This window comes from Hymenobacter lutimineralis (assembly GCF_008271285.1).
Taxonomy (GTDB): domain Bacteria; phylum Bacteroidota; class Bacteroidia; order Cytophagales; family Hymenobacteraceae; genus Hymenobacter; species Hymenobacter lutimineralis.
The window spans coordinates 1-50,796 of sequence record NZ_VTHL01000029.1 but is presented as its reverse complement, the minus strand read 5'-3'; the positions used below and the strand labels follow the sequence as shown (position 1 = coordinate 50,796).

Here is a 50,796-nt window from a genome sequence, read left to right as displayed (position 1 = left end):
TGTTGCAGAATGGCCACAATCTGGGCCTCGCTGAATCGTCCCTTTTTCATTTATCAGTCGTCAGGTAGTGAAAGTTACGGCTTTCTCTACTCACTACTGGCTCACTTTCTAGGGAAGCGTACAGCCCCGCTGCAGTCCTCGCGCCACGCACCCGGCGCAAAGGTGAATGTGCTGGATATGCTCAGCACTGATAGGACAGACCCCGCGGTAGCACCGGCCACGGCCGAAGCGGCTACAGCTGCCGACAGCGAGCCGGCCGAACCAGAAGCGGCCGGGGAAGCCACCGTGCCCCAGGCCATCTACAGCAACCCGCTCACGGAAGCCACGCGCACCAGGAATGATGAGGCCAACCGCAAAGCCGCCGCAGAGCTGAGAAAAAGCAACCGGGCGGCCCTCCGCATCGGCACGGATAGCCAGAAAGCCGCCCTGACTGCCCTCATCAAGGAAGGCTCCGCCTAGCCATACCTCCCTCCGGCGCTACACCTTATTTCCGCGCTCTGTCTGCCCTGCTTTTCGGGCGATAAGCGCCCTACTTCCTTCCCCTTTTTTTCTTACTCCTATGCTCAACAAACCCCTCAATCTGGCGGCAAACCTGGTGGTAGCCGGCAAAGCCTACCAACCTTCCAAGCTGGAGCAGCGCGGCTACGCGCTACTGACGGTGCTGGCCCTCTCCACCGGCGCGGCGCGGGCGCAAAGCGCCGAAGCGGCCCTCACCCAGGTCAAGGAAAAGGTGATTGGCATCGTGCAGGTCATCTTCGCAATCATCCTGATTATCGGCCTGATTCGGGTGGTAATGAAGTTTATCCAGGGCTCACCCGACGCGCTGGGTTCCTTAGGCTGGCTGGTGGGCGGGGTGCTGCTTTGGTTCGGCTTCCAGCTCTTCAAGGACGATTTGGTCAGCGCCGTGGGTGGCAGCGACGGGGGTGGTATCACCGACTAGGCCGCTGCTATGCGTTCCTACAAATCCATTGAGCGCCCCGCGCAGGTGCTGGGCATGAACCTGCAGGACCTGGGGCTGCTGGTGGGCCTGTTCATCGGCTCCGTGCTGCTACTGGGCTTCCTGGGCATGGCCGTCAAGATTCCGCGCATGGTCTATCTGGTGGTCATCCTCACGGAAGTGGGCCTGATTCTGAGCCTGCGCTACCTCACCCGCACGCAAGCTCCCGGCTTCCTGATGGGCTGGCTCTCCTACACGTTCATCCAGCCTCGCCGCCTGGCGGTGGGCTCCCTTCCCATTCCCACTCTTCATGGCAAAAAAACCAAAAACGGCCGCGTTTGACGCCGTGATGCCCGTGCACAGCTTCGAGGGCGACAAGGTGGTCTTCAAGGATGGTCGCGTCGCGGTGGGTTTCGTCATTGAGCCAGCCGAGATGGAAAGCTGGACGGTGGACGACTACGAGGCTTTCCAGACGGCGCTGGTGGGCGTGCTGCGCCCTCTGCCGGTGGGCACCATCGTGCAGAAAACCGACATCTACTACGACCGGCCCTACCGCGAGGACAAGACGCAGCAGACCTACTTCGAGGGCAAGATGAACAAGCACTTCTTCGAGCGGCTGGTGCTGTTTCAGAAGTCCTACCTGTTTCTCTCCTTCGCACCGGTGGCGGTAAAAGCGCCCCGCACTAACGCCGTGAATGCGCTGGTGGCCCGCGCCGGCGAAGCGCTGATGAAAAATCCCTTCGCGCAGCTCGTCCAGACCCTGGAATTGGCCGAGACCAGCGCCGTAGAATTCGTGCAGGGCATCAAGAACCTGGGCGGCGTTGCGTTTGAGCGCCTGGGCGGCCGGGAGATGCACCAGCTTTACCTGCAGTATTTCAACCTCAGCTTCGATAGCCAGCCCACCCGGCAGGAGCGCGAGATTGGCAACGACATGGGCGCGCTCAGCGTGGGCGAGCACCGGGTAAATATTCTCTCCATGGTAGGCCAGGGCAGCGAGGCCCACCCGGCGGTGAAGAACAGCTACGGCGTCACCGCGCCGATGCTCTACCCACTCACCCACGTCCTGCAGTGCCCGCACATCCTGACGCAGGCCCTGCTGGTTCAGGATACCCGCGCCGAGCTTAGCTCGCTGGATACCGACCGTAAGCTCAACGCCTCGCTCTCGTTTCTCTCCACGCAGGATAATGCGCTGCGGGCAGCGGAGGTTGAGGAGTTTACCGCTGAGGTGCGGGCCGAGAACAAGCAGATTGTGGGCCTGCATCTGTCCCTGCTGCTGTGGGATACCAACGACAACAGCCGCCGCGAAAACGTGGAGCGGGCCACGGCGGCGTTCCGCTACATGTTCGGCACGGAAAGCGTGGTGGAAAGCTACCTGGCTTTGCCCGTGTTCTTCGGCCTGCTGCCCGGCAACGCCTACCAGGTGCCGGACCGCTGGCTGACCTGCTCGTCGGACCGGGGCGCCTGCTACACCCACTGGACGGCTACCTACAAGACGGACCCGGTGGGGGAGTACCTCACCGACCGGTTCCGCAACCTGGTGCAGGTAAACCTGTTCAACACGGCCCTGGACAACCAGAACGCCATTGTCATCGGGCCCTCGGGTTCAGGCAAGAGCTACACCTTCGGCAACCTGATTGTGCAGCGCTTCGAGAAAGGGGCGCGGCAAATCATCATGGACGTGGGCGGTACCTACCGCAACGTGCTGCAGTCGCTCAACGGCGAGGACTTCGACAACACCTACTTCGAGTACGACCCGCAGCGGCCCATCGAGTTCAACCCCTTCGTCGTGCCCCGCGACGCGGCGGGCAAGTGGCTCTACAACGACGAGAAAACCAACTTCCACCTGGCCCTGCTCGCCGCCCTGTGGAAGGGCGGCAAGGATACCGGGCTGGACAAGTCGGAGCGCACTATTCTCTCGCGCTTTCTGATTGAGTACTACGCCTGCCTGAACGAAAGTGACCGTCTGAACCAGAAGGACGAGGAGTTTCCTGGCATGGAAAGCTTCTACCGCTTCGTGGAGCAGTTCGACCACGAGATGCAGAAGCCCGTTGCGCAACCCGGCGACGGGTTGGAGCCCGACCCGCTGGACGGGGCCCGCCGGCAGTACCAGAAGAATCTGAAGTACATCGACATGCACCAGTTCTTCCTGGTGCTGGGCCAGTACATCAGCGGCGGGCGCTACGAGCGGGTGCTCAACGCCAAGCGCGACGTGGACTTGTCGGAGCACCGGCTCATCTGCTTCGACCTGGCTAAGGTGCAGGCCGACCCGGACCTCTACCCCGTGGTGGCCATGCTCATCACCGAGCTGAGCCTGGACCTGTTCCGCAAGTTTCCCGACGACATCAAGTACATCGCCCTGGACGAGGCCTGGACCATGCTCTCGGGCGTGCTCTCGGAGTTCATCGAGTCGATGTACCGCACCATCCGCAAAACCAACGGCTCGGTCACCATCATCACCCAGGGCATCACCGAGATTACCAGCAGCAAAATCGGGCCGGCCATCATCAACAACTCGGCCACCAAGATTATCCTGCGCCACGTCAACCCCGACTCGCTGGCCCAGCTGCAGGCCCCGCTGGGCCTGACCGGCCACGAGATGGATTTGATTAAGTCGGTGCGCTCCACCGAGGCGCTGCGCGAGATATTCATCAAGCAGGGCGCGAAGGGCAAGATATTCGGGGTGGAGGCCTCGCCGCAGCTCGACGCCATCCTGACCTCCAAGCCCGTGGAGCGCAACTACCTCAACAAGCTGGTCAAGTTCTATCAGCAGACCAACCTGAAGCCGGTGCTCGACCGAAACGGCCGGCCGAAGCTGGACGCCGAGGGCAACACGCAATACGAGCCCGTGAAGGTGCAGCGGCTGGACTACGCCGTTGACCAGTTTGTGGAGGATAAACAGGCCCGCAAGGGCGTCCTGGCCCAATGAGCAGCCTGTACCTAATGGTCGCCTACGGGGCTGACCCGGGCTTTCTGAGCGCCTGCGACCAGACCCTGCAAATCGTGCTGCGCGCCTGCCGCTACATCACGCCCACATTCATGCTCATTGCCTTGCTCTACACCATTGGGCGCGGCTTTATCTCGGGCAACGGGCTGGCCATGGACTGGGGCCCCATCATCAAGGCCGTCTGGATATTCTTCCTGCTCTTCTTCTATAAGGACCTGATTGACACGCTCAGCTCGGGCATTGCCGGGTTCACCCGCATGTTTGCCACCCCCGACGGCTCCACGGCTGCTTCGGCGCTGGGCGCGACCATCAGCACCTCGGAAACGCTCTCCCAGAAAACGGTGGTGGAGCAAGGGGCGCAGGAAATAGCCAACCTGCTCAAAACCATCACCTCGTTCAGCCTGACCAACATTCTGCTGCAGCTGGTGACCGGGGAAGTGGTGCTGCTGATTCGGCAAATCATGCAGTTCATCCAGCAGTTCATTCTGGGATTCCTGTTCGTGTGCGGCCCCATTTCCCTGTGCCTGTCGGTGGTGCCGGCCTTTGGCCAGCTGGCCATCAAGTGGCTGCAGAACTTCCTGGCCGTGCAGTTCTGGGGGCTCTCGTTCGCCCTACTGGATTTGCTCTACACCTTCTACACGGCTTCCAACACCACGTTTGGCGGGGTTTTCTCCGCCCCGGTGGCGGCGGAGTCGGATACCCGCCAGCTGATTGTCTCCGTGGCTTTCATCATGCTCTACCTCATGGTGCCCTACCTGACGAGCCTGTTTATCGGCTCCTCGGCCGCGCAAGGGTTCGTGGGCTCCGTGGTGGGCATGGCTACTTCGGCGGCAGCGGCGGCGGCCGGTGTTTCAGCCGGCATGGCCGGCGGCGGCCACGGCGTGTCCGGGGCCATCGGCCGGGCCATGAGCAGCGGCGGCACCTCGGGCGGGGGTGGCTCCGGCGGGGGCAATAGTGGGGGTGGCGGCTCAGCCGACCCTAGCCCGGCCCCAAGCGGCGGCAGCTCGGCTTCGGCAGGCCTGCCATCCATTACCATGTCCGATGCCCTCAATCCTTCCTACCGACAACGGCCCTCCGGGCTGTGGACGGCCTAACCAATCCCCTCCTTTCCGATGAACTATCCCACCCGCTACCTGGCCCTGCTGACCCTGGGCCTGGCCACTGCCTGTCAATCCAAAGAAGAAAAAGCCAACGCGGCCCTCGCCGACGCGCTGGAAGCGCAAGCGGAAAGCCCTGCGGAGCAGGCCCGTATGGCGGCTCAAAAAGCGGCTTACGCGCTGCCCCCGGCCCGGCCGGCCTCGGCGGTTGACGTGCGGGCCGGCGTGGAGCAGCTGCTGCCGGCCGAAGGCTACCTGGAGTTGGTGTCGGTGAAGGGGCAGGCCCTGCAGCCCATCACGCTCAGCCTGCCGCCTATGTGGCGCATCGGGGTGAAGCCGGGCTACCCCAAGGTAGGCCCCGGCTACAAGATTCCGTTCGAGGCGGTGCTGCGCTGGAAGCCCACGGGCTACGTGGAGACCAAGCCCAAATCAGCCCTGCTGGTGCTGCAGACGCCAAAAGACTCACTGATGCGCTTCTACATCTCGGAGATGAGCGTGGGCAGCAAGGTCATGCAGGTGCGGCCCGGGGAGCCCGTCACGGTACAAGGGGTGCTCTACACCTACCTCGACCGGGATAACGCGCAGCGGCTGCTGGTGTACCCCTACCAGAATAAGCAAGTGTACCTGCCCCTGGCCAACTAGGGGCAGTGGGGAAGAAAGCCCCGGCCTCGCCAATCATCTCCCGTTGACTTAATCAGCCTTTTTAATGGACTCCGCTAAAAACCTAAGTACCTCATTCTCCACCATGCGCAACCTGGCGATGGGGAGCGTCCTGGCCCTGCTGCTCGTGTCGCTGGCGGCGGGCTTTCTGGTGTACCGCGCCTACGAGAACAGCGGCCGGCGCGTGTACGTGGTAGGCCAGACCGGCTCGGTGGCCGCCCTCTCCGCGCCCACCACCGAAACCCACACGCCCTACGAGGCCCGCAACCTGGTGCGCAACTTCATGCAGACCATGTTCGGCCACGACCAATACACCTACAAAACCAACCTGGATGCGGCCCTGCCCCTGATTGAGGGACGCGGCGGCCGGCGCATCTACGATGGCTTCACGCGGGGGCAGGTGCTGCAGAACTACGAGCGGTACGCCGCCCGCAACGTGGTGACAGTGGACAGCGTGAGCATCGACATGAACCACCGGCCCTGGTCGGGTCGGGTGTACATCAAGCAGCGCATCTTCATCGGGGGCGAGCAGAAAGAGCCCCTGCCGCTGGCCGCCAAGTTCAACCTGACCGAAACCAACCGCTCCGATGCCAACCCCTACGGCATGCTCATCACCAACTTCGACTACATCCCCTACAACCCGCAAGTGTCGCGGGAGGAGCTACAGGCCCTGAAGGAGCAGGAAGCCGACCGGCAGCGGGCTCTGCTGGAAGCCCAGCGCAGCGCCGGGGCCCTGGCTCCCGCAGCCGGCGACGCGCCGTCCCCGGCCGCAGCTCCGGCTACACCCGCCGCCCCCGCAACGGGCAACTAATCCTATCCTTTCTCCAAGCGCATCGCACTATGTTTTCCAAACTTTTGCTGGCCTTGAGCCTGCCCCTGCTGCTGGCGTCGGCCACGTCAGCCCAATCCTCCACGGCCGTGCTGCGGCCCGCCGCGGCACCACCGGCGGTCCCGGCGCTGCTGGACGTGGCCGTGTCCGACAGCTCCACTACTTACCTCGTTTTCGGCGGCCCCGTGTCGCTGGTCGACGTGGGCATGGCCAATAACTACCTGGTGAAGATTGAAGCTAACGCCGTGTTCGTGCGCGCCCGCCGCAAGTCCGCGCCGCCCACGCCCATCCTCATTCGCTACGGCTCCAAATACTGGATGGGCCGCCTCGTGTACGTGAACCGGCCGGTGCTGCAGCTCTACGACTTTCAGAAAGACGGTGCGTTAAGCGTGAGCGGCAGCACCAGCGAGGGCACGGCGGCCGGCGCGGCCCCGGAGAATGAGCTGGCCCTGGACAAGGAGCGGGAGAAGAAGGCGGCCGTGGAGGGCAAGCTCAGCCAGCTGCGCAAAACGCGGGAAGAGCATCAGGCCGTGGCCGTCTTCGACAACGACCTGGTCTTGTCGCTGGCCAACGTGCGCAACGACAAGGATTTTACTTACCTGCGCTTCAAGGTCATCAACCACTCGGCCATTGACTACAACGTCGATTTCACCGACTTCCAGCTGGTGGAAAACGCCCATAAGAAGTTCCTGGCCCGCAAGAAGAACGAAGCGCGCCGGCCGCTGGCTCCCTCGGGCGGCTTAGCCAACCAAGTAGTTACGGGCCGCACCACTGGCTACCTGACCTATGCTATTCCGCTCTACGCGGCCACTGACCGGGGCTACCTGGAAGTGACCCTGCGGGAGTTGAACGGGGCGCGGGTTCTGGTGCTGCCAGTGCCTTCGCGGGTCATCAATCGAGCCTCTACCATCTAACGCCGCTGCTATGGCCGCAGCCAGACCAACCAGATGATGCCCGTCTACGCCAAAGCCCAGCGCCTGCGGCAGGCCCTGCAACTGACCAACCCCATGCAGGACGTAAATACGATGTACGACGTGTTCTCGCGCTTCGGCACCAGTTCGGCCGACCCCAACGGCAACATGACCAGCGACCAGTACCAGGCCAAGCGCGAAGAATCCACGGTTTCCCTGTTTGCGGCCGAAGAGATGATGGCCAAGCGCAAGCTGGCTATGGCCGTGAACTACTACAAGATTGCCGACGAGATGACCGCGCAAAGCGTGGAAATGCAGGCCACGCTGAAGAATCCGGGCCGTTACGCCATGACCGAGGGCGAGCGGATAGCTGCCCTGAACTCCTCGAACGACAACCTGATTAAGGCTATGCAGCTGCGCGAGCAGGGCGACCGGCTATTCATGGAAGCTTCCCAGGCCGGCCCCGCCCACCAGGCCGCCGAAGCAGTGTACGCCTCGACCCTCAGCCGGAACGCGCTGATTAAAATGGACCGTGCACGACCGCGCTAGCATCCTATGAAAAAGCTTCTGTTAGTGGTGCTTCTGCTCGCGGGGGTCGGCATTCTGCCGGCCTCCGCCCAGCGGCACGTCAAGCACCTGGCCTCCTGGGGGGCCCACCTCGGCCGCTCCAAAACCGGCGACTACTACGAATTGAGCTATACGCCCATGCTCACCAACCACCTGGCCCTACGCCTGAGCGGGGGCTATGAGCACGGCACCCTGACTACTCGCGGCGAATACTCGGTGTATCAGGGCCGGGTTCTGCTCTCGCCCCAGCTGTTCCGCCTCGGGGAGGTGGCCTACGTGCACCTGCTGGTGGGTGCAGGCGCGGGCTACGAGTGGACCAACCAGAACGGCACGGGGGAGATGATGACCGGTGCGAAAGAGCCACAGCGCTTCACCTACGGTCCCCAGGTGGGAGCCGAAGCGGATTTCTTCCTCGGCAACCGGCTTTCGCTCGTGGCCACGGGCACCAAAGGCTACCTGTTCAATAATCCGCTGGTCGACCAATGGCCAGGCCTGGCCAGCATTGGCCTACGGTATCACTTTCGCTAATCACTCCTTCTGACCTATGAAACGACTTGCCTATCTACTGTTGAGCTGCGCGGCTCTGGTCACGAGCTGCTCGAAAGACAACGATGCCACGCCCTCCGGCCCGAAAGAGTATCAGGTAGAATACAAGGTTACCTCCAATGCTCCAACCTCGGACTACCTGAGCTACACCAACGAAAGCGGCGGCAATACGACGCTCAGCAACACGCCGCTGCCGGTGAGCTACAAGTTTAAGCGGACCATGAAGCAAGGCGACAACCTGACCATTCTGGCCAGCATCGACGGCGGTACGGCGGCCTCGGAAATCACCTGCGCTATCCTGCTGGATGGCAGAGAGGTCAAGAAGGAAACCGGCTGGGGCGTTGACGCGCAGGCCGTACCGGTGTACGTCATCGGAGAATAGATTTTTGGGTTCGTTCCTAATAACGACAAAGCCTAACCAGTGAATGGTTAGGCTTTGTCGTTATTCAGAGTAAAGCATCAGCTAGTTGCCGCAACTGCTAGGACACTAATGCGAGTTTGAAAAAACCCGCTATCAAACAATTCTTCCTTGATACGCTGGATAAGTTCAGATGCCAGTTTAGCACTAGTAACATCATCATATGCGTATGATTTCCGTATCAACCAGTATTCGTTGTGTTCTGCTTCAGAAACAGGTTCATTCTCTGTTAGGGCCAACCCATCTGAATGGCGGACACCAATACGTAAGGTCTCGTATTCGTCGAAGTAGGCCATAATCGTCCAATCGTCCTCAATCCGAAACAACGACACGGTATCACCCCAGAAACAATTGCTGGTACCGCATCGCTGCTCTGTGGTAAAACCCAGATGCTCAATCAAGCCGTTGGCTATTTCGTTACGGTACGTATCGAGTCTAACCCGCGTGTAATCACGCCCATAGTATTTGTGTGCAAAAATATGGTCATACCTCCATCTTAAGTCTGTGGCATCCACGTCCTGCCGTTGTATCCAGTTTTGCAATCTGGGTTCGAGATAAAGATGTTCATGTACATGCTGATGCTCACTGCCTGATTGTAGAGTGGAAGGCTGAGTGACTAAGCGATTTAATTCCTCACTCACAGCCTGCTCATCATTCATGCACAAAAGACGCCGCATGAAATTCATAACTGTCGGCCTACGCCTTAAAAGCAGCCGCCAGTTATTGGCATCATCCCGCATATCCAAGCCCGTGAGCCAATCCCAATCAGGAGCTTGACTGATAACAGCACGAATCAGTAAGTGACCTTTCTTATAGGATTCGCTTGTGCCCTTTATTGAAAACAAGTGTGCCGCAAGGGACGCTCTATGCTGGAAATCCTCAATGGTAAGTTCATCAAGCAACAAGAACGTGATGTTCCCCTGAAAAAGAGGATGCTTTTCACTTGCTACCAGTATTGGCTCCCAATCAGCGTCGTCCTGTATCAACCGTGCTTTGAGTTGCTCCTCTCCCAGCTGAGATTTGATAAAGGACGAACGCTCCGCTTTGGCTATCTCATCGCACTCAGCAGATAGCAGGAATTCATAGATGTTACCAGCGCCCTTTGCCAACTTACCGACTATTCGCATGACGGCAACCATCGCATCAACACTACGCATATCGGGGTCCACACTGATGTTCCAAATCACCCGCAACCACTGGCGTAGCGCTTGCTGGTCAAATGATTCGGTTTCCAGGTAGCGCAGTACCGCGTAAAACAGGATGCGTTGCTGCTGGGTGATGGAAGCGGCCAGTAGGTGCCAGTTATTGGGTTGTTCTCCCCAAGACTCTTTAATGGCTATGCCAATTGCATCGTAATGGTCAGATAATTTATCCAACAGCCGGGCTGCCGCTTTCACACGCCCAGGTTTCGCAAAAAGAGCTCTGTAGAGTGCAAAGCCCTTGTAAACCTCATTGTGCGGGCCGTTATCTAATGCGGACGGCAACGAAGTCTCTTCCGCAACCGGATTAGGTTCCACGAAATGCATAGCCAGCAAAAAGCGTTGCCAGAAACGCATGTAAGCTGCATCTACTGTGTTGTCGACCCTGGCATTTCGCCAGAATAGGTCGGTCCAAGTCGTATCCAGCTTGATGGTGAAGGCCTCAACGAAAGGAATACTGCGACCATTTAAGTCAACAAGTTCAGCAAATTCCCCGCGCTCCGGATTGGTTTCGGCTCGCAACCAGTCGATAAAATCCGCTTTAAAGTTCTCGAAGCCTGTGAGTTGCTTGCCTCGGGCATTCATTTTGATGTATAGCTCATCCGAAAGCCCGAAACCGTCAAGTGGCAGTACATAGAACGACAACTGCTTTAGCGCAGGAAACAGGTCTGTTGCAGCTGCCTCGGTGTACTTTTTGTGTATGGCATCCAGCATTTCCAACATGGCTTGGACGGTTGGGTCCTGCTGGTAGCTGCTGTAAAACCAGGCAAGATTGCGAATTGTCTGGCTGGGTTTGGTAGCAGGGTCTATGTCAACGCTTGTGAGCTTGTCGCAAAAGTCACGGGCAGTGCTGCGGGTTGCGTAGCTAAACTTACCCAGCCAGGCATTAAGCTTCGTCTTATCCTCGCCGGTCAGCTCACGGTTTCCGATGTACCAGTAGAGCAAAAACAGCGTTGTCAGGCGCTGCTGCCCATCAAGTGGTACGAAATATGGCTTTTTGTCTAAAAGTTGGACAGAGCCATATACAAAGTCTAGTGTTAGTTGATTGTTTCCGCTCAATGCTTCGAACAGAGCCGACAGAAACCGGCTTCGCACAGCTTCCTCCGACTTTCGCCCTTGCGCGTAGTCGCGCTGAATCATGGGCACCTGCACGCCGGCAAAGCGGATAGGCTCCTGCGCCGCCATGCCAATTTCACCGGCCAGCAGCTCTTCCAAGTTATACTTTCTCATCTTGCTTATTGGTCGGCTTAGTGGGCAAAAAATCGTGTAATTCGGTGGCTATCTGATTGCGGTGAGCACGAATGTCGTCAATGCCCCAACTGGTTCGGTGGATACCTTTCTTGTCGTGATACTTCAGGAAGGCATTTTTAGTAGCAGGCGGGATAAAATTCCCTGCCCCGTCATTTTCAATGATTATTCTCCGCTTGGTTACAAAAAGGGCGTTTCCATAGGAGCGGTTGGTACTCGCATCCAGCAGGGTCAAATTACCAATGTTGTTTTTCGTTAGCTCGTCATTGGCTTCTTCCCCCGCCAGTTTGATGATGTCCTGCTGGATATCCTGGAACTCCTCCCGGTCCTCACTCTTTTGTGCTGCCCGAAAGTCTTCAATGCGTTGAACCAAGTCAGCATGATTACTGAGTTGGGGCAAATCGTGCAATGCCGCGTCCAGCCAACTAAGTTGGTCTTGCAACACGATAAGCGGATTTTCTGAGGATGAATCAATGTGTTCGATGTCCCACTTTTCAAGCTTGAAGGCCTTAAAAGGGAATCGTGTGAAGCCTAGGGAAGAGTGGCGCTGCCGGATTACTTCCTGCAGGTTGAAGAGCAGCAGCACCCGGCGAACTAGCTCACGGTTGTCATAGCTAACATTCAGGTACGCCTCCCCGTCCTTGGCATCGTGGGCCCATTCCACTACACCGACTGATTTATCGACCAGCTTAGCCGCAATCTTAGCTTTTAAGCGCTTAGTAATGTCACCCTTGGTAGGTGCATCGTAAAGAGCTAATAAGTCTTCTACACGCTCCCCACAATGAATCAGAAAGCCTACATAATGGTACCACTCAGGATGGAGGTACCACTCCAGCATCTGATTGAAGCGCGTGACCACCTTTCCCCATTCCTGCTTGATAAACTCATGCGAGGGGTCAGCATTGGCTCGCAAGTAGTAAAAGCGGAAGGTGGCGTGGCCATCCGTACCCGTCTTCTTATCTAGTTCAGGGTCCTTCTGCCGCTCCTGTTGACGAATAACCTCAAAAACGAACTCAATACGGGCGCTGGCATTGTTTGCTCCTTTGTTCAGGAACCACCACAGGTCATCGTTTTGCAATGCATTTTCTATGCGGTCCCATTCACCGGCAATTTCGAGTTGTTGCAATTTACCTAACTCATTGGCATCCTGACCAAAGTTTCGGGTCTGCAGAAATAAGGCTTTGATTAGCTCAGCGTTCGTTAAAGGTATCTTACCCAGATTGATGCGGGTGAAACTTTCAATGGGGTTCTCTTCTTTGGCCAGCTCATACCAGATGACCTTTACCATGCCCTGAACATTGGGATGCTCGGGGGTTCCTACCAGCGTCCCGATTATCGTATCACGGGCTGGTCGCTGTGGCCCTCGGCTTTCAAACCACTCCCGGATATAGGTATAAGCCTGGGATATGTAATGAGAATCAATACTATCCTCATTGCCTTCGCTAATGTGCTCTAGGAAACGGTTGGTATCGTTCCGCGTTTCATACCGTAGCGTAAACACATCATTGCCATAGGCACTGGCAAAAGACTCATCCTGCGGCAGATGCACCCGCGTCAGGTAGAGAAACAGGATTTTCAGAGTTGTGAGCCGTTGCTGCCCATCGACAATTTCCCAGCTTTGCTTTGGGTAACCTGGCTCAGTTGCAGTAGCAACTTCAGCGCAGGGACGAACTACAATAGGCTGCAAGCAATAGAACTCCCCAGGGTTCTTGTTCTTTTTGTTAGCAAATTCAGATATGTCATTTAATAGGTCAACTACTTGTTGTTTATCCCAGCGATAGCCGCGTTGATAAGACGGGATAAAGAAATCTTTCCCAAGTAGTTCGCCTATGGAATAGAGTCGTACAGCGTTTTCCATGAAGCACAAGGCAGTTGCGTGAAGTTGATTAGGAAGTGTTTGGGTTTGGAAAGTTGTTGGCTTAAGGCTCTCTTGGACCACTATGTAGTACAGCATGAAACTGCAGCAGCATGAATCTGCTTTAGCTGGGCTCGGAGTGAAGCAGGAGCTAGCACTTGCACCTGGTCGCCGAGAGACAGCAACTCCATCAGCAGGTCATGGGTGTTGTAGACAGTCAACTGAATCAGTAGCTCCTCATCCGTATCCACCAATACACGCTGTGAACTGTGCAGTGGGAATGACTTGAGGTATTGGCCCTGCGTTGGTTTCAGTGCCAGTACAATATCCGCCGGTAGCTCATGGTCCGGGCGAATAATGCCGAAGCTGTGAGCGTAGTACGCCTCGGGCTGAAAATCCGCAGGAGGCTCAAATGAATGCGCTGTCGATTCCAGCGCCTGGATGCGGTCCAGCCCAAAGCACCGCAGCCCCTGGCGGGCCGGGTCGTGCGCCAGTAGGTACCAGCGGCCTTTAAATTCTTTGAGCAACAGTGGGGAAACAGTGCGGGCCGAGGGCTCATCGTCCCAGAACTTGTGGTACTGAAACGCCACTTGGCGGCGCTGCTGCACGGCGCGCAGCAGCGGCTGCAGCCATTCCGTGCCTAGTGGCCGCCGGGATTCCCACTGCACAAACGGGCTCAGTGCCGTTGGCAGCCGCAGGAATTCCTGTAGCTCAAATGCATCGAGCAGCCGCTGGTAGCCTTCCGGCAGCGGGTCCGTCGAGGTAACCACGTATCCGCCTGCTCGCCGGTCATGCGCAATCGTAACGCCGAAGCGCTCCGCGATTTTGGGTAAATCCCGCTGGAAGGTGCGCTGCGAGTAGTTAGGGGCCAGGTCCCGCAGCGAAGTCTGCTCCAACAGGTAGTCGCGCAACTCCTCAAAAGGGACAGCCCGGCGAAGGCTCTGCAGGCGCAGTACCAGCAGTAGCTGACGAAGAAAGTGGGCGTGGGTGGTCACGAAAAGGATAGGAGCTACCGTGCGATAGATGAAGTAAGCAGGCTATTCGTTTGGCGTAATTGACAGAGTAAAGAATAGCATAGCGTTATCAGAAAGCCATAAATCCACACAAGGCAGGGTGCAAGATAAGGATTGGCAATGAAGGGCAAACAGGCATTTATGCAGTGCCTTCCTCATTGGGCAGCATAGTTTCCAGCACTTGTAGAATCCTTTCTTTGACCCACCAGGCACCCCACCGGTCCAGTTGCTCAGAGGCAGCCCCGTAATGCTGCTGTGCCTGCTGCCATCCTTCTTCACCGGCCGCTACCAACTCAGCTAGGCTGAGCCCTTGATTTTGATATCGACTGGCCACGGAAGCCACGTAGAGCGCTACCGCAGCGGGAACGGCAGGGATGGCTGCAGGTAGCTTGTGCTCCTCGGTATTAGACTTTGTGACTCGAATGGCGCGTAGCATGGAGCGGTGGCTAAGTCAGGATAATTCGCCGGCTTACGAGTAGCAGCAGCCGGATGCCTTCGCCGAGCGCAGGCTCAAGCCCATGTCCAAACACGACTTCAGCTTGGCGGCCGGTCTGGTCCATTAGATACTCCAGAATCTGCGTTAACTCATCCATCTCCAACTCAGCAGACATCCCGCTTTGGATGGCCAGCAACATCCGGTGGGCAGGCAGCGAGCCATCACCCAGCATCGTGGAACTGGTCAACAGCTGTTGGCCCGTCACCTCAGCGCGGCTGTGGCCTTCCCCGGTTGCCATCCCAAACTGCAGAGAAGTTGCATCGCTCAACACTTCCCACACGTCTTGGTGGTCCACGTTGATTTCGCCGGTATCCGTCAGAATATGCTGCAGTACCGTCAGCAGCCTGTTTTCTGTGGCAGGCGTCAGCGCCTGCACGGCGGACAGGTCAACTCCCTCCTGCTTCCAGTGCGCCAATAGCGCCGCTGCTTGGGTTGGAAGCTCAGGATGAGACAGAATGGGATAATCTTGCATGAGGGGCCGGGCTGATTCCTCACGAAGTTGCAAGCCCACAGCGACAAAACATGTCGTTCTCATTCAGCTCGAAATTTCAGGCCGTTTACGAGCTAAATGTTCGGGATATCTTCGATTTGCATTGACGCATTCTTTGGCCCTTATTAGGTTGGAATACTAACTATAAGGCGCTACTCCGATGACCGACCAATCCTATGTAGAGCACGAAAGCGAACTGACTACATTGCTCAATGATTACCACCAGCGATATCCGGAAGCCGAAAGTCCCGCCTCGTATATGATGGGCTTTGGCCCGGAGCAGCTGTGCGCCATTCTGCGGAATGCCGATGGCCGGGAGATTGTCTTCAGCTACCCTGGCCTGGAAAAAGGGGTACTGGATGGCTGCGCCTATCGGTATAAGGAAACCATGCAAGAAGGTACATCCGGCAACCCCATCACCCTGCAGGAATTACTATATGCCCGCGGCCTGCCCCGCCAAGACAAGACGGTCAAGCTCGTCCGGCACCGGGATGCCAGCGGCGAACTGGACCTTCACGACTTATACCGCAACCATCGCCCCGCCTTTCTTGATTACCAGCGCCAGCAGGGGAATCCTGTTTTTGACAAATGCGAATTCATTGTGGCATGCCTGGGTGAGGCAGGCAGCCGTTCCCGCTTCGTGGGCGTTTTCCAGGTGCTGGGTATTGAGCGGAGAACGGAAGAGCATCTGTACTACAACCTGGTTGAAGTACCTGGCTTTGACGACCTGAAAGAGCGGGTCATCTTCGATTGGGGCCGCGCCGCGCTCAGCTGGCATCAATGGCTGCGGCCGGAAGTGGGTAAGACGGTGCTGGAAATTCAGCCCAAGCCATTCAGCCAGCCCTTCACCGACTATCTGGATTTCACCCTCTCGTTCGCGGAACTGGCGCAACTCATCACGAGCCAGTCGCCCCGCGACGAGTGGTACCGGATGCTCTCGGCCACGGCCGGCGTGTATTTGATTCTGGACCAGTCCAGCGGGAAGCAATACATTGGCTCTGCCTCCGGCACGGAAGGCATTTGGGGCCGGTGGAAGGATTACGTGGCCACGCGTGGCCACGGGGGCAACGCGGAACTAGTAAAACTCTTGGCGGCCGACGCGCAGCACGGCCGGCATTTCCAATTCACGATTCTGATGACCCTGCCCAAAACCATGACTCGGCCCGAAGTCATCAAGCGCGAATACCTCTTTATGAAAAAGCTCGGCTCCCGCGCCCATGGCCTTAACCAGAAAGCGTCCCATGAACAATAAATCAACTATCACCTCGCACGCGGGCCTGACGCTCGACCTGGCCCAAATCAAGTGCTTCAAACTGTCGCCGTTTCTCACAGATGGCAACGACACTCGGCAACTGCTGGTGGAGTACAAAACCCGGCCGGTATATGTGCTGCACCCGGGCACGAAGCAGTGGGAGAAGGAATACTTAGCAGACATTATTGCTTACGACTTCCCAGGCTATGAATCCGCGCTAGCACATCTCAGTGAGTGGGAAGAAATCTAGCAGGATTATTTGAATGGGCGATAATTATGAGTCGTTTAAGCAGCCTTTATCTCAGTACCCAGTACTAAATACTTAAAGCAAACTGATATTACAATAAACACGCCCCAATAAAATGGATTTACCTAATGAGCTAATGCCTGTCCAATTATATTTTCACTGAGCTGTGATAAAAATAGAAAACCGTGTTCTGAGATAAATTTGATTGTTTGTCGGCATTCTATTAAATCATCTATATTTGTTACATTTAAAGAAACTAATTGGTCTTCGTAAGAAGATTTATCTACGCTATCTTTTCCGTAGTACTCTCCCAAGATAACATTAAGTGTCAGTGCCAAGGAATGATAAATATTTAAAGCTTGACTATCAAATCCCATCGCAAAGCACGCCCTAGAGCAGTTATACTGTGCCCACAGCTTAGGCAGTATCATTTCCTCATTAACAACCTCTTTGCATAAAGCAATAGCTGTTTGATAGTATGCTACGCCTTTAGTAAAATCATTCTGATACCACAACACTGCATTACCTGCTGCAATCCATTTAATGGGCTCGTTTCTACTCAGAGATGCCGCTTTTTCTAGGCACTTAATAGCTTCTTGCACATCACTTTGCTTCAATAAGTCTTTAGATTCAACCCGGTGGTATTCTATTGCGTCAGAGTCCCATATCACTCTGTAATTCTGAAGCTTGGCAGCAGCTACCTCACACCAAAACAATGAACTTTCGTTAAATCTGGGCTCAAAGGCGCGAGCATACTCGAATGCCTCTACTGCTTCAGCATACTTCTCCAGGCGCAGAAGTGACAAGCCCAAATGGAAATTGGTATAAGCGCTGTTGTAACCTGCTTCCTCGATGCGCTTGTGGAAAAGGGATAGCCGCATTCTAGCTCCGCCGATTAAGGATGCAGTAACATCGAATAGATTTTGTAACTCCTCCCTTGGGAACAGCTTCGTTAGTGACCTATCCTCAAATTCAGTGGTTTCAAAATATTTGCCTTGAGCATCCTGCTTCCAGACACTTCTTCCTTCTTTGGGACAAGGAGAATAGAACTCTGTAGCAATACCGCTGCAGTCGAGGACGCGGTCAATCAACTCTCCCAATGCAATGGGTTGAGCTTTTTCATAAAACCCTCCTGAGAAATCATTATCATTCTCATCATACTGGCTATAATACCCCCCTTTGCCAAGCCAGACATTATATATAACGATGGCCGCCGCAAGTATTTTATTCAAGAAGCTGGTTGACTTTTCAAAAGAGTCCAAGCTTGTCCAGTCAAACGGCCATTCGCCATAGTCATAGTTGTAATCCAGCACTTGGCAGGTTAGGTATCTACGCTTTACCTTTTTCTGAATCAGCTCCCATTCTGATTTCTCCAAGGCGGAAACAAACCACCGGTCCGGCTCAAATACCCCCTTCAAATAGGCTTGTACAATACAAGCATAAAACTCCTCTGCATTATCCAACATGCAATTGGCCACAGCATTAAACAGCCACGCCCGGTAATGCCATTTGTCAATGCTTAAAGCTTTGTAAAAGCAGTAGCGCGCGGCGTCCCATTCCAGTGCCGCTTTGTGCTTGTTACCCCGCTCGAACCAATAGTGTGCACTTGCCTCCAGTTGAATGTTGTGCACGGCATTGAGGCCAACTTCGGCGCGACGGGTGAGATTCCCGATGCTACGGGGCTCAGGCAGGTTCGGATTGGGCTGCATAGGATTGCCAACGGGTAAGTTCTTCGGATAATTGAGTGTGGAGAGCCTTGAAATGTTCTTCCATATCGGTGATAACACTTATCTGCTGGAATGCATCACCCTGGCGCAGATTCGCTAAGTGCTTGACAAGAACTGCTAGCTGCTGCTGCAGCCGATTGCGGCGGGCCTGTAGTACATCAATGCGAGATGTATCCGCAGCAGCACGGAACTGCCCTTGAGCCAGTTGCTGCGCTAAGGTGGTTAGTTGAGTCAGGTCTTGACGCTCGTAACATTCCTGCACTTGGCGGAAAATATCCGTTGCGGCATCTTTTAACTCATCAGCGACTTTATCAGGATGGCAAAGCATCACGCATTGCCGATGTAGCTTCTTGAGTTGCTCCCGGCCGCTGGCATCAAGTTCAAAAAAGGGCTGCATGGCCTCGGCTTCCCGTTCCTGCCTGAACTCTTCATACCGTCGCTGTGCCTCGTCATATTCTTGCTGCGAATATTGGCTTTCCTGCCGGTGAGTATAGGCATACTCTTTTTTAAGTCGCAGAATCTCTTCAGCCAGTGTGCCTAACCTCACGGTAAAAGCGTGATTATACTCACTTAGCAATTTTTCTGCCTCGCTGGTTTCCGATTCTACTGCTACTATTCGGTACTCCAGGTCGCGAATCTCAAGCCGCAAAGCTGCTAAAATCGGGTCTTCATACACTTGAACCCGAGATTGCGCCTGAACAAACTCGTCGACCATCTCCACTGCGAGAGTATAGCTTCCAGCCTCCAGATGAGTCAGGAGCTGCTCCGCCAAGGGGTCGTTCCACTCCGTGCATAGGCGGCGAGTTTGACGTAACGCATCTTCGCGCTCATCTAGCTGCACCAAACTCCGCACCACCTGTAGCCGACGGACAACTTTGCCTAAGTCAACGTTGGTGTCCGTTGCCACACCTACGCTACCAGTGATGCGCTTGAATTCAGATATATACCTGTATGCTAAATCATAGTCACCAGCGGTGATGACAATGTTCTCATAGTTCTCGGAAGCTGCTCGATACGTCCAATTGTAGGAACCCGTAACGACATCCCGCCCATCAAGGACACAGAACTTATTATGCATAAGGGCTCCGTCAACACGGTAAAACTCGCCTCCGGCAATTGCTAATGACTCATAAGCGATTTTCGAATTAATTTCATCATTTGTTACAGCCAGCGCAATTTTTACTCCGCTTTGTTGACGAGCTAACAGCGCAGCAAACAGGTCACGGTCGGTGAACCACGCAACAGCGATATAGATAGACTGCTTTGCTAAGCCTATTTCACTCAGAAGCTTTTCTTTGATTCCAGTAAAATATGCCTCTGTAGTAACTATGAACATTACGATAAAGCAGAAAGGTGATTGGCGAAGATTTTAACAGAAAGAAGGCGGAATGCAGAACGCTGGCACTTAAGTATTGGCCGACAACTTCTGCCAATGTGCTCTTTCCTCGGCTGCACGCATTGATAATGATTCAGGGACACAATGTGCGCCGATTTTAGCGACACAATCATTTTGCATCTCGTCACATTCTTTGCTCCTCCACATTCTTGAGTCTCTTTGCCATTTTTCTTCCTCAGCAGGAGGGCTAAGCAAAGCAGCTTTAGCGAACATCTCCAAGGCAGCATGATAGCTTTCAACCTGATAAAAGGCAGCACCTGCTTGTTGAACGAATTCTAGGTTATCAGGAAAAGCATCTGCTGCTTCTGCAAAGGCAATGATAGAGCTTGCTTCACTTGAATCGACCTCCCAAGCACCTGACCAAGTGGAATTAACCCTTGCTAGTATATACTCAGCATTTCCAGGGTCTAATGTCACTGCCTTATGGAACGCATCAAACCCGGCTCCTCTACTAGGATAGGACTGCTCAATCTCTCCAAGGCAAAATTGATATTCAGCGTTTTGGGGCTCAAGCGCGATTGCTAGTTTTATAGTTCTGACCGCGTCACCGAAAAGATAATGAAAATCAGGATACGAGTCATGCCCTCCCTTATACACTTGCGTTGACTTCCACACATTAAATGATTCTAATCTTTCACGGCCTTCATGCATGTAAGCCTGGGCCACCCAAAATTGTACCCTAGCATTTCCTCTTAATTCATTATATGCTAGGGAGCGCAATCGGTTTATACTGCTTTTATAATTACCTTCCTCAAAGTCTATCCGAGTTAAATAGTATTGAACCCAAGCTGTTTTTTCTGAACGCTCACCAACTAATGGCTCCAATAAAAGTCGAGCAAATTCATATTCCCGCTTGTGAAAATGTATTAAAGCCAAAGACACAGTCGCTTGATACAAATCACCCTCATTCATGTTTTGATTAAGAAACAATAGAAGATACTCTAAATCGCCTGGAAGTAAGAAACTGAAAAAATCTGCTTCCTTTTTGGGCTTGCCATACTTTTCGGAGCCTATAAATGCTTCTCGGCACTTTTCGACTCTGCACAAACGACCATTGGCGTGTCCAGAAAGCAACCATCCTCGCCAATGAGTATTATCTATATCTAATACTCGGTCGAAGCATAGCGAAGCTTGCCCCCATGCCTGTACCTGTTGAAATCTTAGTCCTTTTTCAAACCAATAGTCCGCATTAGCTTCCTGCTGAATTGTCTGTAGAGCATTGGTTATGTTCTCGGCACGGCGAATGATGCCCTTTCTGCTTGAATTAAGTAGCGGAAGTAAAGGATTGGGTGATTCCATATATATACAAAGTCTACTCAGCAAGGTGCTTGTTGAATAGAGTTACGATTTTATGCTGGCTACTTGCTCAGATTACAATCTGAGCATTTCCTGATGACATATACTTTTCAGGGCTGTCAACTTCTGTTGCAGGAATTGAGCATGACACTCCATTCATCTCCTAACATTGTGCAAACTATGTTCAAGAAGGCGAGATATCAATCTTTCCCGTAAGTTTGATAATAAGTTATGATAAGTAAAGCTTATCATAACTTATATTTGCCCGTGAAAATCGGAGCAGTTTAACCCGTTCCGATACCTATTATACAAGGTGTGCAACAGCCCCGGCGTTGGCACCGCCGAACCATCCCATGAGCGAAGACCTATCCCTTTTCCCAGCACCCGATGCTCCCCACTCGCTCAGCCACCACCTGAGCCGGGCCTCCGCTAAAGTCGCGGGTTTTCTGGAGGCCGGCCTGCAGGGCGCGGCCAACACGGAGCGGGCCTATACCTCGGACTTGAAAAGCTACGTAACCTTCTGCGAGCAGCACGGCTTCGTGGCCGTGCCCGCCGAAGTGGGGACCCTCACGGAGTACGTTGCCTACCTGGCCTCCGAGAAAGTCGAACCAGCGCCTGGGGGCAATCGGGGAAAAAAGAAGGGCCAGCAGCCACTTACCGGGCCCCACGCGCTGGCGACCATCAAGCGCCACCTGGCCGCCATCCGCAAAGCTCATCAGCTCGCGGGGCATCGACTGCCGGCCACTTTGGATGCGCTCAACATCGTGATGGAAGGTATTGCCCGCACCCTGGGCAAGCGTCAGGAGCAGGCGCAGGCCTTCACCATCGAGGAGCTGAAGCAAGCCATCCGCCGCATCGACTTAGAAACGTCAGCCGGCCTGCGCGACCGGGCCCTGTTGCTGCTGGGCTTCGCCGGGGCCTTCCGCCGCTCGGAGCTGGTGGACCTGAACATCGAGCAGCTGGAATTTACGGAGCGGGCATTGCTGGTGCACCTGGCCAAAAGCAAGACCAACCAGTACGGAGTGGTCGAGGACAAAGCCATTTTCTATGCGCCCAACGCGGATTTTTGCCCTGTGCGCTGCCTGCGCGCTTGGCTAAAGCTACTGGGCCGCACCACGGGGCCGCTGTTTGTAAAGATTCCCCGGGCCCGGCCGGGGCAGATGGCTGCTCCCTCGGACAAGCGGCTTTCAGACATTTCCATCAACAAGTTGGTGCAAAAGCGCCTCGGCCCCGATTATTCAGCGCACTCTTTGCGCGTGTCTTTTGTGACGGTGGCCGTGCTCAATGGGCAGTCCCACAAAGCCATTAAGAACCAGACCAAACAGAAAACGGACGCCATGATTGAGCGCTATACGCAGCTCAACAATGTAGTTTCGTATAATGCCGCACATGCCTTGGGATTGTGATATTGACGAATAAGGATTGATATGGTTGCCTCATCTAAGGGGTCTCACTAGAGTAGGAACAGAAACTATCGGTAGGCCCATTCGCTGAGCGACGCCTCCCACGGGGTGAAGGTGCGCAGGGGCCGGAGTTGCCCCGCCGCAATACTTTCGGGCAGGGTAAAATCGTAGCGGCCCAGCATATTGACGTGTTCGTGCAGCAAGGGAGAGAGGCGCGCTACGTCGTCCGGGTTCAGCGCTCCCTCCGTTTCCGGCCATTGTTCCAGGGCCTGTTGCAAATAGCGGGTGTTCCACAACACCACGGCGTTCACGACCAGTCCCAGCGCGCCCAGCTGGTCTTCCATGCCCTCACGGTAGCGCTGGCGCAGTTCGCCTTTCTTGCCGTGGAAGACGGCGCGGGCCAGCGCGTGGCGGCCTTCACCCCGGTTGAGCTGCACCAGGATGCGTCGCCGATACGCCTCGTCCTGTACGTACGCCAGCAGGTAGAGCGTCTTTTCCACCCGCCCGAATTCCGCTACCGCCCGGCCCAGGCCCGAGAGCGAGCCCGCCCGCTGCAAGGTGCGCATGACGGCGGCCGCCTTCACCCGCCCCAATTTGAGCGAGCCGGCCAGCCGCAGCATGTCCTCCCAGTGGTCGCGGATGAGCTGGGCGTTGACGACGTGCCGGCTCAAGTCATTGAGCGGACCGTAGTCGTCTTCTTTGCTGAGACGCCAGAAGCGCTGGTCGGAGAGGTCCGCCAGGCGGGGGCTGAAGCGGTAGCCCAGCAGGGCGAACAGGCCAAAGACCACCTCGCTGTATCCGTGCGTATCGGCCATGATTTCACGCGGGTCTAGGCTGGTTTGCTGTTCCAACAGCCCGGCCAGAATGAAGAGCGAGTCGCGCAGGGTGCCGGGGATGACGATGCCGTGGAAGCCCGTGAACTGGTCGCCGGTGAAGTTGTAGTAGGTGACCCCGCGCTGGGAGCCGTAGTATTTGCGGTTCCAGCCGGCGTGAATCGTGCGTACCGGCACGACGAAGCGCATCCCGTCGGCCGAGGCGACCTCCCCGCCGCCCCAGGCCTGGGCCAAGGGCAGCCTCGCTTGTCCGTCCACCAGGCGGGCGTTGGCGGCGGTGAGCGTTTCCACCCGCACGTAGTTTTGCTGCACCCACGCGAGGCGCGGCAGCGTCAGGGCCAGCACCTCGGCCCGCACCACCGCTTTCAGGCCGATGTTGCAGGCCTGGGCCAGCAGCACGGCGCAAATGCTCAGCGGCAGGTCTGCGGCTTTGGTTTGGCCGTCGGCCACATGGGTGAAGACTCCGGCAAAACCGGTGAAAGTGTTCACTTCCAGCAGCAAGGCCGCTAGTTCGACCGGGGGCAACTGCTGGGCCAGTTGGGTCCGCAACGCACGTAAGCTGTCGGGCTCTTCCTGCGCCGGCAGCGGGCTCACCACGACGTAGGGCTGGCCGTCCTGGTGCAGCACCTGCAACGCTGCGTTGTGGGGGAGGTTCTCCACCACCTCTGCGTAAGCGGCCCGCAACTGCGCCTGGAGCTGCGCCAGTTCCACGGACGGGTCGAGCGAGCGGTCCAGGGCCCGCGCGACGGATTCCCGCGCCGCGTCCCAAGCCTCGCCCCGCAGCAATTCGGCCTGCGGGTCGCCGTAACGCTCACTGCGCCCCACGAACACTTCGCGGCGGCGCAGGGCTTGGTGCAATCGGTCCAGCACGCAGAGCGTGTACGCGGCGGGGTTCACATCGTCTTTGCTGGGAAACACCTGCCGGGCCCAACTCTTGGGCACCAGGGAACGGGGCGCAGCGGTCCACTTTGGGCGGCCTCGTCGGCCGACTTCCTGCTGGCGCAGAAAATCCCAAGCGTCGAGCAGGGGTTTGGCGGAGGGAGAACCCTCAAAGGTGATGCCCGCCAGCAAGGCCGGCAGGAACCGGCGCACCGTGGCGTAACTGCCACTCAGCGCTTGCAGTAGCGGGTCGTCTTCGCTGCTGGCCAGGGCTAGCACCGCATCGGCTGCCGCCCGTAATGGGGCTTCGCCGATATGCCCGAGTACCTGTTGCCGGACGTTGCCTTCCGGCACCGTTTCGTCCAACAAAATGCGCACCGCCTGCTGCAAGACGAGTGCCGCGTGATCCAAATCTTTGAGGGAGCGCAATCGTTCGCGCCGGCGGCGGGTTTCTCCGCGCAGGGCCAGCGAGGTCATCAGCCCGTCGAAGAGGTCCAGAATGTCATCGGTGGCCGTACGTTCGAGCGCCTGCGCGAAGACCAGTAACGTGGCCAGCCGGCGTTCCTCCCCCATGCGGCCCAGGGTTTGTCCCCAGGCCACCTGCGCGTGGCGGGCCAGCCGCCCCAGTCGGGCTTCGGGCAGGTCGTGAAGCGAAAGGTCCCCGACGCCTAGGGCACGCACTTGGTCCAGCCGTGCCAACGCAGCCACCAGGGCCGGACCGGAAACACGGGTAGGTGCCGTGCGCAACGCTTCCAGCCGGGTCAGCCGCTGGCCGGGCGCTACCGCCAACAGCGCCTCCAACGCGGCGTGTTGGACCGGATTCAACCGGCTGCGAAGTTGGCGGTACAGGTGGCGGCCCGTGCGCTCGCGGACCCGTGCAATCAGGCGGGCCAGCACCGTGACGCCCGGCAGCACGACGCGCTGGGCCACCAGGTGCGCGGTCGCCAAATCAAAGAGCACGCTAGGGCGCACGGTGCTGGTGAGCCCTTGGGCGTACAGCCAGCGCGTGAGGCGGAACGCCTGCGGGCCCTCGTAGGCCGCAAAGCCCAGGTACGCCATGATGCGGGCCTGGTGGTCGGAGAGCGTATTCGGTCGGGTATATCGTTCGGGCCAGGCATCCGCGCTCACCTGAAGCTGCTGCGTCAGGGTGTGCACCACGACGGCCGGCACCTGCGTGGGGGCGGGCAGAAACGTGCCTAAAAACCGGAGCGTACACAGCTGCACGGCACACCCCAATTGGGTGTAGGAACGGCGGTAGTCGGCCAAAAAGTGGAGGTCCTGGGGGCTCAGGTAAAAGAAACGCGCTAACTGCTCCGGGCTGGGGTCGGCGTGGTAGCGCCCGTAGCGGGCGGCCTGCTCGTCGCTGAGAAATTCTACGGGCATGGTAACTATTCGGGTTAGGGCATGGTCGATTCCTTGTGGGGAGCGAGTGGGGCGCGCGCCAGGTAGGCAGACACGCCGAGCGCGGCGACGGCCGCCAGGCCGAACGTCCAAGCGGGACCGGCCCCCTGCCAGAGGGCCCCGGCCCCGAGGCTGGCCAGCAGGGCGGCCAGGCTGCCCAGGCCGGCGAAGGTGCCGAGGGCCGCGCCGGTGTCGGCCCGGTCACAGAGGTTGCTGAGCCAGGCTTTGGCCACGCCTTCAGTACTGGCCGCGTAGAGGCCGTAGAGGGCGAACAGGGCCGCGAAGGCGGGCCAGCCGTGGGCCAGGGCTACGCCGCCGTACACGGCGGCGAAGGCCAGCAGGCCGCCCACCAGCAGCAGACGCGGGCCGAGGCGGTCGGCCAGGTGGCCCAGGGGCCAGGCGCTGAGCACGTACACGGCGTTGTAGAGAATGTAGAGGCCGATAACGGCCGCGTCGGACAGGCCCCGCTGGCGGGCCAGCAGCAGCAGAAAGGCATCGGAGCTGTTGAAGAGGGCAAACACCAGCAGCGCGCCCGCGACCCGGCGGTAGGCCGGTGGGGCCACGCGCCAGTAGCCGAACGAAGCCCAAAACGGGAGCACCGGGCGCGGGGAAGGCGCGGCCGGGCGCTCCCGGAGCCAAAAGGTGATGCCGATGGCCAGCACGCCCGGCACGAAGGCCAGCAGGAACAGCGGGCGGAACTGGCCGGGGCGGGCCGCCAGCCAGAGCAGGGCGACCGTGGGGCCGAATACCGCGCCCAAGGTGTCCATCGAGCGGTGAAAGCCGAAGACTTTGCCCTTGGTGGCGGGGGTGGCTTCGTCGGACAGCAGCGCGTCGCGTGCGCCGGTGCGCAGGCCCTTGCCCAATCTATCGACGGTGCGGGCCAGCAGCACCCAGGCGGGCGTAGCCAGCACGGCCAGCATGGGCTTGGAGAGGGCGCTCAGGCCGTAGCCCCACTGCACGAAGGGCACTCTTTTACCCAATCTATCCGACCACTGGCCGAAGTAGCCTTTGCTCAGGCCGGCCACGGCTTCGGCCACGCCTTCGAGCAGGCCGATGAGAAACACCGAAAAGCCAATGGATTGCAGGTACAGCGGCATGACCGGGTAGAGCATCTCACTGGCCAAATCCGTAAACAGACTGATGAGCGAGAGCAGCCAGACGGCGCGGGTGAGGTAGGAGCAGCGCCGCATCAGAACTTCATGCGCTGAATGCGCACGGCGTTCAGGATGGCCAGCAGGGCTACCCCTACGTCGGCAAACACGGCTTCCCACATGGTGGCTAGGCCGCCCGCGCCCAGGATGAGCACCACGGCTTTTACCCCGAAGGCCAGCCAGATATTTTGCCATACCACGCGGTGGGTGGCGCGGGCAATGCGGCGGGCGGTGGCAATTTTGCTGGGATGGTCGGTTTGAATGACCACATCGGCGGTTTCAATGGTGGCGTCGGAGCCGAGGCCGCCCATGGCAATGCCCACGTCGGCCAGGGCTACTACGGGGGCATCGTTTACGCCGTCGCCGACGAAGGCGAGCTTGCGGCCTTCGCTCAGGTATTGCTGCACGTAGCGGGCCTTGTCTTCGGGCAGCAGGCCGCCGTGAGCTTCCTCCAAACCTAGCTCTTTGGCCACGCGCTGGGTGATGCTGTCCTTGTCGCCGGAGAGCATAACGAGCTTGGTGATGCCGTCGGCTTTCAGTTCCTGAATGGCGCGGGCGGCGTCTTCTTTGGGCGCGTCGGCGACGGTGAGGTAACCGGCGTATTTCCCATCAATAGCAGCTACCACGATGCTGTCGGCTACTTGGTCGACTTCCGGGGGGTAGGCGACGCTAAATTTGGTGAGCAGCTTGGTGTTGCCAGCCAGCACGTCGCGGCCGGCTACGTTGCCGCGCAGGCCGTGGCCGGCTATTTCCTCCACGTTTTCGACTGGCACGCCGGTGGCCGCGGTGCCGACGTGGGTTACGACCGCTTTAGCAATGGGGTGGGTGGATTTGGTTTCGAGCGCGCCGACCAGGCGCAGCAACTGGGCCGGCTCGGTGCCGGCGACGGGCTGCACCTGCTGTACGGCAAACACGCCCTGGGTGAGGGTGCCGGTTTTATCCATTACCACCGTATCGATTTCGCGCAGCACGTCGAGGAAGTTGGAGCCCTTGAACAGAATGCCCGCTTTTGATGCCGCGCCGATGCCGCCGAAATAGCCGAGGGGAATGCTAATAACCAGCGCGCAGGGGCAGGAAATGACTAGAAACACCAGCGCCCGGTAGAGCCAGTCGCGGAACACGTAGCCGTCCACGACGAAGTAGGGCACCACGATGAGCAGCACGGCCAGGGCTACCACGATGGGCGTGTAGACCTTGGCGAAGTGGGTGATGAACTGCTGGGTTTTGGCCTTGCGGCCCACGGCGTCCTGCACCATCGCCAGGATTTTGCTCAGCTTGGTGTCTTTGAAGGCGGCGGTTACCGTCACCTGCACTAGGCTTTCCTGGTTAATCATGCCGGCCAGCACGGCCTCACCGGGCTGCTTGGTCTGGGGGGCCGACTCGCCGGTGAGGGCGGCGGTGTTGAAGCTGGCCGGGGCGGTGTTCAGGGTGCCGTCGAGGGCGACTTTCTCGCCGGGGCGGATTTCGAGCACGTCGCCGACCTGCACTACTTTGGGGTCAAGCACGAGGCTTCGGCCGCCGCGTAGCACAGTGACTTCGGTGGCCTGGATTTCGAGCAGGGCGCGGATGCTGCGCTTGGCCCGGTTCACAGCCGCATCCTGAAACAGTTCGCCCACGGTGTAGAACAGCATCACGGCCACGCCCTCGGGGTACTCGCCGATGGCAAACGCGCCAAGCGTGGCTAGGCTCATCAACAGAAACTCGTTGAAGACGTTGCCGCTGGGAATGCTGAGCACGGCGGCCTTGATGACCTTCCAACCGACGAGCACGAAGGCCAGCCCGTACCAGGCCAAGCGCACGGGGCCGGTGAAAAAGCCCACTTTGTAGTAATCCAGGGCAATGCCGGCGACGAGCAGCGCGAAGCTAAGGGCAGGCACCAAGTAAGGGTTGGCACCGGCTGGGCCGTGGTCGTGGTCATCGGCTACTGCTTCGCTGGCCAAGTCCAACTCGCCGGAATCGAGGGAATGGCCGGCGTGGTCGGCTTCGGGCTCGTCGCCGTGGTCGTGGCCTTGGTGGTCGTGGCCGGGCACGTCGTGGCCCTGGGGCGCGGTGGCGGCTTCGGGCGTGAGCTGGGCACGGGTAAGAGCCCCCACGTTTTCGGGCTGCACCTGCTTGGCGGTGTTCAACTGCTCGTTGAGGTTGTCGGATGAAGGGTCGGGCATAATTCTGGGGAAAAATCAGATGAGAACAGACAGGAAGTAGCGGGCTACTCTTCCTCTTCGGCGTTTTTGAGCTTGCCGAGCAAGGAGTACGCGCCTTCAGTGACGAAGCGTAGCGGTTTGCCCTGCTCAGCGGCCGGTAGGCGCACTTCGGTGAAGCCGTCTTCGCTCACGCCCCGCGTGACGGGCACCAGGCGGTAGCTGGCCGGGCCGGCTGAGGCGGCCGAGTCGGCGGCCACGAAAACGTAAGCCTGGGAACCGTACTGCACTACGGCTTTTTCGGGCAGGGTGGGCACGGTGAGGCGGTTGGTTTCGATGACGGCGCGCACGAAGGTGCCGGGCAATAGCTGCTCGTCTTCGCGGTCGAGGTGGGCGTGGATGCGCACGGTGCGCTCGTCGCTGATGGTTTTGCTGATGAGGTACACATGAGCCGTGCGCTCCCGGCTCACGGAGTCGTTGCCGAGGGTGAAGCGCACCAGTTGGTTTTCTTTCACCTGGGGAATGTCCTTTTCAAACACCGTCAGCTCGACGTGCAGGTGTTCAGGGTTCACGATTTCAAACAGCACGTCGGTGGGCGTCACGCTCTGGCCGATGCTCACGTTGACGGCCTTGACGAAGCCGCTTTTGGGGGCGCGCAGCGTGGCCGTGCTTACGATGGCGCCGCCCACGGGCAGGCCCGCGAGGCGCAGGCGGGCAGCCTGGGCGCTGGTTTTCACTTGCAGGGCCTCGTACTCGGCCTGGGCGCGCTGGTAGTTTTTCTGGGGGGCCACTTCCTGGCGGTACAGCTCGGCCTGGCGCTCGTACTCGGCGCGGGCCAGCTTGAGCTGGCTACGGGTTTCGAGGTAGTCTTGCTGGAGCTGCACGAAATCGGGGTTGCGGATGACGGCCAGCACCTGGCCCTGGCGCACCCGCGAGCCTTGCAGCAGGTCGGTGCGGGCGACGAAGCCGCCGAGCGGGGCGCTGACGGAGGCGAGGTTTTCGGGGGGCACGTCGAGGGTACCGTTTACTTTGAGGCCGCCGCTCATGGGGCGCTGGGTGAGGGGGCCGAGGCGCACGCCGCCGGCCTGCCGTTCGGCGGCGGTGAGGGTCACGCGGTCGGGGGCGGCGGTTTCGGCTGCTTCGGTGGCTGGGGCGGAGCCGCTGGCCGGGGCTTCGGCGGCGGGTTCGTCGGTTTCTTTCTTGCCGCAGCCGGCCAGCAGGGCCAGCAGCAAGAAACAGGTGGTGAGGCTTCGCATTCTGTTTTAGAAAAGAGTAAGGGCGGCCTACTGGCGGCCTAAGAGGTATTCCAGCTCGATGACGGTCTGGTTGTGTTGCAGCAGGGCATCGAGGTAGTCGAGGCGCAGGCGGCGGGCCCGTTCGAGGTTGAGCAGGTAGTCGGAGTAGCCGGTTTCGCCGGCCTTGTAGGCGATGGTGGAGAGGCGGGTGATGACCGTGGCCTGGGGTAGGGCCGTGGTTTCAAAGTAGTGCAGGCGCTGCTGCTGCTCGGTGCGGCGGGCCAGCAACTCATCGAGTTGGCCGGCCAGCTCGGCGCGGTAGCGGTCGTAGCCGGCCTGGGCCACTTGCTCCTGCAAGCGGGCGGCCTGCACGCGGGCCTTTTGGGGCCGCCGCCACAGCGGCACGGCCACGCCGGCCTGCACGCCCTGGAAGCGGGCGCCGGGGCCGAAGTAGCGTTCCGTGCCGCCAGCGTCGAGGCGCTGGTAGCCGATGATGCTCTGGTTGAAGTAGCCCACGGTGAATTCCGGCAGGGCCGCGGCCTGGGTCACGCGGGTTTCGGCGCGGCGCTCGGCCACTTGCTGGGCCAGTACGCGGGCCTGGGGGTTGGTGAGCTTCAGCAGCGTATCGGCCAGCGCGGGCGCGGTGGCATCGGCAAGCTGGGCCGCGCCTAGCAGGGCCAGCGGGCGCAGGATGCTATCGGCCACGGCCACGGCGGCGGGCACTTGCAGCAGGGCTTGCAGCTGGCGCTGGGCGACCCGGAAATCGGTGCGGGCAGCCAGCAGCTGGGTGCGGATTTCGCCCTGCTGCACCAGGGCCGTGGCCGGTTCGAGGCGGGCGGTTTCGCCGGTTTTGAAGCGCAGGTTGGCCGAGCGTAAAAACTCGGTGTACACGCTGTCCTGGCCGCGCAGCACCCGCAGGCGGTGGCGGGCGTACACGGCCTGCTCGTAGGTGCGGCGCACCTGGCGGCGCAACTCTGCTTGCACCTGGGCCAGCTGGGCTTGCTGGCCGGCAATGCGGGCGTCGGCCAGGTTGGCGGCGCTGCGGTACACGCCGGGCAGGGCCAGGGATTGGGTGATGCTGAACTGGTTGTCGCTGTTCTGCGAATTGTACTGGCCGTAGCTGCCGGTGAGGGTGGTGCGGCCGAAGTCGTAGGCCGTGCCGCGAATGGCCTGCTGGGCTTCGAGGGCACGTTGGCCGGCCAGCACGGTGCCGTTGGTTTGCAGGGCCTGGGCGACGGCCTGGGGCGCGGTGAGAGGGGCTTGGGCCTGGGTGAATAGTGGCAACAGCAGCAAGAGCAGCAGCGAAGCGACGGGGAGACTTTTGGCCGCGGCTGGGTGCGGCTCCGGGGTGGGTTCGGCCGTTTGCTTCCGCTCACTCAGGGCATAGAGCACGGGCAGCACCAGCAGGGTGAGCAGCGTGGCCGACACCAGCCCGCCGATGACGACGGTGGCCAACGGGCGCTGCACCTCGGCCCCGGCGGAGGTGGCCAGCGCCATTGGCAGGAAGCCGAGCGAGGCGACGGTAGCCGTCATCAGCACGGGGCGTAGCCGCACTTCGGTGCCGCGCAGGATGCGCGTCATCAGGTCTCCTACCCCTTCGGCTTTGAGTTGGTTGAAGTAGCCGATGAGCACGATGCCGTTGAGCACGGCCACGCCGAAGAGGGCAATGAAGCCCACGCCGGCCGAGATGCTAAAGGGCATCCCGCGCAGCCACAGGGCGGCGATGCCGCCGATGGCCGAAAGCGGGATGGCCGTAAAAATCATCACTGACTGCTTGAAGGAGCGGAAGGTGAAGAACAGCAGCACGAAGATGAGCACCAGGGCCACGGGCACGGCGATGCTCAGCCGCTCGGTGGCCTGGCGCAGGTTCTCGAACTGGCCGCCGTAGGTGGTGTAGTAGCCGGGGGCAAACTTCACCTGCCGGTCTATCTTGCGTTGCAGCTCGTTGACGACGGTTTCCACGTCGCGGCCCCGGACGTTGAAGGCCACGGTGATGCGGCGCTTGGCGTCGTCGCGCTGAATCTGGTTGGGGCCTTCGCGCAGCTCTATGGTGGCCACTTGCTCCAGGGGCACCTGGCGGCCGTTGGGGGCGGCGATGAAGAGGCGGCGCACGCTGGTGATGTCCTTGCGCAGGTCCTGGCGCAGGCGCAAGACCAAATCAAAGCGGCGCTCCTGCTCGAAGACCTGGCCAGCCACTTCGCCGGCAAACGCCGTTTGCACGGTGCGGTTCACGTCGGCCACGTTCAGGCCGAACTGCGCGAGGCGGTTGCGGTCGAGTTGCACCACGATTTGGGGCAGGCCCGTGACCTGCTCGATGTACACGTCTTCGGCTCCTTTTACTTGCCGTACCAAGCGGCCGGCCTGCTGGGCGTAGTCGGCCAATTGCTGCAAGTCTTCGCCGTAGATTTTCAGCACCACGTCCTGCTTGGCCCCCGAAATCAGCTCGTTAAAGCGCATCTGAATGGGCTGCTGAAAGCCGAACGTGACGCCGGGCATGACGCTCAGGGCTTCGGCCATTTTGTCGGCCAACTCCTCGCGGTTGGTGGCCGAAGTCCACTCCTTTTGGTCCTTGAGAATAATCATCACGTCGGCCGCTTCCACGGGCATGGGGTCGGTGGGAATCTCGCCCGCGCCAATTTTGGCGACTACCTCCTTCACCTCGGGAAACTGCTTTTTGAGGATGCCGCCGGCCTGCTGGGTTTTCTCGATGGTGTAGCTCAGCGACGAGCCGGTGAGCACGCGCATTTCAACTGCAAAGTCGCCTTCGCTGAGCGTGGGAATGAACTCGCCGCCGAGCGTGCGGAACAGGAAAAAACTGCCTACCAGCAGGCCCGTAGCGGCCACGAGCACCGCAGCTTGGTGGCGCAAGGTCCCTTTCAGCAGCGGGTGGTATAGGTGGGTAAAGAAGGCCATCATCCGGTCGGAGAAGTTCTTTTTGTTCTCCGTGGACCGGCTCAGGGCCAGCGCCGACATCATGGGCACGTAGGTGAGCGAGAGGATGAACGCGCCGAGAATGGCGAAGGCCACGGTTTCGGCCATTGGGCGGAACATCTTTCCCTCGATGCCGGCCAGGGCCAGCAGGGGCAGGTACACGATGAGGATGATGATTTCGCCGAAGGCGGCCGAGGAGCGGATTTTGCTGGCCGCGTGGTAGGTTTCCTCGTTCATCTGCGCGGTGTCGAGGCGGTTGCCGGGCACCCGGAGCTGGCCGCCGTGCAAGCGGTGGATGATGGCCTCCACGATGATGACGGCCCCGTCGACAATCAGCCCGAAGTCGATGGCCCCGAGGCTCATCAGGTTGCCCGACACGCCAAACAGGCGCATCATGCTGACCGCAAACAGCATGGCCAGCGGAATAACTGAGGCCACGACCAGGCCGGCCCGCCAGTTGCCGAGAAACAGCACCAGCACGAAAATCACAATCAGGGCCCCTTCGAGCAGGTTTTTGGTGACGGTGCCGATGGCGCGGTTTACGAGGTTGGAGCGGTCGAGAAAGGGCTCGACGCTGACGCCTTCGGGTAGGGTTTTGCGGATGGTGGCCATGCGCTGCTTCACGTCTTTGATGACCTCGGCGGCGTTGGCCCCTTTGAGCATGAGCACCAGTCCGCCGGTGACTTCGCCCTGGTTGTTGAGCGTCATGGCCCCGTAGCGCACGGCCGCGCCGTAGCGCACCTCGGCCACGTCGCGCACGAGCACCGGTAGGCCCGTACTGGTGCTGCGGACGACGATGTTGCCGATGTCTGCGGGACTCGTGGCCAGGCCCTCGGTGCGGATGAAGGCGGCGGTGGGGTTCTGGTCGAGGTAGGCCCCGCCGGCGTTCTGGTTGTTGGCGGCCACGGCCTGGTAGACCTCGGCCACGGTGACGCCCAAGGAGCGCAGGCGCTCGGGGTCAAGCGCCACTTCGTACTGTTTAAGCAGGCCGCCGAAGCTGCTCACGTCGGCCACGCCGGGCGTGCCGAGCAACTGGCGGCGGACTATCCAATCCTGGATGGTGCGCAGCTCAGTGGCGTTGTACTTCTTCTCGTAGCCCGGTTTGGCGCGCACCAGATACTGGTAAATCTCGCCCAAGCCGGTGCTGAGCGGGGCCAGCTCCGGGCGGCCGGTACCGGCCGGTATCTGGCTTTCGGCTTCTTTCAGGCGCTCCGATACCTGGGTGCGGGCCCAATAAATGTCGGTTTTGTCCTCGAATACGACCGTAACGACCGAGAGGCCGAAGCGCGAAAACGAACGAACTTCGACCCGGCCGGGGATGGTGGACATGGCCTGCTCGACGGGAAACGACACCAGGCGCTCAATCTCCTGGGCGGCCAGCGAGGGGGCCACGGTGTACACCACGACCTGGTTGCTGGTGATGTCGGGCAGGGCGTCAATCGGGAGCCGGCTGAGCGAGTAGCTGCCCCATGCGACCAGGGCCAGCGTGAGCAGCCCGATGATGAGCTTGTTGTGAATGGAAAAATGAATCAGCCGGTCAAACATCCGTTGCTGTGGGGATTAGGTCTAACGCTTCCGTGAAACCCTGCGGCGCGGCGGCTCCGGCCCGGTGGGCGGAAGCGGCGGCGACATGACCCGGCCTAGTGCGAAACGCACAAATGGGGCGGCCGGAACGCGCGCAGCGCCCGGCTACCCGGCGGGGTCAGCAGGAAAGAGGGGAAGAATTAGGCCCGCGGCGGCTGCCAGATGGCGGCGGCTACCCGCGTCGGAGCGACCACGATTAGGCGGGCGTGGCAGGGTCCGGCGGCCCACTGCGCGGGCCGGGAGAAGCCCAGCGGCGCGGCCCCGGCGAAGCCCACGACGGTCCCAGCGCAGCAATGGCACTGGCACAGCGGCGAGCACCAATCTCCCAAGGCATTGCGGCCACAGTCGGAATGCGAGGTGGCGCTGATGCTTGTTTGAGTTGGCTCCACGCACGTTTGCACCTCGTCAGCGCAGGGCAGGCACGAGAGACAGGCGAGGTACAAGGAGAACAGCAGGGCAAACAGACGCATCGGAGCAAAGGTACGGCTTTTCAGAAGCAAGCGTTTTGGGTAGCTTCCTTAAGTGTATTTCCTGCGGCCAGGAAAACGACAGTGTCTTACTTTATTCCGTTATCGCTTGACTGCCACCCGTAGCTACCCCCAAATGCGCGAGGTAGCGGTAGATGGTCGCTCGCCCGACCCCAAGCAGTTGGCCGATTTATGCCACGGTCTTGTCTTGTTGCAGATACAGGGTTTTGGCCGCCTGGGCTTTGGACAAGGCCTCCTTGGAATACCCTTTGGGCCGCCCGCCTTGCCGGCCGCGGGCGCGAGCGGCCGTAAGCCCAGCCTTGGTACGCTCGCGGATGAGGTCGCGCTCGAACTCGGCTAGCGAAGCAAACAAGTTAAACATCAACCGACCCTGCGCGGTGGTCGTGTCCAGGTGGTCGTGTAAGCTCACGAAGTGAATGCGTTTCTCCTGGAACCCCGTCACGAGCGTGACCAAATCCTTCAGGGAACGGCCCAGCCGGTCGAGCTTCCAGACTAGCAGCGTGTCGCCGGCCCGCAGCCGGGTCAGCAGTCCTTGCAATTGCGGACGGTCTTTAGCAGACGAGGCTTTTTCTTGGATGATGTCGTCGCAGCCGGCAGCTCGTAAGGCATCGACCTGTAAATGCAGCTGCTGGTCTTGGGTGCTGACGCGGGCGTAACCAATTTTCATAGCCAAAAACAACTTGTCTCAGAAAGTCACAAGTGCGAAGATACGCGAACGTAGTTTTGTGAGACCAATCAATGAGACAATTTAAGCACCACTTGTTCCGCCATTTGAGTCCGGTTGGCGCGTCGCCAAAAAACGTCCGTTTTCTGAGACGCCCGCTTGCCCAGCTTTTTCCTACCGATACTTTCTGTTCCTACTCTAGTGCGACCCCATCTACTGCAAGCAAATCATTTATACGCAGCGAGATTGTATAGTGATATTACTTATAAGTGATACTTTTTACAGACTGTCCTACTTACTATTACTTTAAAAATCATCACATATAAAAGAAATTGTGCTATTATTCGAACCTGACGCTATCGACTATTTCCTCGGCTATTTATGAAAAAGACGACATTCAAAGTCCATCCCAAGCTGGCGGCTCTGCTGGGCGAGAACTATCGTTCTTCCGAATTTGCGCTACGCGAGCTAGTTGACAACGCTTGGGATGCAGAAGCCAAAAACGTCTGGATTGTATTGCCCTCCATCTTAACTGAGGATGCCACTATTGAGTTTCGGGACGATGGCACAGGCATGACCCCGGAAGAAGTGCGCAACGAGTATCTCATCATTGCTAATAACCGACGGGACCGCAAAGGAAATACTACCCAAAACGGCCGCATGGTGAAAGGCAGGAAAGGCATAGGCAAGTTTGCCGGCTTATTTGTTGGCAGCCTAATGTTAGTGGAAACACGGGCGCGAGGAAAACGAACAACCGTCCACATTGAAAAGAAAGTGCTGGCGGCCGCCAAGCATGACATTGAGGACGTTGACTTGCCCGTTATTGAGGAGGAATGCAATCAGGAGGAGCATGGCACTACCATCCGCATTCGGGATATCAACCAAAACTTGGTATTCCCCAACCCTGACCGTTTGCGGCTGGTACTCATCATGGAATACGGCCGGCAAGACCAATTCACTATTTATGTGAATGGCGATAAGCTGGATGTATCCGACGTGAAAGGCAAGGTTTTTACTTTCACCGATGTGTTAGAGGGCTTAGGCAGTGTAACACTACGTTTTGTCATTTCTGAAACTAATCAATCGCTACGCCAACCAGGACTTGCGGTGCGCGTAGGCGGAAAAACGGTCGGCAAACCCAGCTTTTTCGGCCTAGAAGACAATGGTGGCGAGATACCCGCTAAGCTACTCAAGCGGGTATATGGCGAAGTAGAAGCCGATGAATTATTAGACTACGTAACGGCGGATTGGGGTGCGCTGATTGAAAATAGCAAGCCTGTGCAGATTCTGGAAGAGTACGTACGCCCCAAGCTGGAAGCGGCCCTGCGCGGGGTGTTTAAAAACGAAATCAGCTTGGCAAAAGCCCGGCTGCAAAAGCAGGTGGACCAAGAGTTACGACGGCTACCCGCTTATAAGCGTGACTACGCCCGCAAAGCGCTTGACCGGGTGCTAACCACTTTCTATGCTCTGCCCGAACAGAAGCTGCAAACGCTCATTCGGGTGCTACTTGACACCATTGAAAAAGACGAGTACTGGGAAATCATCAAACGCCTAGATGAGGCGCAGTACGCCGACGTAGCCACATTTGCCGAAGCCTTGAACGAGTTTGGTCTGGTCGAGTTAGCTATGATTTCGCGCCAAGCATCCTTCCGGCTTCAGTTCCTGACTAAACTGCAAGAGTTAGTCAACAACCCCGAAACCCAAGAAAAAGACCTACACCTGGCGTTTGAGAAAAACCTTTGGCTGCTCGGGGCGGAGTATTCCTTAATGACCTCCAATCGGACATTGGTATCAACCGTTGAAAAGATTACTGGTAAGCGTGAGTACAATGGCGAAAATGCACGCAACCGACCGGATTTGCTGCTCAACCAAGACCGGTCACGTCAGTACCTACTCATTGAGTTTAAGCGGCCTTCGCATACCATTACCCGCGCCGATGTAGCTCAGGCTGAAGACTATCGGCAGGCATTATCGGCTTACCTACCGGGAGCGGCAATGCACATCATGCTTATTGGTGGTAAATCGAACGTAGCAGCTCAATATGGACTGGGGGAAAAAGTCGAAATTTTAACATTTAACGATGTTATCAGCTCGGCCTTCACGATGCTAAACTGGCTTTTGGAGGAGTTAAATCACCCAGTAAGGCATTCCTAACAGCATTCTAACAGTCACATAAATCAACGTTTATCCCTCTGCGGAAGCGTACTCAGCAGTCTCTAAAATGAAAATCTATGCCCACAATTAAACGCACAGTTTACTTCTACGATTTAGAGTTTTTCGACCGTAATGGTGATGCTATTAGCAATTGGCGGGAAATATTTCGATATGCCCGAGGTCTTGTTGGTCGCTCTCGTTGCCAGCAGCGTGTTGACCGATTAGCGTGCTTTCGCTTCCTGCAATTCAATCCGCAGAATGTAATTTCTGGTCATTTGGTTTTCATTCGTGAGAATGCACTTGCTCGAATCACTGACCTGGATAATGATACAGACAGAGATTTGCTGATGGCAGCGAATGAAGGCTTAATAGAAACAACCCACTTCGCCATTGCTTTTGGCCGGGGTAACCATCCACCCCGATTAGCAATTGAGTATAACCATTTCGGTCCTCGGGTAGGCGATTTGGTTAAGATACTCAGGTATCATGCCCCAAATGCCGGTGTGGGTAATTTGGCTAAGATTGAAGCCTCTTTGGTAGTGCGAGATGGAAACCATGAAGCCATTCTCAACCAAATTGGGCGAGTCTCGTCGTTGAAAATGCGGGTGTATAGAGAGAATCTGAACCGAATCAATCAGTATGCTCCTACAGGTGTGGTTTCGGGTCTGAATGCTTCCAATGGTTTTGACCAAGCGGAATACATTGAAGTCAAATACAAATTCAATTACAGCCAGCAAACAACTTTGCAGCAGGCCAGAGGTGCGGTTCTGGATTTAGTCCATGCTTTTCAAGATGCCCCGGAGCGCATGACAGACTTTGATTTGTTGGAAGCTACAGCCGAAGACAGTGGCACGGGTGGAAGCATAAAGCCCTTCGATTTACTTTCTGCTGAGTTACGGCTCGATATACAAGCTGCCACTGTACCTGGATATAGCCGCGTCATTGATAGCACTGACGTGACAGCTCGCTTAGTGGACGCTGCTATTCAATATGCGACCAATGAGTAACTACGGCAAACCAACTCCGTTGCTCACGGCCTTCTTATAGCAGCGGGGGGATAAAATTACTCTAAGCTCCCATCGGGGCTGCTTCCGATGGCTTTCGCAGGCTGCGTAGTCCGTTAGGCTCCACTTCCACTTGGCTGGGGAAGGTGTACTTGCCCAACCGGTTGATGTGCTCGTAGCGAGCGGGCGAGAGCCGGGCTAGGTCTTCATCGCGTACTTCCACGCCTTCGGCCCGCAGCGTTTGCACCACCTGTTGCAGGTAGACCGTGTTCCAGAGCACCACTAGGTTGGTGACCAGGTTCAGGGCGCCGACGACTTCCTGCTGGGCTTCTTCCTGCTTGCGACGGATGAGCCCGTCGCCGCCAAACCAGAGAAACACCCGCAGCGCATGTAATCGCTCGCCCTTGTTGAGCTGCGTATGAATCTTGCGCCGCAATGGTTGGCTGAGCAGGTAGCGCAAAATGAAGTTGGTTTTGATGAGCCGCCCGTACTGCTGCAGCACGTAGGTCAGGTTGTGCTGGCGCGGGTAGGCCTGCAGCTTGCTGATGAAGAGCGAGGCCGTCACGTAGCCCAGCTTGAAGGAGCCGGCTATTCGCAGCAAGTCGTCCAGGCGCGCTTCGATGTAGCCGGGCTGCACGTGGCCGGTGAAGTGAAGGCCCGGGTAGCTCAGCTCGCGGCCCCGGATGCGGCAGAGCTTCTGGTCGCCGATGTCGCGCAGGCGCGGCGAGTACTGCAGGCCCAGCAGGTCAAAAAGTCCGAAAATCAGGTCCGTGTAGCCGTGCGTGTCGGTGGCGTGCTCGACGATGACCACGTCGGTTTCGTTACCCAGCACCTCATCCAGCACATACGTGGCGTCCCGCTCGGTGGCGGGAATGACTTTGCTGCCGTACTGGGCGTAGTGGTCGGCTGTGTGGGTGTAGAAGGTCACGCCCCGGCCGTAGCCGAAGTAGCGCGGCAGCGCCTTGGCGTTGCGCACGGCCCCGCTGACGGGGAAGCGCTGGCCATCCGAAGAGGACAAGCCCCCACCGCCCCAGTGCTGGGCCAGCCACTGGCGGTGCTGCTGGTTGACCACGCGGGTAGTGGCCGCCCGCAACGGCTGCTCGTGCAGGAACTGGTGGGTGGCCCACCACACCGTTTGATACTCCAGGCCGGTGCTGCGGGCCATGTCGGACAACGGGATATTACAGGCGGCCGCCAACAGAGCGGCATAAACGGGCTCCGGACCATCGCTGCCCCCGCCCGACGCCTCGCGCAGCAGTTCGGAGAAGCCGGTCCAGCCGTCCACCTCCACTAGAATGTCGGTTAGCTCCACGGCGGGCATACGCGCCCGAATCTGCTCGTCCAAGGCCTGGAGAGAGGCGGGTAGTTCTTCGGCTTGCAGCGCCGTGAGCACCAACTCGCCGTCTTCCAGGCGCACCTCCCCACCTTCGGCTAACAGATTTATGACCTGTGGCAACAGCGCTTCAAGTTCGGCCAGGCGGGCGTGCAGGCGCTGGCTGGGGTCCTCCGGCAGGCCCAACTGGCGCAGCACCTCCCCGCGCAGGCCGGGCCACTGCGCGGCCGGAATCAGGTAACTCTCCAGGTCGGCGTACTTGCGCGAGCCGGGCACAAACACGTCCCCTGAGCGCAGCCGCTCGCGCAAGGTGGCCAGCACGCACAGCTCGTAGGGTAACCGCTCCGGGGTCTGCTGCGGGTGCACGAAGCCGTGCCAGGAGGGGGTAATAAAATCGGTCGGCGCATCGGCTGGCAGCTTGCGCCGTACCCCACTCTGCAGCTCCACCACTAGGGCCAGGGCCTCGGCGAATCGGTCGCCGGCAAAGGCGCTGGCAAACGACACTTGTCGTAACAGACCGGCGGAAAACTGCTTCAGGTGCGCGTAGCGACGCAGTAAGAAAGCCAGGGGTGAATCCAGTCGGATATCGCTCAGGGCGTAGTACGCCTGCAAGGCCTGCTCCACCTGCTCCCGGGGAATGGCCTCGAACACGGCTTCCCGCACCAGCCCCGCAGGGATGTGCTCGTCCACCACCGTGCGCGCGACTTGGGCAAAGACACGCAGGGCCGTTTCGCGGGCCTGGCGGATGGCCAGCAGGTGGGCCTCGTGCTCGCGCTGGGCCTTGCGTTGGGCTCCGGCCCAGTAGTCACTGAACATGGTCAGCACCGCGTCGAGCACGTCGCGGTGGCTTTCCAGCACAAAGGCCACCAGCAGCGGGTAGCGCTTGGCCGGCGCGTAGCGGCCGATGGCCTGGCTGGTGCGGTGGCGCGCCCGGTGGGCCAGGCGCTTGCGTCGGTTCGCGTTTAGGCTGCCGGCATCCCACTCGGCCAGCCCCAGCTGGTGCAGGAAGTCGAGCTTAGTCAGGGCCTGGTTGATGGCCGCAGGCGTATTAGTGGTCGCCGGCTGGCAGAGCCAGCGGTGCGGCGTCACGCGCCTGACCGAGTCCGGCACCAGCAGGGCGTCGAGCTGCGCTTCCACGGCCGGCGTGAGCAGCGGGGCCAGGCGCTGGTAGGTGGCTACGTCGGTTTGCAGCAAGGCCTGGCTCACCAGCAACTCCAGCACCGAGATGGCTGGCCGCAACAGGCGGGCCTGGTGCAGTTTCTGACAGGCTGCTTGCAAGAGCAGGCGCGGCTGGTCGTGCTCCAGGGCCCGTTCCAGGAGCCAGGCTTCCAGGCCGGGGCTGTCCAGGGGCTGCCACTTGCGGTAGCCCAGGTGCCGCAGCACCAGCTGCAGGTGCTCACTGCGGGTGGCGGCCCGGTCCCCATAGGTGGCCAGCGCATCCGGCGCGATGCCCAGCTGCTGGCCGACAAAGGCGGCCACCGGTGTCGGTACCTGCTCAAACCAGTCTTCGGGCAAGTAGCCCATCAGGCGCACCAGGCCCAGCTGCACCGCGCAGCCCAGGCGGTTGCCGTCGCGGCGCTGCCGCTGGACAAACTCCCGGTCCGCTCCTGTCAGGTAAAAGTGCTGGCGCAGGTCGGTTTCGCTCAGCGTGGCCGGCACCTGCTGGTAGCCCTGGCGTTCGGGCGCGGTGAGAAAGGGAGAAATCATGCGATGGAGCGTGGTTCAAAAAGCCATAGCTTCCTGAACCCTGCTTCACCGAGTCCAGCCCCAGGGACAAGTGGTCGAAAAGGCAGGGCCAGAAAGTCGGGCCAAAAATAAACACAGGGTTATCTTTGTGAACCCGACTTTCTGACCCGCATGAACAAAACCTTCGGCTACGCCCGCGTTTCCACCCTCGACCAGAACCTGGACACGCAACTCGACATCCTGACCAAGGCCGGGTGCGACCGCATCTTCCAGGACAAAATCACGGGCATGAGCCTGCAGCGGCCCGCGCTGGATGAACTGCTGGGGCTGCTGCGCGAAGGCGACACGGTACTGGTGGCCCGCTTCTTCCGCTTAGGCCGCAGCCGCGACCACGTCATCCACCTGGTCAACTCGTTTCACCAGCGCGGCATTCACTTCAAGGCTTTAGACTTAGGCATCGATACCACGACGCCGGCGGGCAAGTTCATGCTCTCCATCTTCGCCTCCCTGGCTGAGTACGACCGCGAGAGCATCCTGGAAAAGACCAAGGCGGGCCAGCAACTGGCCGCCGCCCAGGGCAAGCACATCGGCCGGCCCAAAGGACTCGACGCCGAGAATCTGGCCAAGGTAAAAAAGGCGTTGGAAAAAGGCCTGTCCGTGGCCGAAACCGTGGAGTTGACGGGCATCAGCCTTTCCAGCGTCAAACGTTACCGCAAACACCTGCAGGCTGCGCTGCGCTAACCTATCGATGAACTGGTGGTCTGCCACTGCCTCCTTTGTAAAAAGCAGCTTATCACGAGGCGGCGTCATACGATTATCGTTTGACCGTCGTTTGCTGCTGCAGTAGTTATCCCGTCTTATGTCTGTACGCTATACGACCGTTCGGTTATCGGTTATTGCCGGCTTAATCCTCGTTTTGCCGGGCTGCGTCGATGAAATCAGTGCTGATTTGCCGGCGCCTCCCAACGTGCTGGTGATGAATTCCATTCTCACGCCCGACAGCGTGTTTCGGGTGCAGGTCAGCCGCGTCACCAGTACGGTGGACTCATCTTCGCGCCTGTTGTCTTCGGCCCGGGTGTACCTGCTGACGCCCGGTCGGGGAGAAGAGTTGCTCCGCAACCAGGGGCGGGGCCTGTATGCCAGCCCCAACAGACCCGCTAGTGGGGTACCCTACACCCTGCGGGCCGAAGCCGACGGCTACCCGGACGCCAGCGCCACGGACACGGTGCCCGCCGCGGTATATATCCGTGAGGGGTGGCATTCTTACCCCACGGGTACGAACCGGGACAATGAGCTGCTGGGCACCATCGTCGTGCGCTTCGATGACCCTGCGCAGACCGCTAATTTTTACGAAATCACCGCGTACCAGCAGCAGGCCGGGGGGCAAGGCCAAGGGGGGTATAACCGGAGTCAGGACTTTGTGCTGGATGCGCGTGGGAACGCCGCGCTGGCCGCCGAAGGCGACGCGGAGTTTAACCCCGGGTCGCTGGTCTTCTCGGATAAGCTCTTCAACGGCCAGGCGTTTGAGCTGCGGGCCTCGTTTGCGCCGTTTAGCCGCAGTGGGGGCGGTATACTAAACGGAGTGCCCATTCCCCCTCGCGTATCGGGCGACGTGTACGTAGTGCTACGCTCGGTCAGCCGCGCCTATTACCAGTACCGCAAGAGCTGGACCCGGCACTTCTATAACCAGGGCACTAAGGGGCCGGGCGGCGACTTAAACCAGCTGCTGTTCCTCGGCGACCCCACCCGGATGTATTCCAACGTGGACATGGGGTACGGAGTGGTAGTGGGCCGGGCGCAAGAGGTGAGAATGTTGCCAGTTCGCTAATATACTGAGATATACGGATGATTAATAAGCTTATTTGCTCGGCGTCCTCTGGGGCCGTGGTGTTGCTATGGCTGGCGGGCCCGCCAACGGTTCAAGCCCAAGCCCCCAGCGGCCGCGTCACGTTTAGCGGCACTGTGCGGGACGCCCGCACCGGCGAGAAGCTGCCGGGGGCCGCCGTGTACACGGCCGGGGGCCAGGTCGGCACGACGACCAATGCCGCCGGCTTTTACTCGCTGACGCTGCCGGCGCAGGACTCGGTGCGTCTGACGGCCGGCTACCTGGGCTACGGACGCGTCACCCTGGTGCTGGCCGGCCGTCAGACGACGACCCATGGCTTTTCCCTGGTCACCAGCAACGAGCTGGGCGAGGTGCGGGTGAGCGGCGCGGCCGATGTGCCGCTGGAGCGCCGCGTGGAGATGAGCACCCTCCAGATTCCGGTCGCGCAGCTGCGCAAACTGCCGGCGTTGCTGGGCGAGCCCGACGTGCTGCGGGCGTTCCAGCTCATGCCCGGCGTGCAGGCCGGCCGCGAAGGCAGCGGTGCGCTTTACGTGCGCGGTGGCTCCCCGGACCAGAACCTGACCCTGCTCGACGACGTGCCCATCTACTACGTTAGCCACGTCGGTGGCTTCCTGTCCGTGTTTGATGCCAATGCCATCAGCGACGTACGCCTGCTCAAGGGCGGGTTCCCGGCCCGCTACGGGGGGCGGCTCTCGTCGGTGCTGGATGTGCGCCTGAAGGAAGGCAACAAAGAAAAGCTGAGCGGCAACGCGGGCGTGGGCGTGCTGGCCACGCATTTCTCGCTGGAAGGGCCGCTGAAGAATGGCAAAACCACCTTCCTCGTCTCGGCCCGGCGGGGCAACCTCGACCTGTTTTCGCGGGTGGCCAGCCGGCTCTCCTCCGACGGCAACAGCGTCGTCGGCTACTCTTTCTACGATGCCAGCGCCAAGGTCAGCCACCAGCTCACGCCCCGCGACCAGCTCTTTGCCGCCGTTTACCTGGGCGGCGACCGGCTGTTTGTGACGCAGAAGCCCCAAACCATTGCCGGCCCGCAGGGCGAGCTACGCTACCAGAACGCCAGCAACCTGCGCTACGGCAACGCCCTGGCCTCGCTGCGCTGGAACCGAACCCTGACCCCTCAGCTGTTCGGCAACGCGACGCTGGCCGCTACCCGTTTTCGTTACGCCAACGAGCAGACCTTCGAACTGGAGGACCGCTCGCCAACCGGTAAGCTGAGGGAGGACAGCCAAGCCAGCTTTACCTCCGGCGTGCAGGACGTGCTGGTGAAGGCGGATTTTGAGTACTATCCCAGCCCAGCCCATCAAATACGATTCGGGGCGACTGCCGTGCAACACGCCTTCACCCCCGGCAGCAACTTCTTCACGAGCCGCACCCCGGTGATGGCGCTCGATACGACGTTTGGTTCCCACCGGGTGGGAGCCTGGGAAGTAGCCGTTTACGGCGAGGATGAAATCCGGCTGACCGCCCGGCTGTCGGCCAACCTAGGTTTGCGGGTCGTTCGCTACTGGGTGGAGGGGCAGGGGTTCGGTGGGGTGCAGCCTCGATTGCTGGCCACGTATCTGGTGGGCGAGCACACCGCCGTGAAGGCCTCCTACGCCAGCATGCAGCAGTATCTGCACCTGCTCTCCAACAACGGGGCCGGCCTGCCAACGGACTTGTGGGTGCCCGCTACTCGGCGCGTGGCCCCACAGCGGGCGCAGCAGGTGGCATTGGGCGTGGCCCACACGCTCCCCGAGTGGGGGCTGGAAGTCAGCGTGGAAGCCTTCCAGAAGTCGATGCGCGAGCTGATCGAGTTTCGGGAGGGCGCAACCTTTTACAACAGCTCCCAGAACTGGCAGGACAAGGTCGTGACCGGAGGCCAGGGCCGGGTGCAGGGGCTGGAGGTGCTGGTGCAGCGCAAAACCGGCCGCCTCACGGGCTGGGTGGGCTACACGCTGGCCCGTAATGAGCGGCAGTTCGACCAGCTCAACCAGGGCCGGTGGTACCCTTACAAGTATGACCGCCGCCACGACGCGTCCGTGGTGCTCATCTACCAGGTGCGGCCCCATATCACCCTCTCGGCAACGTGGACCTATGGGACTGGCAATGCCTTAACGCTGGCCCAGGGCAACTACCAGGTCATCGACCAGAGCTACGGCCTCATTGCCGGAGCCCCATCGGACCGCTACCTCTACCCCGAGGCCGAGGTGTACGGCGACAAAAACAGCTACCGGCTGCGGGCCTACCACCGCCTGGACCTGGGCGTCACCTTTACCAAGTCCGTCAAGTACGGGGAACGAATCTGGCGGGTGGGGGCCTATAATGCCTACAGCCGGCACAATCCGTACTACATTTACTACAGCTCAGGCGAGAACGACAGCTATTTCACAAAGGGGCAGCGGCGGCTTTATCAGCTGAGTTTGTTTCCCATTCTGCCAGCCCTCAGCTATGAACGCAGTTTCTGAACCTAGCGACTGTTACTCAGTAGCGTGACGACCAAGATTGATTGACACCTATTTCAACAGGCAGTAGGCTTAGAGTAATTTTATCCCCCCGCTGCTATAAGAAGGCCCTCACGGTTTGGGCCGACCGCTATTTCCGCTTTCCTATGCGCCATGACGTAGTGCTAGGCTTAGTCGTGGCCATTGGGGGTTGGTTCATTCAAGACTACTTGCGCAAGCGTTCAGGGCTTGTTCTGACTAAAGATTCTCTGGCTTCGTTTGCCGACCAACTTTGCTCAGCAAGCATTTCTATGGCCGGTTTTGTCTTTACCGCTTTAGCACTACTCATCTCTGTTGGAGAAAACTATCGCGCTAAATTTCAGGAGTCACTTGCCCAAAAAGGTGCATCAACTGCCGAAAGCTCTAAAAACTACCACCCTGCAGATGGGTTCGAGGCTTTCTTTGTAACAGACCTATACATCACAGTTGTAGGTGCATTTTTGTGGGCAAGCATCGAGCTTTTCACGGCATTTTCCATGCTGGCTATTATTAAGTTCTTGTGGTCAGTGCTGCCTGATTGGCTTAGTAAAGCCTCTCTTATTTTAAGCTTCTTTCTGCTTATGGGGCCAATAATTCGTGCCGTTTATATGGTGAGTCGAGTTCTTACCATGCGTAAACCCATAAGCACTATGCAACGCTAGGAATAGAGTTACCCAACAATCTGTAGTTGTTTTGTGGGAGCTGGGTTAACTTGTCGCGCTTCTTAATAAACAGGTAGGACCTTGGTTAAAAGCGTTGTCCATGCTTTTAACCAAGGTCCTACCTGTTTAACAAAAACGAAAGAACTAACCCCACGCATCCCGCACAGCAAGTACAATCAAATACAGTTCAATGCTTTGGAGCGGTTACCGAAAAGCCAACGAGACGAAAAGCTTCTCGTTGTTCTTTCCTGCCTTCTTAAATAAGCGGCAACCCCAGCTCTTGCAGAAATTGATTGTGCCGGTTGGCGGCATCCGCTGCCTTCTCTTCAATAGCTACTAGCGTATCGTGCACGGCCTGCAGGTCTATTGTCTCGGCGGAGGTGGCGGTACTCACGTAGCGTGAGATATTCAGGTTGTAGCCGTTTTGCTCAATCTCCGCCATGGGCACGGGGCGGGAATACCGGTCTTCTTTGGTACGGTCGCGGTAGGTGGCTACGATTTTGTCGATGTCGCCCTGGCGCAGGAAGTTCTGGCGCTTGCCTTTCTCGTACTGCTCGCTGGCGTTGATGAACAGCACGTCGTTGGGCTTCTTGCACTTTTTCAGCACCAGGATGCACACCGGGATGCCGGTGGAGAAGAACAGATTAGCAGGCAGGCCGATGACCGTATCGATGTGGCCGTCCTTGAGCAGCTTGGTGCGGATGCGCTCCTCGGCCCCGCCCCGGAACAGTACGCCGTGGGGCAGGATAATGGCCATTGTACCCTCCTGGCTCAGGAAGTGGAAGCCATGCAGCAGAAAGGCAAAGTCGGCGGCCGACTTAGGCGCGAGGCCGTAGCCCTTGAAGCGGAAATCCTCGCCTAGCGACTCAGCGGGCTCCCAGCGGTAGCTGAACGGTGGATTGGCCACGATGGCGTCGAACTCCATCTTTTTGGCCGGATTCATCTCGTTCAGCACGTCCCAGTCGTTTTTGAGGGAGTCGCCGTGGTGAATCTCAAACTCAGTGTCCTTCACGCCGTGGAGCAGCATATTCATGCGCGCCAGGTTGTAGGTGGTGATGTTGAGTTCCTGACCGTAAATCTTGCCGATGCCGTGCGGACCCATGTGCTTGCGCACGTTGAGCAGCAGCGAGCCGGAGCCGCAGGTAATATCGAGCACCCGCTCCAGCTTAGCGCGCTTGCCGGCGGCGGGGTTCTGGCCGTCAAGCACCACGATGTCGGACAGAATGGTGGAAATAGGCTGGGGTGTGTAGAACTCGCCGGCCTTCTTACCCGAACCGGAAGCAAACTGGCCGATGAGGTACTCGTAGGCGTCGCCCAGCGTGTCGGCGTCGGTCGAGAAGCCGCCGATGCCCTCGGCGATTTTCTGGATGATGTTGCAGAGCTTGGCGTTGCGCTCGGCGTAGGTGCGGCCCAGCTTTTCGGAATTGAGGTTGATTTCGGAAAAGAGGCCCTGGAAAGTGCTGTCGAAGGATTGGGTTTCGATGAACTTGAAGCCCTTTTCGAGGGTGTCGAGCAGGTCGGTGCTGTGGGTGCGGGCCAGCTCGGCAATGTGGCTCCACAGGTGTTGCGGCTCTATCACGTAGTGCACGCGGCGGCGCATGAGCTGTTCAAACGCGGGCACGTCGGCGCGGTTCTCACCGTACCAGATTTCGAGCGGGGTGAAGGCGCCCAACGTTTTCAGGATATCCGCCGGGGTGTCCGGGTAATCGGTGCCCAGCTCCTTTTTCGCGGCCGTTTCGTAGTTATCGGAGAGGTAGCGCAGGAACAGGAAGGACAGCATGTAGTCGCGGAAGTCGTCGGCGTTCATCGCGCCCCGCAGCTGGTCGGCAATGTTCCAGAGGGTTTTGCCCAGCTGTTGTTGTTGGTTTTGGGTACTCATGGTTAGGCAGTAACGGGGCTTACTTCCGGAAACAGGGCCGGATTGAAGCGGTAATTGGTCATGAAATCAGTCAGGATGCGCCGGAAATATTCCTTATTCTCCGGCAGCATTTCCCGGGGCTCAAACAGCGAATAATTGCCGTGGCTGAGAATGTTGATGATGCGGGCGTGGACGTTGCCGTCCACGTCGTCGGGGGCTTGCCTGATGCAGGCCGAAAAATTGCCGAACCCGTGGAAGCTGGCCGTTTTTTCCAGCACGCCGCGCAGGATGTTGAAGTGGTAGGTGTACAGCTTGCCGTCGGGCGCGGTGGCTGCCTGGTACAGGTCGCGGATGAGCGAGACGTGGTGGAAGAACGGCGTATCGGTGGTGTCCTGCACCGCGTAGGTGCCATCGGCGGTGTTCTTGCTCAGGAAATACTTCACGGCGTTGCCCAGCTCGTTGTGCATCACATTGAAGAACAGCGAGTGGTGCGAGGAAATAACCGTTTTGATGGTGTTGCCCGGCCGTTTGAGCAGCTGGGCCAGGTGGCTGGCCACGGCAATGGCATTGTTGTCGTCGAGCGAAGAAATCGGGTCGTCGATGTAGAGGTACTTCACCCAGCTGTAGGCGCTGCCCTCTTCCGCATCGACGGCCAGCTGGGCCACGGCCAGGAAAAAGCACCAGACGAAGATGTTTTCTTCGCCCCGGCTCACTTTGATGAAGTCGGCTCGCTCCGTGGCGTCCGCTACCCGAATGTCGCGGTGAAACTGGACGAAGCCCGCCTCGTAGTCGATGGTGAAATCGAAATCGGCGTAGCGCTGTAGGAGCGGGCGGATGCGGTTGTCCATCTCCAGCTCCCGCAGCCCGTTGAAAAAGCGCGACTCCGTGTTCAGGAGCAAGCGGCGCTCAGTGTTGTTCTCCAGGTCGTTGTGCCAGGAAAACAGGTCTTCCGTAAACGCATTGAAGTAGAGGGTATCGGCCGCGTCGGCGGTTTTGCCCGCGTCCTTGAAAGCCACCGACAGGCGCGTTTTGCCCGTGCCGTTGTAGGCGTAGAGCAGGATGTACTTCTTCGTGGCCAGCGTGGTCCGGAAATGCGCGGCCAATTCGGCTAAGGTGGAAAACGTCATACGGCGGCCTCCAGTAGTGCGGGAAACAGCCCCTGCATCAACCCTTTCTTATGAAGTTTGAGAGCTTCTATCTTTTGGCCTTGCGCATTTATGCGGTCATCAATAGCGGAAAGGATATCTGCAATTTTTTGCTGTTCATCTGGCTTCGGGAGTGGAATGGGTATGATATCCAGTTTTGCTCTATTCAACTTCGGCTGTGCCATTCCCGTCAAAAAATCCTCGAGGCTTATAGCGTTCAAGTAGTTCTCAACCATGACTTGAGTGAAGCGTTTTTCGAATCGAATGACGTGAGCATGATTATTTACCCATGTTTTGCCTGTGATTGAAAAGGCAATCGGATAAGTTCTTGCAACCAGATTGGCTCCATCCTCCGAAATGCAAAGAAGCTCTTCATCAAAAATAAAATCTTGCACATAGTCGATGATGCCCGAAGCGCCATAATAAGGGACATTCCCTCTTACTCTCACGCTCCCTGTAATTGGCACTCTTCGGTTATCTAAGTTCTTTGCTACTTCTCCCAATGGCTTTATATCCCATTCGTCCGCATCCAGAAACTCTGGAAACCGCATCTTTGGCATCGTTTCTCCTACGGCGGGAAATAGCCCTTGCATTAGGCCTTTTTTGTGCTCTTGAAGGGCCGCCAGTTTAGCATTTTGCGCGGTGATTAAGTCTTCAAGAGAAGAGAGGCAATCAGCGACTTTTTGCTGTTCTGCTAGAGAGTGTGGACAGTCAGCGCATCCAATCCAGGGCGGCGAGCAGGTGAGCGACGGCTAAAAAAGAGGCGGCGGTTTTCTCGTAGCGGGTGGCCAAGCCTCGCGCTTCTTTGAGCCGG

The 50,796-nt window shown here is 58.7% G+C and carries 39 protein-coding genes; 20 read left to right on the top strand and 19 right to left on the bottom strand.

Going from position 1 to position 50,796, the window contains the following annotated elements:
- The 11 genes from FY528_RS19535 to FY528_RS19485 form a co-directional block, all read left to right on the top strand.
- A partial coding sequence (locus FY528_RS19535; protein ID WP_222931843.1) for a hypothetical protein occupies nt 1–459 on the top strand: 459 nt, incomplete at its 5' end.
- 100 nt (nt 460–559) lie between these two features.
- Nucleotides 560–940 carry a DUF4134 domain-containing protein gene (locus FY528_RS19530; RefSeq protein WP_073288146.1) on the top strand — a complete coding sequence of 127 codons (381 nt, stop codon included), beginning with the start codon at nt 560–562 and terminating at the stop codon, nt 938–940.
- A gap of 9 nt (nt 941–949) precedes the next feature.
- Nucleotides 950–1,279, top strand: a complete 330-nt coding sequence (locus tag FY528_RS19525; protein ID WP_149072702.1) for a hypothetical protein — start codon at nt 950–952, stop codon at nt 1,277–1,279.
- Nucleotides 1,248–3,863: a VirB4 family type IV secretion system protein gene (locus FY528_RS19520; protein WP_149072701.1), complete on the top strand. Its 2,616-nt coding sequence runs from the start codon at nt 1,248–1,250 to the stop codon at nt 3,861–3,863. The genes FY528_RS19525 and FY528_RS19520 overlap by 32 nt, the downstream gene beginning before the upstream one ends.
- Nucleotides 3,860–4,975 (top strand): hypothetical protein, encoded by a 1,116-nt coding sequence (locus tag FY528_RS21370; protein WP_187632210.1) that lies wholly within the window; start codon nt 3,860–3,862, stop codon nt 4,973–4,975. The genes FY528_RS19520 and FY528_RS21370 overlap by 4 nt, the downstream gene beginning before the upstream one ends.
- Nucleotides 4,976–4,993: 18 nt before the next feature.
- Nucleotides 4,994–5,620: a hypothetical protein gene (locus FY528_RS19510; protein ID WP_149072700.1), complete on the top strand. Its 627-nt coding sequence runs from the start codon at nt 4,994–4,996 to the stop codon at nt 5,618–5,620.
- Nucleotides 5,621–5,684: 64 nt separating this feature from the next.
- Complete coding sequence (locus tag FY528_RS19505) at nt 5,685–6,449, top strand: conjugal transfer protein TraK (protein WP_149072699.1); 765 nt, start codon at nt 5,685–5,687, stop codon at nt 6,447–6,449.
- 29 nt (nt 6,450–6,478) lie between these two features.
- Nucleotides 6,479–7,381 carry a DUF4138 domain-containing protein gene (locus FY528_RS19500; RefSeq protein WP_149072698.1) on the top strand — a complete coding sequence of 301 codons (903 nt, stop codon included), beginning with the start codon at nt 6,479–6,481 and terminating at the stop codon, nt 7,379–7,381.
- Between the two features lie 33 nt (nt 7,382–7,414).
- A complete protein-coding gene (locus FY528_RS19495; protein WP_149072697.1) occupies nt 7,415–7,927 on the top strand; it encodes a hypothetical protein in 513 nt (170 codons plus the stop codon).
- A 6-nt stretch (nt 7,928–7,933) separates the two neighbouring features.
- Nucleotides 7,934–8,473, top strand: coding sequence for a hypothetical protein (locus FY528_RS19490; RefSeq protein WP_149072696.1), 540 nt, complete (start codon nt 7,934–7,936; stop codon nt 8,471–8,473).
- A 16-nt stretch (nt 8,474–8,489) separates the two neighbouring features.
- Nucleotides 8,490–8,873: a hypothetical protein gene (locus tag FY528_RS19485; RefSeq protein ID WP_149072695.1), complete on the top strand. Its 384-nt coding sequence runs from the start codon at nt 8,490–8,492 to the stop codon at nt 8,871–8,873.
- A gap of 77 nt (nt 8,874–8,950) precedes the next feature.
- Here FY528_RS19485 and FY528_RS19480 read toward each other — a convergent pair whose 3' ends face one another.
- From FY528_RS19480 to FY528_RS19460, 5 genes are all read right to left on the bottom strand, one after another.
- Nucleotides 8,951–11,338, bottom strand: coding sequence for a DUF262 domain-containing protein (locus FY528_RS19480; RefSeq protein ID WP_149072694.1), 2,388 nt, complete (start codon nt 11,336–11,338; stop codon nt 8,951–8,953).
- The gene (locus FY528_RS19475; RefSeq protein WP_187632209.1) at nt 11,325–13,214 is read right to left on the bottom strand and encodes a GmrSD restriction endonuclease domain-containing protein; all 1,890 of its coding nucleotides are present in this window, start codon (nt 13,212–13,214) and stop codon (nt 11,325–11,327) included. Before FY528_RS19475 ends, FY528_RS19480 begins: the two co-directional genes overlap by 14 nt.
- 80 nt (nt 13,215–13,294) lie before the next feature.
- The gene (locus FY528_RS19470; RefSeq protein ID WP_187632208.1) at nt 13,295–14,206 is read right to left on the bottom strand and encodes a helix-turn-helix transcriptional regulator; all 912 of its coding nucleotides are present in this window, start codon (nt 14,204–14,206) and stop codon (nt 13,295–13,297) included.
- Between the two features lie 157 nt (nt 14,207–14,363).
- Entirely contained in the window at nt 14,364–14,660 is a 297-nt protein-coding gene (locus FY528_RS19465) for a hypothetical protein (RefSeq protein WP_149072691.1), read from the bottom strand.
- Between the two features lie 10 nt (nt 14,661–14,670).
- Complete coding sequence (locus FY528_RS19460; protein ID WP_187632207.1) at nt 14,671–15,192, bottom strand: FtsZ/tubulin family protein; 522 nt, start codon at nt 15,190–15,192, stop codon at nt 14,671–14,673.
- Nucleotides 15,193–15,370: 178 nt separating this feature from the next.
- Between FY528_RS19460 and FY528_RS19455 the strand changes: the two genes are divergently transcribed.
- A complete protein-coding gene (locus tag FY528_RS19455; protein ID WP_149072689.1) occupies nt 15,371–16,462 on the top strand; it encodes a GIY-YIG nuclease family protein in 1,092 nt (363 codons plus the stop codon).
- A complete protein-coding gene (locus FY528_RS19450; RefSeq protein WP_149072688.1) occupies nt 16,452–16,712 on the top strand; it encodes a hypothetical protein in 261 nt (86 codons plus the stop codon). Before FY528_RS19455 ends, FY528_RS19450 begins: the two co-directional genes overlap by 11 nt.
- Before the next feature lie 122 nt (nt 16,713–16,834).
- On the opposite strand, the gene FY528_RS19445 is transcribed toward FY528_RS19450, so the two are convergent.
- From FY528_RS19445 to FY528_RS19435, 3 genes are all read right to left on the bottom strand, one after another.
- Nucleotides 16,835–18,418 carry a hypothetical protein gene (locus FY528_RS19445; RefSeq protein ID WP_149072687.1) on the bottom strand — a complete coding sequence of 528 codons (1,584 nt, stop codon included), beginning with the start codon at nt 18,416–18,418 and terminating at the stop codon, nt 16,835–16,837.
- Nucleotides 18,393–19,772 carry a phospholipase D-like domain-containing protein gene (locus FY528_RS19440; protein WP_149072686.1) on the bottom strand — a complete coding sequence of 460 codons (1,380 nt, stop codon included), beginning with the start codon at nt 19,770–19,772 and terminating at the stop codon, nt 18,393–18,395. The genes FY528_RS19445 and FY528_RS19440 overlap by 26 nt, the downstream gene beginning before the upstream one ends.
- 69 nt (nt 19,773–19,841) lie before the next feature.
- On the bottom strand, nt 19,842–21,131 hold the full coding sequence (locus FY528_RS19435) for a tetratricopeptide repeat protein (protein WP_149072685.1): 1,290 nt from the start codon (nt 21,129–21,131) through the stop codon (nt 19,842–19,844).
- A gap of 350 nt (nt 21,132–21,481) precedes the next feature.
- Between FY528_RS19435 and FY528_RS19430 the strand changes: the two genes are divergently transcribed.
- Entirely contained in the window at nt 21,482–22,534 is a 1,053-nt protein-coding gene (locus FY528_RS19430) for a tyrosine-type recombinase/integrase (RefSeq protein WP_149072684.1), read from the top strand.
- A 65-nt stretch (nt 22,535–22,599) separates the two neighbouring features.
- Here FY528_RS19430 and FY528_RS19425 read toward each other — a convergent pair whose 3' ends face one another.
- The 7 genes from FY528_RS19425 to FY528_RS19395 all read right to left on the bottom strand — a co-directional run bounded on the left by FY528_RS19425 (nt 22,600) and on the right by FY528_RS19395 (nt 35,838).
- Entirely contained in the window at nt 22,600–25,626 is a 3,027-nt protein-coding gene (locus tag FY528_RS19425; protein ID WP_149072683.1) for a Tn3 family transposase, read from the bottom strand.
- 14 nt (nt 25,627–25,640) lie between these two features.
- Nucleotides 25,641–26,834: an MFS transporter gene (locus FY528_RS19420; RefSeq protein WP_149072682.1), complete on the bottom strand. Its 1,194-nt coding sequence runs from the start codon at nt 26,832–26,834 to the stop codon at nt 25,641–25,643.
- Nucleotides 26,834–28,957: a heavy metal translocating P-type ATPase gene (locus tag FY528_RS19415; RefSeq protein WP_149072681.1), complete on the bottom strand. Its 2,124-nt coding sequence runs from the start codon at nt 28,955–28,957 to the stop codon at nt 26,834–26,836. The genes FY528_RS19420 and FY528_RS19415 overlap by 1 nt, the downstream gene beginning before the upstream one ends.
- A 44-nt stretch (nt 28,958–29,001) precedes the next feature.
- Nucleotides 29,002–30,189 (bottom strand): efflux RND transporter periplasmic adaptor subunit, encoded by a 1,188-nt coding sequence (locus FY528_RS19410; protein WP_149072680.1) that lies wholly within the window; start codon nt 30,187–30,189, stop codon nt 29,002–29,004.
- Nucleotides 30,190–30,216: 27 nt separating this feature from the next.
- Entirely contained in the window at nt 30,217–34,644 is a 4,428-nt protein-coding gene (locus FY528_RS19405) for a CusA/CzcA family heavy metal efflux RND transporter (protein ID WP_149072679.1), read from the bottom strand.
- A gap of 179 nt (nt 34,645–34,823) precedes the next feature.
- Nucleotides 34,824–35,153, bottom strand: coding sequence for a DUF6660 family protein (locus tag FY528_RS19400; protein WP_149072678.1), 330 nt, complete (start codon nt 35,151–35,153; stop codon nt 34,824–34,826).
- A gap of 187 nt (nt 35,154–35,340) precedes the next feature.
- Nucleotides 35,341–35,838 carry a recombinase family protein gene (locus tag FY528_RS19395; RefSeq protein ID WP_187632206.1) on the bottom strand — a complete coding sequence of 166 codons (498 nt, stop codon included), beginning with the start codon at nt 35,836–35,838 and terminating at the stop codon, nt 35,341–35,343.
- Nucleotides 35,839–36,216: 378 nt separating this feature from the next.
- On the opposite strand from FY528_RS19395, the gene FY528_RS19390 reads away from it, so the two are divergent.
- Complete coding sequence (locus FY528_RS19390) at nt 36,217–37,989, top strand: ATP-binding protein (RefSeq protein ID WP_149072677.1); 1,773 nt, start codon at nt 36,217–36,219, stop codon at nt 37,987–37,989.
- A gap of 77 nt (nt 37,990–38,066) precedes the next feature.
- Entirely contained in the window at nt 38,067–38,996 is a 930-nt protein-coding gene (locus tag FY528_RS19385; protein WP_149072676.1) for a hypothetical protein, read from the top strand.
- A gap of 61 nt (nt 38,997–39,057) precedes the next feature.
- On the opposite strand, the gene FY528_RS19380 is transcribed toward FY528_RS19385, so the two are convergent.
- Nucleotides 39,058–42,033, bottom strand: coding sequence for a Tn3 family transposase (locus FY528_RS19380; RefSeq protein WP_262384064.1), 2,976 nt, complete (start codon nt 42,031–42,033; stop codon nt 39,058–39,060).
- A gap of 150 nt (nt 42,034–42,183) precedes the next feature.
- Between FY528_RS19380 and FY528_RS19375 the strand changes: the two genes are divergently transcribed.
- From FY528_RS19375 to FY528_RS19360, 4 genes are all read left to right on the top strand, one after another.
- Nucleotides 42,184–42,753: a recombinase family protein gene (locus tag FY528_RS19375; protein WP_149072675.1), complete on the top strand. Its 570-nt coding sequence runs from the start codon at nt 42,184–42,186 to the stop codon at nt 42,751–42,753.
- 118 nt (nt 42,754–42,871) lie between these two features.
- Complete coding sequence (locus FY528_RS19370) at nt 42,872–43,840, top strand: DUF4249 domain-containing protein (protein ID WP_149072674.1); 969 nt, start codon at nt 42,872–42,874, stop codon at nt 43,838–43,840.
- A 17-nt stretch (nt 43,841–43,857) separates the two neighbouring features.
- Nucleotides 43,858–46,302, top strand: coding sequence for a TonB-dependent receptor (locus tag FY528_RS19365; protein ID WP_149072673.1), 2,445 nt, complete (start codon nt 43,858–43,860; stop codon nt 46,300–46,302).
- A 143-nt stretch (nt 46,303–46,445) separates the two neighbouring features.
- On the top strand, nt 46,446–46,979 hold the full coding sequence (locus FY528_RS19360) for a hypothetical protein (protein ID WP_149072672.1): 534 nt from the start codon (nt 46,446–46,448) through the stop codon (nt 46,977–46,979).
- 256 nt (nt 46,980–47,235) lie between these two features.
- On the opposite strand, the gene FY528_RS19355 is transcribed toward FY528_RS19360, so the two are convergent.
- From FY528_RS19355 to FY528_RS19345, 3 genes are read right to left on the bottom strand one after another with little or no spacing between them, the layout of a single operon-like run.
- On the bottom strand, nt 47,236–48,858 hold the full coding sequence (locus FY528_RS19355) for a type I restriction-modification system subunit M (protein WP_149072671.1): 1,623 nt from the start codon (nt 48,856–48,858) through the stop codon (nt 47,236–47,238).
- Between the two features lie 2 nt (nt 48,859–48,860).
- Nucleotides 48,861–49,964: an AAA family ATPase gene (locus FY528_RS19350; protein WP_149072670.1), complete on the bottom strand. Its 1,104-nt coding sequence runs from the start codon at nt 49,962–49,964 to the stop codon at nt 48,861–48,863.
- Nucleotides 49,961–50,575 carry a restriction endonuclease subunit S gene (locus tag FY528_RS19345; RefSeq protein WP_222931842.1) on the bottom strand — a complete coding sequence of 205 codons (615 nt, stop codon included), beginning with the start codon at nt 50,573–50,575 and terminating at the stop codon, nt 49,961–49,963. The genes FY528_RS19350 and FY528_RS19345 overlap by 4 nt, the downstream gene beginning before the upstream one ends.
- Nucleotides 50,576–50,796 lie beyond the last annotated feature (221 nt).

Coding starts and splice junctions, on each gene's coding strand:
- FY528_RS19530 (WP_073288146.1), top strand. CDS start 560: ATGCTCAACAAACCCCTCAATCTGGCGGCAAACCTGGTGGTAGCCGGC.
- FY528_RS19500 (WP_149072698.1), top strand. CDS start 6,479: ATGTTTTCCAAACTTTTGCTGGCCTTGAGCCTGCCCCTGCTGCTGGCG.
- FY528_RS19390 (WP_149072677.1), top strand. CDS start 36,217: ATGAAAAAGACGACATTCAAAGTCCATCCCAAGCTGGCGGCTCTGCTG.
- FY528_RS19395 (WP_187632206.1), bottom strand. CDS start 35,838: ATGAAAATTGGTTACGCCCGCGTCAGCACCCAAGACCAGCAGCTGCAT.
- FY528_RS19425 (WP_149072683.1), bottom strand. CDS start 25,626: ATGCCCGTAGAATTTCTCAGCGACGAGCAGGCCGCCCGCTACGGGCGC.
- FY528_RS19350 (WP_149072670.1), bottom strand. CDS start 49,964: ATGACGTTTTCCACCTTAGCCGAATTGGCCGCGCATTTCCGGACCACG.
- FY528_RS19520 (WP_149072701.1), top strand. CDS start 1,248: ATGGCAAAAAAACCAAAAACGGCCGCGTTTGACGCCGTGATGCCCGTG.
- FY528_RS19525 (WP_149072702.1), top strand. CDS start 950: ATGCGTTCCTACAAATCCATTGAGCGCCCCGCGCAGGTGCTGGGCATG.
- FY528_RS19450 (WP_149072688.1), top strand. CDS start 16,452: ATGAACAATAAATCAACTATCACCTCGCACGCGGGCCTGACGCTCGAC.
- FY528_RS19495 (WP_149072697.1), top strand. CDS start 7,415: ATGATGCCCGTCTACGCCAAAGCCCAGCGCCTGCGGCAGGCCCTGCAA.
- FY528_RS19380 (WP_262384064.1), bottom strand. CDS start 42,033: ATGATTTCTCCCTTTCTCACCGCGCCCGAACGCCAGGGCTACCAGCAG.
- FY528_RS19465 (WP_149072691.1), bottom strand. CDS start 14,660: ATGCTACGCGCCATTCGAGTCACAAAGTCTAATACCGAGGAGCACAAG.
- FY528_RS19510 (WP_149072700.1), top strand. CDS start 4,994: ATGAACTATCCCACCCGCTACCTGGCCCTGCTGACCCTGGGCCTGGCC.
- FY528_RS19355 (WP_149072671.1), bottom strand. CDS start 48,858: ATGAGTACCCAAAACCAACAACAACAGCTGGGCAAAACCCTCTGGAAC.
- FY528_RS19440 (WP_149072686.1), bottom strand. CDS start 19,772: ATGTTCATAGTTACTACAGAGGCATATTTTACTGGAATCAAAGAAAAG.
- FY528_RS19485 (WP_149072695.1), top strand. CDS start 8,490: ATGAAACGACTTGCCTATCTACTGTTGAGCTGCGCGGCTCTGGTCACG.
- FY528_RS19475 (WP_187632209.1), bottom strand. CDS start 13,214: ATGGAAAACGCTGTACGACTCTATTCCATAGGCGAACTACTTGGGAAA.
- FY528_RS19480 (WP_149072694.1), bottom strand. CDS start 11,338: ATGAGAAAGTATAACTTGGAAGAGCTGCTGGCCGGTGAAATTGGCATG.
- FY528_RS19420 (WP_149072682.1), bottom strand. CDS start 26,834: ATGCGGCGCTGCTCCTACCTCACCCGCGCCGTCTGGCTGCTCTCGCTC.
- FY528_RS19430 (WP_149072684.1), top strand. CDS start 21,482: ATGAGCGAAGACCTATCCCTTTTCCCAGCACCCGATGCTCCCCACTCG.
- FY528_RS19435 (WP_149072685.1), bottom strand. CDS start 21,131: ATGGAATCACCCAATCCTTTACTTCCGCTACTTAATTCAAGCAGAAAG.
- FY528_RS19405 (WP_149072679.1), bottom strand. CDS start 34,644: ATGTTTGACCGGCTGATTCATTTTTCCATTCACAACAAGCTCATCATC.
- FY528_RS19490 (WP_149072696.1), top strand. CDS start 7,934: ATGAAAAAGCTTCTGTTAGTGGTGCTTCTGCTCGCGGGGGTCGGCATT.
- FY528_RS21370 (WP_187632210.1), top strand. CDS start 3,860: ATGAGCAGCCTGTACCTAATGGTCGCCTACGGGGCTGACCCGGGCTTT.
- FY528_RS19410 (WP_149072680.1), bottom strand. CDS start 30,189: ATGCGAAGCCTCACCACCTGTTTCTTGCTGCTGGCCCTGCTGGCCGGC.
- FY528_RS19345 (WP_222931842.1), bottom strand. CDS start 50,575: ATGCAAGGGCTATTTCCCGCCGTAGGAGAAACGATGCCAAAGATGCGG.
- FY528_RS19375 (WP_149072675.1), top strand. CDS start 42,184: ATGAACAAAACCTTCGGCTACGCCCGCGTTTCCACCCTCGACCAGAAC.
- FY528_RS19505 (WP_149072699.1), top strand. CDS start 5,685: ATGGACTCCGCTAAAAACCTAAGTACCTCATTCTCCACCATGCGCAAC.
- FY528_RS19445 (WP_149072687.1), bottom strand. CDS start 18,418: ATGCAGCCCAATCCGAACCTGCCTGAGCCCCGTAGCATCGGGAATCTC.
- FY528_RS19385 (WP_149072676.1), top strand. CDS start 38,067: ATGCCCACAATTAAACGCACAGTTTACTTCTACGATTTAGAGTTTTTC.
- FY528_RS19455 (WP_149072689.1), top strand. CDS start 15,371: ATGACCGACCAATCCTATGTAGAGCACGAAAGCGAACTGACTACATTG.
- FY528_RS19370 (WP_149072674.1), top strand. CDS start 42,872: ATGTCTGTACGCTATACGACCGTTCGGTTATCGGTTATTGCCGGCTTA.
- FY528_RS19365 (WP_149072673.1), top strand. CDS start 43,858: ATGATTAATAAGCTTATTTGCTCGGCGTCCTCTGGGGCCGTGGTGTTG.
- FY528_RS19415 (WP_149072681.1), bottom strand. CDS start 28,957: ATGCCCGACCCTTCATCCGACAACCTCAACGAGCAGTTGAACACCGCC.
- FY528_RS19460 (WP_187632207.1), bottom strand. CDS start 15,192: ATGCAAGATTATCCCATTCTGTCTCATCCTGAGCTTCCAACCCAAGCA.
- FY528_RS19400 (WP_149072678.1), bottom strand. CDS start 35,153: ATGCGTCTGTTTGCCCTGCTGTTCTCCTTGTACCTCGCCTGTCTCTCG.
- FY528_RS19360 (WP_149072672.1), top strand. CDS start 46,446: ATGCGCCATGACGTAGTGCTAGGCTTAGTCGTGGCCATTGGGGGTTGG.